Origin of the sequence: Streptomyces sp. NPDC094032, assembly GCF_040303965.1 — a bacterium.
GTDB lineage: Bacteria > Actinomycetota > Actinomycetes > Streptomycetales > Streptomycetaceae > Streptomyces.
Genome location: NZ_JBEOUE010000021.1, coordinates 57,672 through 114,621, shown reverse-complemented (window position 1 = coordinate 114,621; position 56,950 = coordinate 57,672). Strand labels below are relative to the sequence as shown.

At 72.1% G+C, this 56,950-nt stretch carries 49 protein-coding genes and 1 pseudogene (2 of these 50 only partly in view); 33 read left to right on the top strand and 17 right to left on the bottom strand.

The window, feature by feature from the left end:
* From ABTZ54_RS26420 to ABTZ54_RS26405, 4 genes are all read left to right on the top strand, one after another.
* Positions 1-1,298, top strand: partial view of a YifB family Mg chelatase-like AAA ATPase gene (locus ABTZ54_RS26420; protein ID WP_351667725.1) — the 3' portion only. 316 nt of this gene lie to the left of the window's left edge; 1,298 of the gene's 1,614 nt are visible here — the last part of the coding sequence; the start codon falls outside the window, past its left edge; it ends in the stop codon at positions 1,296-1,298.
* Positions 1,295-2,452, top strand: a complete 1,158-nt coding sequence (gene dprA / locus ABTZ54_RS26415) for a DNA-processing protein DprA (protein WP_351667658.1) — start codon at positions 1,295-1,297, stop codon at positions 2,450-2,452. The genes ABTZ54_RS26420 and dprA overlap by 4 nt, the downstream gene beginning before the upstream one ends.
* 245 nt (positions 2,453-2,697) lie before the next feature.
* Complete coding sequence (gene whiG, locus ABTZ54_RS26410; protein WP_351667656.1) at positions 2,698-3,534, top strand: RNA polymerase sigma factor WhiG; 837 nt, start codon at positions 2,698-2,700, stop codon at positions 3,532-3,534.
* A 57-nt stretch (positions 3,535-3,591) separates the two neighbouring features.
* A complete protein-coding gene (locus ABTZ54_RS26405; protein ID WP_351667723.1) occupies positions 3,592-4,152 on the top strand; it encodes a TetR/AcrR family transcriptional regulator in 561 nt (186 codons plus the stop codon).
* Positions 4,153-4,283: 131 nt separating this feature from the next.
* On the opposite strand, the pseudogene ABTZ54_RS26400 reads toward ABTZ54_RS26405, so the two are convergent.
* A pseudogene (locus tag ABTZ54_RS26400) lies at positions 4,284-4,682 on the bottom strand (peptidoglycan DD-metalloendopeptidase family protein); the annotation flags it as partial.
* A gap of 253 nt (positions 4,683-4,935) precedes the next feature.
* Between ABTZ54_RS26400 and rpsB the strand changes: the two are divergent.
* The 11 genes from rpsB (at position 4,936) to ABTZ54_RS26345 (ending at position 16,950) form a co-directional block, all read left to right on the top strand.
* Positions 4,936-5,844 (top strand): 30S ribosomal protein S2, encoded by a 909-nt coding sequence (rpsB, locus tag ABTZ54_RS26395; protein ID WP_351667654.1) that lies wholly within the window; start codon positions 4,936-4,938, stop codon positions 5,842-5,844.
* A gap of 111 nt (positions 5,845-5,955) precedes the next feature.
* Entirely contained in the window at positions 5,956-6,792 is an 837-nt protein-coding gene (tsf, locus tag ABTZ54_RS26390) for a translation elongation factor Ts (protein ID WP_351667652.1), read from the top strand.
* Positions 6,793-6,949: 157 nt separating this feature from the next.
* Entirely contained in the window at positions 6,950-7,714 is a 765-nt protein-coding gene (gene pyrH / locus ABTZ54_RS26385) for a UMP kinase (protein ID WP_351667650.1), read from the top strand.
* Positions 7,715-7,808: 94 nt separating this feature from the next.
* The gene (frr, locus tag ABTZ54_RS26380) at positions 7,809-8,366 is read left to right on the top strand and encodes a ribosome recycling factor (RefSeq protein WP_351667648.1); all 558 of its coding nucleotides are present in this window, start codon (positions 7,809-7,811) and stop codon (positions 8,364-8,366) included.
* Entirely contained in the window at positions 8,366-9,478 is a 1,113-nt protein-coding gene (locus ABTZ54_RS26375; protein ID WP_351667646.1) for a phosphatidate cytidylyltransferase, read from the top strand. The genes frr and ABTZ54_RS26375 overlap by 1 nt, the downstream gene beginning before the upstream one ends.
* Positions 9,479-9,604: 126 nt before the next feature.
* Entirely contained in the window at positions 9,605-11,221 is a 1,617-nt protein-coding gene (locus ABTZ54_RS26370) for an MFS transporter (protein ID WP_351667644.1), read from the top strand.
* Between the two features lie 96 nt (positions 11,222-11,317).
* Positions 11,318-11,590: a hypothetical protein gene (locus ABTZ54_RS26365; RefSeq protein ID WP_351667642.1), complete on the top strand. Its 273-nt coding sequence runs from the start codon at positions 11,318-11,320 to the stop codon at positions 11,588-11,590.
* A 256-nt stretch (positions 11,591-11,846) separates the two neighbouring features.
* Positions 11,847-12,953, top strand: a complete 1,107-nt coding sequence (rlmN, locus tag ABTZ54_RS26360) for a dual-specificity RNA methyltransferase RlmN (RefSeq protein WP_351667640.1) — start codon at positions 11,847-11,849, stop codon at positions 12,951-12,953.
* Between the two features lie 222 nt (positions 12,954-13,175).
* A complete protein-coding gene (locus ABTZ54_RS26355; RefSeq protein WP_351667638.1) occupies positions 13,176-14,267 on the top strand; it encodes a thiamine ABC transporter substrate-binding protein in 1,092 nt (363 codons plus the stop codon).
* A 50-nt stretch (positions 14,268-14,317) separates the two neighbouring features.
* Positions 14,318-15,931 carry an ABC transporter permease gene (locus tag ABTZ54_RS26350; protein ID WP_351667636.1) on the top strand — a complete coding sequence of 538 codons (1,614 nt, stop codon included), beginning with the start codon at positions 14,318-14,320 and terminating at the stop codon, positions 15,929-15,931.
* The gene (locus ABTZ54_RS26345) at positions 15,931-16,950 is read left to right on the top strand and encodes an ABC transporter ATP-binding protein (protein WP_351667634.1); all 1,020 of its coding nucleotides are present in this window, start codon (positions 15,931-15,933) and stop codon (positions 16,948-16,950) included. Before ABTZ54_RS26350 ends, ABTZ54_RS26345 begins: the two co-directional genes overlap by 1 nt.
* 21 nt (positions 16,951-16,971) lie before the next feature.
* On the opposite strand, the gene ABTZ54_RS26340 is transcribed toward ABTZ54_RS26345, so the two are convergent.
* The 6 genes from ABTZ54_RS26340 to ABTZ54_RS26315 form a co-directional block, all read right to left on the bottom strand.
* Positions 16,972-17,934, bottom strand: a complete 963-nt coding sequence (locus tag ABTZ54_RS26340; RefSeq protein ID WP_351667632.1) for a hypothetical protein — start codon at positions 17,932-17,934, stop codon at positions 16,972-16,974.
* A 78-nt stretch (positions 17,935-18,012) separates the two neighbouring features.
* Entirely contained in the window at positions 18,013-19,122 is a 1,110-nt protein-coding gene (locus ABTZ54_RS26335) for an LOG family protein (protein ID WP_351667630.1), read from the bottom strand.
* 312 nt (positions 19,123-19,434) lie between these two features.
* Positions 19,435-20,511: a hypothetical protein gene (locus ABTZ54_RS26330; RefSeq protein WP_351667629.1), complete on the bottom strand. Its 1,077-nt coding sequence runs from the start codon at positions 20,509-20,511 to the stop codon at positions 19,435-19,437.
* On the bottom strand, positions 20,493-21,221 hold the full coding sequence (locus ABTZ54_RS26325; RefSeq protein WP_351667627.1) for an ABC transporter ATP-binding protein: 729 nt from the start codon (positions 21,219-21,221) through the stop codon (positions 20,493-20,495). Before ABTZ54_RS26325 ends, ABTZ54_RS26330 begins: the two co-directional genes overlap by 19 nt.
* Positions 21,222-21,448: 227 nt before the next feature.
* Positions 21,449-22,828, bottom strand: a complete 1,380-nt coding sequence (locus ABTZ54_RS26320) for an aspartate aminotransferase family protein (RefSeq protein ID WP_351667625.1) — start codon at positions 22,826-22,828, stop codon at positions 21,449-21,451.
* Positions 22,813-23,319, bottom strand: a complete 507-nt coding sequence (locus ABTZ54_RS26315) for an Lrp/AsnC family transcriptional regulator (RefSeq protein ID WP_132918998.1) — start codon at positions 23,317-23,319, stop codon at positions 22,813-22,815. The genes ABTZ54_RS26320 and ABTZ54_RS26315 overlap by 16 nt, the downstream gene beginning before the upstream one ends.
* A 191-nt stretch (positions 23,320-23,510) precedes the next feature.
* On the opposite strand from ABTZ54_RS26315, the gene ABTZ54_RS26310 reads away from it, so the two are divergent.
* The 3 genes from ABTZ54_RS26310 (at position 23,511) to ABTZ54_RS26300 (ending at position 26,929) form a co-directional block, all read left to right on the top strand.
* The gene (locus tag ABTZ54_RS26310; protein ID WP_351667623.1) at positions 23,511-24,947 is read left to right on the top strand and encodes a gamma-aminobutyraldehyde dehydrogenase; all 1,437 of its coding nucleotides are present in this window, start codon (positions 23,511-23,513) and stop codon (positions 24,945-24,947) included.
* Positions 24,948-25,108: 161 nt separating this feature from the next.
* Positions 25,109-26,308: a polyamine ABC transporter substrate-binding protein gene (locus tag ABTZ54_RS26305; protein WP_351667621.1), complete on the top strand. Its 1,200-nt coding sequence runs from the start codon at positions 25,109-25,111 to the stop codon at positions 26,306-26,308.
* 66 nt (positions 26,309-26,374) lie between these two features.
* The gene (locus tag ABTZ54_RS26300) at positions 26,375-26,929 is read left to right on the top strand and encodes a hypothetical protein (protein ID WP_351667619.1); all 555 of its coding nucleotides are present in this window, start codon (positions 26,375-26,377) and stop codon (positions 26,927-26,929) included.
* On the opposite strand, the gene ABTZ54_RS26295 is transcribed toward ABTZ54_RS26300, so the two are convergent.
* From ABTZ54_RS26295 to ABTZ54_RS26270, 6 genes are all read right to left on the bottom strand, one after another.
* Positions 26,895-28,067 (bottom strand): serine hydrolase domain-containing protein, encoded by a 1,173-nt coding sequence (locus tag ABTZ54_RS26295; RefSeq protein ID WP_351667617.1) that lies wholly within the window; start codon positions 28,065-28,067, stop codon positions 26,895-26,897. The two genes, ABTZ54_RS26300 and ABTZ54_RS26295, sit on opposite strands and share 35 nt — an antisense overlap.
* 121 nt (positions 28,068-28,188) lie before the next feature.
* Complete coding sequence (locus tag ABTZ54_RS26290; RefSeq protein ID WP_351667615.1) at positions 28,189-28,878, bottom strand: response regulator; 690 nt, start codon at positions 28,876-28,878, stop codon at positions 28,189-28,191.
* Positions 28,875-30,014, bottom strand: a complete 1,140-nt coding sequence (locus ABTZ54_RS26285) for a sensor histidine kinase (RefSeq protein ID WP_351667613.1) — start codon at positions 30,012-30,014, stop codon at positions 28,875-28,877. Before ABTZ54_RS26285 ends, ABTZ54_RS26290 begins: the two co-directional genes overlap by 4 nt.
* Positions 30,014-30,793, bottom strand: coding sequence for an SAM-dependent methyltransferase (locus ABTZ54_RS26280; RefSeq protein WP_351667611.1), 780 nt, complete (start codon positions 30,791-30,793; stop codon positions 30,014-30,016). The genes ABTZ54_RS26285 and ABTZ54_RS26280 overlap by 1 nt, the downstream gene beginning before the upstream one ends.
* On the bottom strand, positions 30,790-31,479 hold the full coding sequence (locus ABTZ54_RS26275; RefSeq protein ID WP_351667609.1) for a glycerophosphodiester phosphodiesterase: 690 nt from the start codon (positions 31,477-31,479) through the stop codon (positions 30,790-30,792). The genes ABTZ54_RS26280 and ABTZ54_RS26275 overlap by 4 nt, the downstream gene beginning before the upstream one ends.
* Before the next feature lie 19 nt (positions 31,480-31,498).
* Positions 31,499-32,524, bottom strand: a complete 1,026-nt coding sequence (locus ABTZ54_RS26270) for an adenosine deaminase (RefSeq protein ID WP_351667607.1) — start codon at positions 32,522-32,524, stop codon at positions 31,499-31,501.
* A 76-nt stretch (positions 32,525-32,600) separates the two neighbouring features.
* Between ABTZ54_RS26270 and ABTZ54_RS26265 the strand changes: the two genes are divergently transcribed.
* The gene (locus ABTZ54_RS26265; protein ID WP_351667605.1) at positions 32,601-33,206 is read left to right on the top strand and encodes a DUF4190 domain-containing protein; all 606 of its coding nucleotides are present in this window, start codon (positions 32,601-32,603) and stop codon (positions 33,204-33,206) included.
* Positions 33,207-33,257: 51 nt separating this feature from the next.
* Here ABTZ54_RS26265 and ybiA read toward each other — a convergent pair whose 3' ends face one another.
* Positions 33,258-33,803, bottom strand: a complete 546-nt coding sequence (gene ybiA / locus ABTZ54_RS26260; protein ID WP_351667603.1) for a riboflavin biosynthesis intermediates N-glycosidase — start codon at positions 33,801-33,803, stop codon at positions 33,258-33,260.
* Between the two features lie 175 nt (positions 33,804-33,978).
* On the opposite strand from ybiA, the gene ABTZ54_RS26255 reads away from it, so the two are divergent.
* The 8 genes from ABTZ54_RS26255 to ABTZ54_RS26220 all read left to right on the top strand — a co-directional run bounded on the left by ABTZ54_RS26255 (position 33,979) and on the right by ABTZ54_RS26220 (position 43,690).
* Positions 33,979-35,493 (top strand): gamma-aminobutyraldehyde dehydrogenase, encoded by a 1,515-nt coding sequence (locus ABTZ54_RS26255; protein ID WP_351667601.1) that lies wholly within the window; start codon positions 33,979-33,981, stop codon positions 35,491-35,493.
* 48 nt (positions 35,494-35,541) lie between these two features.
* Positions 35,542-36,789, top strand: coding sequence for an ABC transporter substrate-binding protein (locus ABTZ54_RS26250; RefSeq protein ID WP_351667599.1), 1,248 nt, complete (start codon positions 35,542-35,544; stop codon positions 36,787-36,789).
* A 42-nt stretch (positions 36,790-36,831) separates the two neighbouring features.
* Positions 36,832-37,980, top strand: a complete 1,149-nt coding sequence (locus ABTZ54_RS26245) for an ABC transporter ATP-binding protein (protein WP_351667597.1) — start codon at positions 36,832-36,834, stop codon at positions 37,978-37,980.
* 2 nt (positions 37,981-37,982) lie between these two features.
* The gene (locus ABTZ54_RS26240; protein ID WP_502997317.1) at positions 37,983-38,909 is read left to right on the top strand and encodes an ABC transporter permease; all 927 of its coding nucleotides are present in this window, start codon (positions 37,983-37,985) and stop codon (positions 38,907-38,909) included.
* Positions 38,909-39,703: an ABC transporter permease gene (locus ABTZ54_RS26235; protein ID WP_351667595.1), complete on the top strand. Its 795-nt coding sequence runs from the start codon at positions 38,909-38,911 to the stop codon at positions 39,701-39,703. Before ABTZ54_RS26240 ends, ABTZ54_RS26235 begins: the two co-directional genes overlap by 1 nt.
* Before the next feature lie 36 nt (positions 39,704-39,739).
* A complete protein-coding gene (locus tag ABTZ54_RS26230) occupies positions 39,740-41,167 on the top strand; it encodes an NAD(P)/FAD-dependent oxidoreductase (protein WP_351667593.1) in 1,428 nt (475 codons plus the stop codon).
* Between the two features lie 131 nt (positions 41,168-41,298).
* Complete coding sequence (locus ABTZ54_RS26225; RefSeq protein WP_351667591.1) at positions 41,299-41,790, top strand: hypothetical protein; 492 nt, start codon at positions 41,299-41,301, stop codon at positions 41,788-41,790.
* A 97-nt stretch (positions 41,791-41,887) separates the two neighbouring features.
* Positions 41,888-43,690 carry a chitinase gene (locus tag ABTZ54_RS26220; RefSeq protein WP_351667589.1) on the top strand — a complete coding sequence of 601 codons (1,803 nt, stop codon included), beginning with the start codon at positions 41,888-41,890 and terminating at the stop codon, positions 43,688-43,690.
* Here the strand turns inward: ABTZ54_RS26220 and ABTZ54_RS26215 are convergent.
* On the bottom strand, positions 43,659-44,135 hold the full coding sequence (locus ABTZ54_RS26215) for a phosphatase PAP2 family protein (protein ID WP_351667587.1): 477 nt from the start codon (positions 44,133-44,135) through the stop codon (positions 43,659-43,661). The two genes, ABTZ54_RS26220 and ABTZ54_RS26215, sit on opposite strands and share 32 nt — an antisense overlap.
* Positions 44,136-44,511: 376 nt before the next feature.
* A complete protein-coding gene (gene gabT / locus ABTZ54_RS26210) occupies positions 44,512-45,846 on the bottom strand; it encodes a 4-aminobutyrate--2-oxoglutarate transaminase (protein WP_351667585.1) in 1,335 nt (444 codons plus the stop codon).
* 460 nt (positions 45,847-46,306) lie between these two features.
* Here gabT and ABTZ54_RS26205 point away from each other — a divergent pair, with 460 nt between their 5' ends.
* The 4 genes from ABTZ54_RS26205 to ABTZ54_RS26190 all read left to right on the top strand — a co-directional run bounded on the left by ABTZ54_RS26205 (position 46,307) and on the right by ABTZ54_RS26190 (position 53,266).
* Positions 46,307-48,634 carry a type IV secretory system conjugative DNA transfer family protein gene (locus tag ABTZ54_RS26205; RefSeq protein ID WP_351667583.1) on the top strand — a complete coding sequence of 776 codons (2,328 nt, stop codon included), beginning with the start codon at positions 46,307-46,309 and terminating at the stop codon, positions 48,632-48,634.
* Positions 48,635-48,740: 106 nt separating this feature from the next.
* Positions 48,741-50,318: a PucR family transcriptional regulator gene (locus ABTZ54_RS26200; protein WP_351667581.1), complete on the top strand. Its 1,578-nt coding sequence runs from the start codon at positions 48,741-48,743 to the stop codon at positions 50,316-50,318.
* 278 nt (positions 50,319-50,596) lie between these two features.
* Positions 50,597-51,583 carry an EamA family transporter gene (locus ABTZ54_RS26195; RefSeq protein WP_351667579.1) on the top strand — a complete coding sequence of 329 codons (987 nt, stop codon included), beginning with the start codon at positions 50,597-50,599 and terminating at the stop codon, positions 51,581-51,583.
* Positions 51,584-51,820: 237 nt separating this feature from the next.
* Positions 51,821-53,266 carry an aldehyde dehydrogenase family protein gene (locus ABTZ54_RS26190; protein WP_351667577.1) on the top strand — a complete coding sequence of 482 codons (1,446 nt, stop codon included), beginning with the start codon at positions 51,821-51,823 and terminating at the stop codon, positions 53,264-53,266.
* Between the two features lie 75 nt (positions 53,267-53,341).
* On the opposite strand, the gene ABTZ54_RS26185 is transcribed toward ABTZ54_RS26190, so the two are convergent.
* Positions 53,342-53,644 (bottom strand): putative quinol monooxygenase, encoded by a 303-nt coding sequence (locus ABTZ54_RS26185; RefSeq protein ID WP_351667575.1) that lies wholly within the window; start codon positions 53,642-53,644, stop codon positions 53,342-53,344.
* Positions 53,645-53,773: 129 nt separating this feature from the next.
* Between ABTZ54_RS26185 and ABTZ54_RS26180 the strand changes: the two genes are divergently transcribed.
* A complete protein-coding gene (locus ABTZ54_RS26180; RefSeq protein ID WP_351667573.1) occupies positions 53,774-55,702 on the top strand; it encodes an acyl-CoA dehydrogenase family protein in 1,929 nt (642 codons plus the stop codon).
* A gap of 183 nt (positions 55,703-55,885) precedes the next feature.
* On the top strand, positions 55,886-56,950 hold the 5' portion of the coding sequence (gene aroA, locus ABTZ54_RS26175) for a 3-phosphoshikimate 1-carboxyvinyltransferase (protein ID WP_351667571.1). Its footprint extends 201 nt past the window's final position; the window shows 1,065 of its 1,266 coding nt (coding positions 1-1,065); its start codon is at positions 55,886-55,888; the stop codon falls past the right edge of the window.

The window sequence follows — 56,950 nt, the reverse complement described above, 5'->3', positions numbered from 1 at the left end:
TCATCGGCGAACTCGGCCTCGACGGGCGCGTCCGGCCCGTCCGCGGTGTCCTGCCCGCCGTGCTCGCCGCCGCCGACGCCGGATACCGGCAGGTCGTCGTCCCCGAACAGACCGCGGGCGAGGCCGCGCTCGTGCCCGGCGTCTCCGTCCTCGGCGTCCGCAGCCTGCGCCAGCTCATCGCCGTCCTCTCCGACGAACCCGTCCCCGACGAAGAGCCCCTGGAGGCGGGCCGCCCCGACCCCATGCTCGCCGGACTCCTCGTGCCCGGCGCCGGGGTCGGCACCGGACTCGCCGCCGACCCCGCCGACGGACCCGACCTCGCCGACGTCGCCGGACAGCACACCGCCCGCCGCGCCCTGGAGATCGCCGCCGCCGGCGGCCACCACCTGCTGCTCTCCGGACCGCCCGGCGCCGGCAAGACCATGCTCGCCGAGCGGCTCCCCGGCATCCTGCCGCCGCTCACCCGCCATGAATCCCTCGAAGTCACCGCCGTCCACTCGGTCGCTGGGATCCTCCCGCCCGGCGAACCCCTCGTCCACCGCCCGCCCTACTGCGCACCCCACCACTCCGCGACCATGCAGTCCCTCGTCGGCGGCGGCAACGGACTGCCCCGCCCCGGCGCGGTCTCCCTCGCCCATCGCGGAATCCTCTTCCTCGACGAGGCCCCGGAGTTCTCCACGAAGGCCCTCGACGCCCTGCGCCAACCCCTCGAATCCGGCCATGTGGTCGTCGCCCGCGCCGCCGGAGTCGTCCGGCTCCCCGCCCGCTTCCTCCTCGTCCTCGCCGCCAACCCCTGCCCCTGCGGACGCCACACCCTGCACGGCGCGGGCTGCGAATGCCCCGCCTCCCTCATCCGCCGCTACCAGGCCCGGCTCTCCGGACCGCTGCTCGACCGGGTCGACCTGCGCGTCGAGGTCGAGCCCGTCACCCGCTCCGACCTCCTCGGGCAGGGCGGCCGCGGCGAGCCGAGCCGCGCCGTCGCCGACCGGGTCCGCGAGGCCAGGGCCCGCGCCGCCACCCGCCTCGGCGGCACCCCCTGGACGGTCAACAGCGAGGTCCCCGGCCACGAGCTGCGCACCCGCTACGTCACCGAGCCCGGCGCCCTCGCCGCCGCCGAACGTGACATCGAACGGGGCCTGCTCACCGCCCGCGGCCTCGACCGGGTCCTCCGGGTGGCCTGGACCGTCGCCGACCTCGCGGGCCACGACCGCCCCGGCGCCGACGACCTCGCCCTCGCCCTCGAACTGCGCACCGGGATCGCCCGGGGCGTGCCCGTCGGCGCGGGGGAGCGGCCGTGACCGCCCGGGACCCGGACCGGCTCGCCCGCGCCGCCCTGACCCATGTCGTCGAACCGGGCGACGAGCACGCGGGCCGGGCCCTGCGCCGCCACGGGGCCGCCGGATTCCTGCGGCTGCTGAGGGAGGACGAGGGGCCCGAGCCCTTCCCCGGGACCGGCGCCCGGCGGGTCGACAGCTGGCGGCGCCGGGCCCGGACGGCCGCGCCCGAGCGGGACCTCGACCTCGTCGCACGGCTCGGCGGACGCTTCCTCGTCCCCGGCGACGCCGAGTGGCCGAGCCAGCTCGACGACCTCGACGACGCCCGCCCGCTCGGCCTCTGGGTGCGCGGCCCGGCCGACCTGCGCGGCTGGTCGCTGCGGTCCGTCGCCGTCGTCGGCGCCCGCGCCTGCACGCCCTACGGGGCGCACACCGCCGCCACCCTCGCCGCCGGGCTCGCCGAGAGCGGCTGGGTCGTCACCTCAGGAGCCGCCTTCGGTGTCGACGGCGCCGCGCACCGGGGCGCCCTCGGCTCCGGCGGCGCCACCGTCGCCGTCCTCGCCTGCGGGGTCGACGTGCCCTATCCGCCGGGCCACGCCGGACTCATCCGCCGGATCGCCGAACAGGGCCTGGTCGTCGGCGAACTCCCGCCCGGCGCCCATCCGACCCGCAGCCGGTTCGTGCTGCGCAACCGCGTCATCGCCGCCCTCACCCGCGGCACCGTCGTCGTCGAGGCCGAGTACCGCAGCGGCTCCCTGGTCACCGCCCGCGCCGCGGCCCGGCTCGGGCGGTACGTCATGGGCGTCCCAGGACCCGTCACCAGCGGTCTCTCCGCCGGAGTCCACGAACTCCTGCGCGGCGAGGCCACCCTCGTCACCGACGCCGCCGAGGTCGTGGAACTGGTGGGCGCCATCGGCCGGCTGGCCCCGACGCGCCGAGGCCCCGTACTTCCCCGCGACCTCCTCGACCCCGACACCGCCCGGGTCCTCGAAGCCCTCCCCGGCACGGGTCCCGCGCCCCTCGCCGAGATCGCCGCCCGGGCCGGCGGCCACCCCGACCGGACCCTCGCCAAGCTGTACGAACTCCACTCCCTGGGGTTCGTCGAACGACACGAGGACGACTGGCAGTTGACGAAAAGGAGGACGGAAGGCTCGAACATCCGGCATGGCGGTGCTTGACCTGGAGCATTCGGGTGAAAGGGTGATGGGGATGAGCAATCGAGTTCTCTCGGTCACACCCGAGGGGCCGACGCGCGCCACGGCCCCCGTTCGAAGACGCGGTCGACGGTGCCCACCCGGACCGGCGCGATCCGCCGACGTTCGCGCACCGCGACAGTCCACTCACGCTACGCTCACGAGGATCCCCCGCCCGACAGACGGACCGACTCCTTCACACCCGACAGCAGAACGGCTCAAGGCGACGCATGCCCCAGCACACCTCCGGGTCTGACCGCGCCGCGGTGCCCCCAGCAGCCCGGGGCACCGTGCGACCGTCCGCACCGACCTCGCTCGACGAGCTGTGGCGCTCGTACAAGGACACCGGCGACGAGCGGCTGCGGGAGCAGCTGATCCTGCACTACTCGCCCCTCGTGAAGTACGTCGCGGGACGCGTCAGCGTCGGTCTGCCCTCCAATGTCGAGCAGGCCGACTTCGTCTCCTCCGGGGTCTTCGGACTCATCGACGCGATCGAGAAGTTCGACGTCGAACGGGCCATCAAGTTCGAGACCTACGCCATCACCCGCATCCGCGGCGCGATGATCGACGAACTCCGGGCGCTGGACTGGATCCCCCGCTCCGTACGGCAGAAGGCCCGCAACGTCGAACGGGCCTACGCCACCCTGGAGGCGCAGCTGCGGCGCACCCCCTCCGAGCCCGAGGTCGCGGCGGAGATGGGTGTCACCCTGGAGGAACTGCACTCCGTCTTCAGTCAGTTGTCCCTCGCCAACGTGGTGGCCCTTGAGGAGCTGCTGCACGTCGGCGGCGAGGGCGGCGACCGGCTCTCCCTCATGGACACCCTTGAGGACACCGCCGCCGACAACCCCGTCGAGGTCGCCGAGGACCGCGAGCTGCGCCGGCTGCTCGCGCGGGCGATCAACACGCTCCCCGAGCGGGAGAAGACCGTGGTCACGCTCTACTACTACGAGGGCCTCACCCTCGCCGAGATCGGGCATGTCCTGGGCGTCACCGAGAGCCGGGTCAGCCAGATCCACACCAAGTCCGTCCTCCAGCTGCGCGCCAAGCTGGCCGACGTAGGGCGCTGACGGGGCGGGGCGCTCCGGTCGTACAGTGGATCCGTGCCAAGGATTCGAGCGGCCTCCGTGGCCGAGCACCGGACGATGCAGCGAGGCGCCCTGCTGGACGCCGCGCGATCCCTGCTGTCCGAAGGCGGGACGGAGGCGCTGACCTTCCCCGCCCTCGCCGAGCGCACGGGCCTGGCCCGTTCCTCGGTCTACGAGTACTTCCGCTCCCGGGGTGCCGTGGTCGAGGAGCTGTGCGCGGTCGACTTCCCGGTCTGGGCAGCCGAGGTCGAGAGCGCGATGGACGGCGCCACGACCGCCGAGGGCAAGGTCGAGGCCTATGTGCGCACCCAGCTGGAACTGGTCGGCGACCGGCGCCACCGCGCGGTGGTCGCGATCTCCGCGAGCGAGCTGGACGACGGCGCCCGCGAGAAGATCCGGGCCGCGCACGGCGGCCTGGTCACCATGATCGTCGACGCCCTCACCGCCCTGGGCCGCCCTCAGCCCCGCCTGGAGGCGATGCTCCTCCAGGGCGTGGTGGACGCGGCGGTCCGCCGTATCGAGCTCGGCGCGGCCGAGGACCCGGCCGTCATCGCCGAGGCTGCGGTCTCCATGGCCCTGGGCGGCATCCGGGGCGTCTGACCCGGCAGCGGTCCCTTCGGCGGTCCCTTCGGCGGCAGGAGCCGGGACGGGCCGCCGCGCAGCAGGGCCAGCGGGTCCAGATAGACCGCGCCGCGCAGCACGCCCCAGTGCAGGCAGGAGCGCGGACAGTGCCCGCCCGGGGCGACCCGGGCCACCACCTGGCCCGGCCGGACGGCGGCGCCGGCCCCGACGAGGGGCTCCACCGGCCCGTACGTCGTCCGCAGCGGCGGCAGGCCCGTCCCCGTGAGGGTGATCGTGAGCACGCCCCGGCCGCCGACCGGACCCGCGAAGGCGACCGTGCCCGCCGCCGGGGCGAGCACCGGGGTGCCCGGCGGGGCCGCGAGGTCGACCCCACGGTGACCGGCCGCGTACGGCCCGGGCGGCGGTTCGAAGCCGCGCAGGACCTCGGGGCGAGGCGGGCCGAGCGGCCAGACCGCGGTGAGCGGGGCCAGCGGGGCCAGTGGGGCCAGCGGGGCCAGCGGGGCCAGCAAGGACAGCAGGGGCAGCAGGACAAGCTCGGCAGGGCGCATGACGGCAGGCTGCTCCGTCCGAGGTCACCGTGACGGTGACGGACCGTATCTGTGGACGGCCGACCGGTTGTGGACAGTGCCGTCACCCGTCGCCTCCGGGGTCCCGTACACTTTCCATGGCGACTCGGGTCACCGGGTCGACTTCGCACGCCCCGCCATCGGTCTCCGTGACGGATGGCAGCGCCTTTCGGTCCCTCGTGGCACGGCGCGTCCGGGGCGTCAGGAACACAACCGAGAACCCAAGGAGATGGCCATGGCCGTCGTCACGATGCGGGAGCTGCTGGAGAGCGGCGTCCACTTCGGTCACCAGACCCGTCGCTGGAACCCGAAGATGAAGCGCTTCATCTTCACCGAGCGCAACGGCATCTACATCATCGACCTGCTCCAGTCGCTGTCGTACATCGACCGCGCCTTCGAGTTCGTCAAGGAGACCGTCGCCCACGGCGGCTCCATCATGTTCGTCGGTACGAAGAAGCAGGCCCAGGAGGCCATCGCCGAGCAGGCGACGCGCGTCGGCATGCCGTACGTCAACCAGCGCTGGCTGGGTGGCATGCTCACCAACTTCTCGACCGTCTACAAGCGTCTGCAGCGCCTCAAGGAGCTCGAGCAGATCGACTTCGAGGACGTCGCGGCCTCGGGTCTCACCAAGAAGGAGCTCCTGGTCCTCTCCCGCGAGAAGGCCAAGCTGGAGAAGACCCTCGGTGGTATCCGCGAGATGTCCAAGGTCCCCAGCGCCGTCTGGATCGTGGACACCAAGAAGGAGCACATCGCCGTCGGCGAGGCTCGCAAGCTGAAGATCCCGGTCGTCGCGATCCTCGACACCAACTGTGACCCCGACGAGGTCGACTACAAGATCCCGGGCAACGACGACGCGATCCGCTCCGTCACCCTGCTCACCCGCGTGATCGCCGACGCCGTCGCCGAGGGCCTCATCGCCCGCTCCGGCGCCGCGACCGGCGACTCGAAGCCGGGCGAGAAGGCCGCCGGCGAGCCCCTCGCCGAGTGGGAGCGCGACCTGCTGACGGGTGAGAAGAAGGCCGACGAGGCCGCCGAGGTCCAGACCTCCGCCGAGACCGAGAAGGTCGCGGACGCCGAGGCTGCCGAGGCTCCGGCCGTCGTCGAGGCTGTCGAGGCTCCGGCCGCCGACGCCGAGCAGGCCTGACCCTTCAGGACCCTGAGGTCTTTCGGGTGATGACGGCGGGGGCACGCGTTGCCCCCGCCGTCCACCCGTGGACCCGCCCGATCTTTCAGACTTCGAGAGAGAAACAGACTCATGGCGAACTACACCGCCGCTGACGTCAAGAAGCTCCGCGAGCTCACCGGCGCCGGCATGATGGACTGCAAGAAGGCCCTGGACGAGGCCGACGGCGATGTCGACAAGGCCGTAGAGGCCCTGCGCATCAAGGGCCAGAAGGGTGTCGCCAAGCGTGAGGGCCGCTCCGCCGAGAACGGCGCCGTGGTCTCCCTCATCGCTGCCGACAACTCCTCCGGCACGATCGTCGAGCTGAAGTGCGAGACGGACTTCGTCGCCAAGGGTGACAAGTTCCTCGCCGTCGCCAACGCGCTGGCCGCGCACGTCGCCGCCACCGCCCCGGCCGACATCGAGGCGCTGCTCGCCTCCGAGATCGAGCCCGGCAAGACCGTCCAGGCGTTCGTCGACGAGGCCAACGCCAACCTCGGCGAGAAGATCGTCCTCGACCGCTTCGCGCTGTTCACCGACGGCTACGTCTCCGCGTACATGCACCGCACCATGCCCGACCTGCCCCCGCAGATCGGTGTCCTGGTCGAGCTGGACAAGGAGAACGCCGAGGTCGCGAAGGGTGTCGCGCAGCACATCGCCGCGTTCGCCCCGAAGTACCTGACCAAGGACGAGATCCCGGCCGAGGTCGTCGAGTCCGAGCGTCGCATCGCCGAGGAGACCACCCGCGCCGAGGGCAAGCCCGAGGCCGCGATCGCCAAGATCGTCGAGGGTCGTCTCAACGGCTTCTTCAAGGACGCCACGCTGCTCGGCCAGCCGTACGCCCTTGACAACAAGAAGTCCGTCCAGAAGGTCCTGGACGAGGCCGGTGTCACCCTGAAGCGCTTCGCCCGCATCAAGGTCGGCATCTGAGTCCGTCAGCAACGGACACCGGACCCCGGTAGGGTCTGAGGCAGCCGCCCGCGTTCGCGTCGGACGGCCGCAGATCTGACGAGGAGGCCATTGCCGTACGGGAAGCCGCAAGGACCCCAGGCAATGGCCTTCTTCGTATGTGCACGAGGAGACCTCCATGAATCAGGGCGCCGCACAGGGCGACGACAACAACGGCAAGAAGACCGGCCGCTACATGCTGAAGCTGTCCGGAGAAGCCTTCTCCGGCGGTACCGGTCTGGGGGTCGACCCGGACGTCGTGCACGCCATCGCGCGTGAGATCGCGGCCGTGGTCCGCGACGGCGCGGAGATCGCGATCGTCATCGGCGGCGGCAACTTCTTCCGCGGGGCCGAGCTCCAGCAGCGCGGCATGGACCGGGCCCGCTCGGACTACATGGGCATGCTCGGCACCGTGATGAACTGCCTCGCTCTCCAGGACTTCCTGGAGAAGGAGGGCATCGACTCGCGCGTGCAGACCGCCATCACCATGGGCCAGGTCGCGGAGCCGTACATCCCGCTGCGCGCCGTGCGCCACCTGGAGAAGGGCCGCGTGGTCATCTTCGGCGCCGGCATGGGCATGCCGTACTTCTCCACCGACACCACCGCCGCGCAGCGTGCGCTGGAGATCGACGCCGAGGCCCTGCTGATGGGCAAGAACGGTGTCGACGGGGTCTACGACTCCGACCCGAAGGCCAACCCGGACGCGGTCAAGTTCGACGCGCTGGAGTACGGCGAGGTGCTCTCCCGCGACCTCAAGGTCGCCGACGCGACCGCCATCACGCTGTGCCGGGACAACAACCTCCCGATCCTCGTCTTCGAACTCCTCACCGAGGGCAATATCGCGCGCGCGGTGAAGGGTGAGAAGATCGGCACGCTCGTGAGCGACCAGGGCACCCGGGCCTGAGCCGAACCGGGAACCGCCCCGCGAGGGGATGGACAGAGCCCTGCCGGTCGTACAGCCGTGCAGGACACAACGCGACGACACGCAGGAGCAAGTGGTGATCGAAGAGACCCTCCTCGAGGCCGAGGAGAAGATGGAGAAGGCCGTCGTGGTCGCCAAGGAGGACTTCGCCGCGATCCGCACCGGCCGTGCGCACCCGGCGATGTTCAACAAGATCGTGGCGGACTACTACGGTGCCATCACCCCGATCAATCAGCTGGCGTCGTTCTCGGTGCCGGAGCCGCGCATGGCCGTGGTGACCCCGTTCGACAAGACGGCGCTGCGCAACATCGAGCAGGCCATCCGCGACTCGGACCTCGGCGTCAACCCGAGCAACGACGGCAACATCATCCGGGTGGTGTTCCCCGAGCTCACCGAGGAGCGCCGTCGCGACTACATCAAGGTCGCGAAGTCCAAGGCCGAGGACTCGAAGGTCTCGATCCGCTCCGTGCGCCGCAAGGCCAAGGACCTCATCGACAAGGCCGTCAAGGACGGCGAGGTCGGCGAGGACGAGGGCCGCCGCGCGGAGAAGGAGCTCGACGACACCACCTCGAAGTACGTCGCGCAGGTGGACGAGCTGCTGAAGCACAAGGAAGCCGAGCTCCTCGAGGTCTGATGAACGACTCTTCCTGGGGGGCCCCGGCCACAACCGGCTTCGGGGGACCCGACCAGGGGCCTGCCCCGGCGGGTCCCGCCTACGAAGGGCGGCGGGCGGCGCAGACTCGGCCCATGCCCATCGTGTCCGACGACGTTCCCGCCGGCGACAACCAGGACGACCACGACCGGGGGGCCGCCCAGCAGGGCGGTCCCCTGTTCCGTGACGAGACGCCGCACGAGCACCCGCAGGAGCCCATGTCCAGCCCGCCCCAGCCCGCGCCCGCGCCTTCGCCCCGGCAGCAGCCGCGGCAGAAGAAGAGCGCGGGCCGAGACCTGGGCGCGGCCATAGGGGTCGGCGTGGGCCTCGGCGCGGTCATCGTCGCGTCGCTGTTCATCTGGAAGCCGGCGTTCGTCGGAGTGATAGCGGTCGCCGTCGTGGTCGGCCTGTGGGAGCTCACCTCCCGCCTGCGGGAGCAGAAGGGCATCAACGCCCCGCTGGTCCCGCTCGCGGTCGGCGGCGCGGCCATGGTCGTCGCCGGATACGTGCGGGGTGCGGAGGGCGCCTGGGTCGCGATGGCCCTGACCGCGCTCGCCGTGCTGGTGTGGCGGATGACGGAGCCGCCCGAGGGCTATCTGAAGGACGTCACGGCGGGCGTCTTCGCCGCGTTCTACGTGCCGTTCCTCGCCACCTTCGTGGCGATGCTGCTGACCGCAGACGACGGCCCGCAGCGGGTGCTGACCTTCCTGATCCTCACGGTGGTCAGCGACACCGGCGCGTACGCCGTCGGCTGGCGCTTCGGCAAGCACAAGCTGGCCCCGCGCATCAGCCCCGGCAAGACCCGCGAGGGCCTGTTCGGCGCGGTGGCCTTCGCGATGGCGGCCGGCGCGCTCTGCATGGAGTTCATGATCGACGACGGCACCTGGTGGCAGGGCCTGCTCCTCGGCCTCGCGGTCGCGGCCAGCGCGACCCTGGGCGACCTGGGCGAGTCGATGATCAAGCGGGACCTGGGCATCAAGGACATGGGCACCCTGCTGCCCGGTCACGGCGGCATCATGGACCGGCTGGACTCCCTGCTGCCGACGGCGCCGGTGGTGTGGCTGCTGCTCGTGGTGTTCGTGGGCAGCGGCTGACGGCCGTCGTACGCGTTCGAGGGCCCGCTGCCGTGACCGGTGGCGGGCCCTTCGCCGTTCCGCCATGCGGTGGACCTCGGTGCGGGTCGCCGGTCCCGTACCGGCGCCGGGGGCAGGGATCTGCCCATGACACCGAAGGCTCGCTCGGCCGGGAAGCCCCCGGGGTCCCTGACCGTCCTCCTGACCCTCGCGTCGGGACAGTTCCTGATGGCGCTCGACAGCTCCGTCATGAACGTGTCCATCGCGACCGTGGCGGCGGACGTGGGCACCACGATCACCGGCATCCAGGGCGCCATCACCGCGTACACCCTGGTCATGGCGATGTTCATGATTCCCGGTGGCAAGGTCGGCGTGCTGATCGGCCGCAAGCGCGCCTTCATGATCGGCTGCTGTGTCTACGGCGCCGGCTCGCTCACCACGGCCCTCGCGCCGAATCTGACCGTGCTGCTGATCGGCTGGGCCTTCCTGGAGGGCATCGGGGCGGCGCTGATCATGCCCGCGATCGTGGCCCTGGTGGCCGGTAACTTCCCCACCGAACGGCGCCCCTTCGCGTACGGGATCGTGGCGGCCGCCGGAGCCGTCGCCATCGCGCTCGGCCCGCTCATCGGCGGCGTCGCCACGACCTACTTCTCCTGGCGCTGGGTCTTCGCCGGCGAGGTGCTGCTCGTCCTCGTCATCCTCGTCTTCGCCCGCTCCATCGCCGACGCGGTGTCCGAGGAGCGCCCGCGCATCGACCTCGTCGGCGCCTTCCTGTCCGCCGCCGGGCTCGGGATCTTCGTGTACGGCGTGCTGCGCTCCGACGAGTGGGGCTGGCTCCGGCCCAAGCCCGACGCGCCCGCCTGGCTCGGCGTGTCCCTGGTCGTGTGGCTGACGCTCGCGGGGCTGCTGCTGCTCTGGCTCTTCCTGCGCTGGGAGTCCCGGCTGGCCAAGCGGGGCAGGGACCCGCTCGTTCCCCCGGACATGCTGCGCAACCGGCAGCTCACCGGGGGCCTGACGATGTTCTTCTTCCAGTACCTCGTCCAGATGGGCGTCTTCTTCGTCGTCCCGCTCTACCTGTCCGTCGCCCTCGGCCTGTCCGCGCTGGCCACCGGCGCGCGCATCCTGCCCCTCTCGCTGACCCTGCTGGCCGCCGCGCTCCTGATCCCGCGCTTCCTCCCCGACGTCTCGCCGCGCCGGGTGGTCCGCTTCGGGGTGCTCGCGCTGCTGGCCGGGGCGGTCGTCCTGATGGCGGCGCTCGACGCGGACGCGGGCGCGGAGATCGTCACCCTCCCCCTGCTCCTGATCGGGCTCGGCATGGGCGCCCTCGCCTCCCAGCTGGGCTCGGTCACCGTCTCCGCCGTCCCGGACCGGCAGAGCGCGGAGGTCGGCGGCATCCAGAACGCCGTGACCAACCTCGGCGCCTCCATCGGCACCGCCCTGGCCGGCTCGCTCATGATCGCGGCGCTCACCTCCTCCTTCCTGACCAGCGTCGAGCAGAACCCGGCGATCCCCGCCGAGGTCAAGAACACCGCCGCCGTCGAGCTCCAGAGCGGCGTCCCGTTCCTCTCGGACGCCCAGCTCACCACGGCCCTCGACGAGGCCGGCACCAGCCAGGCGGTGACCGACGCGGCCCTGGAAGCCAACGCCACCGCCCGCCTCGACGGCCTCCGCGCCGCCCTCGCGATCCTCGCCGGCGCCTCGGTCCTGGCCCTCTTCTTCACTTCCCGCATCCCCAGCACCCAGCCGGGCGCACCGGGCCCGTGACGGGCGAGCGCCCAAGCCCGGAGAGGTCACCGGGAACGGGCCCAAGTAGGTCCCTTCCCCTGCAACCCTTCGGCATGTGCTCGTAATGTGGGGAGCATGATCCATAACGACGTCGAAGACCTGGGCTGGGAGCTCATCGGATGGGACGCCGACGAGGTCGCGGCCCATGTCACCAGCCTTACGCGAGACGAAATTCTGAGGCTCAACACGCTGTTCCCGGAACGTGGGGACGACGAGCTCCTCGCAACCGCCGTGTATCCGATCGCGCCCGAGCGCTACGCGGCCATGCGGACCACGGTCCCCCGGCTGGAGTTCAAAGCGGACCTGGACTATCACATCGGCGGATTCCGCTTGCCGCAGCTTCGCTGACGGGCACGTCCTGGAGCAGGTGATGCTGTTCGTCCCGTGGAGGAGGCGGCGAGGACGGGCTGGAGGCGCTTGAGGCGGTCGGAGAGGACCTTGCCGCTTGGGCGCGGGGCGGGGGTCCTCTCCGGTGCAGAGCTGCGTGAGGCAGTGCGGAGGGCTACAGGTCGGGGCTCACGGATCCCAGGAGTGCCCCGGGCGACCCCCACCGGCGGCTCGTGCCGCAGGGGAACCGGGATCCGTCTGCGACACTGGTAGGACCATGCCCAAGCCCGGAGAACTCACTTTCGTCGCCCCGCGCGGAGCCAAGCAGCCGCCGCGGCACCTCGCCGACCTCACGCCCGCCGAGCGCAAGGAGGCGGTCGCCGCGATCGGTGAGAAGCCGTTTCGCGCCAAGCAGCTGTCCACGCACTACTTCGCGCGCTACGCGCACGACCCCGCGGAGTGGACCGACATCCCCGCAGGGTCGCGCGAGAAGCTGGCGGGGGAGCTGCTGCCCGATCTGATGTCGGTCGTGCGGCACATCTCCTGTGACGACGACACCACCCGTAAGACGCTGTGGCGGCTGCACGACGGCACGCTCGTCGAGTCGGTGCTCATGCGCTACCCGGACCGGGTGACCATGTGCATCTCCTCGCAGGCGGGCTGCGGGATGAACTGCCCGTTCTGCGCCACCGGCCAGGCGGGCCTCGACCGCAACCTGTCGACGGCCGAGATCGTGCACCAGATCGTCGACGGCATGCGCTCCCTGCGCGACGGCGAGGTCCCCGGCGGGCCGGCCCGGCTGTCCAACATCGTCTTCATGGGCATGGGCGAGCCGCTCGCCAACTACAAGCGGGTCGTCGGCGCCATCCGCCGGCTCACCGACCCCGAGCCGGACGGCCTCGGCCTGTCCCAGCGCGGCATCACCGTCTCCACCGTCGGGCTCGTCCCGGCGATGCTGCGGTTCGCCGACGAGGGCTTCAAGTGCCGGCTCGCCGTCTCGCTGCACGCGCCCGACGACGAGCTCCGCGACACCCTCGTGCCCGTCAACACGCGCTGGAAGGTCCGCGAGGTCCTCGACGCCGCCTGGGAGTACGCGGAGAAGTCCGGGCGCCGGATCTCCATCGAGTACGCCCTGATCCGGGACATCAACGACCAGGCCTGGCGCGGCGACCTCCTCGGCAAGCTGCTCAAGGGCAAGCGGGTGCACGTCAACCTGATCCCGCTGAACCCGACGCCGGGCTCGAAGTGGACCGCGTCCCGCCCCGAGGACGAGAAGGCGTTCGTCGAGGCCATCGCCCGCCACGGCGTTCCCGTCACCGTCCGCGACACGCGTGGTCAGGAGATCGACGGTGCCTGTGGACAGCTGGCCGCGGCCGAACGCTGACCTTGTAGTCTGAGCTCGAACACATCTTCATATTCCGACAGGGGAGCGCCACAGCGCTGAGAGTGCGGCACCGTCAGGCCGCAGACCCTCTGAACCTCGCCCAGGTCATTCTGGGTAGGAAGTTCGGTCGTAACTCGAGCTGTTGCGCCCTGCCCGCGTCCGGTTTCCCCGGGCGCGGGCAGGGCCGCGTCTCTTCCTGGACACCCCCAGGAGGACCACCACGTGAACACCAAGAAGGCCGCCGCCGTCGCGCTCGTCGCGGCGCTCGGCGTCTCCACCCTCGCCGCCTGCGGCGGCAAGGACGCCGGCAAGGACAAGGCCACCGGCACGCCCGCGCCCAAGACCGTCACGCTGGTCAGCCACGACTCCTTCAACGCCTCCAAGGAGGTGCTCGCGGAGTTCACCCGGCAGACCGGTTTCACGATCAAGGTCCTCAAGAGCGGCGACGCCGGAGCCGCCGTCAACAAGGAGATCCTGACCAAGGGCTCCCCCCAGGGCGACGTCTTCTTCGGCGTCGACAACACCCTGCTCTCCCGCGCCCTCGACAACGGCATCTTCACCCCGTACGAGGCCAAGGGCCTGGACCGGATCCCCGCCGCGCTCCAGACCGACAAGGAGCACCGGGTCACCCCGATCGACTCCGGCGACATCTGCGTCAACTACGACAAGCAGTACTTCGCCGACAAGAAGCTGGCGCCGCCGCAGTCCTTCGACGACCTGGCCAAGCCCGCGTACAAGGACCTCCTCGTCGTCGAGAACCCCGAGCGCTCCTCCCCGGGCCTCGGCTTCCTCCTCGGCACCGCCGCCCAGTACGGCGACGGCGGCTGGCAGGACTACTGGAAGAAGCTCAAGGCCAACGGCGTGAAGACCGTCGACAGCTGGGAGCTCGCCTACAACCAGGAGTTCTCCGGCTCCGCCGGCGGCAAGAAGGCCAAGGGCGACCGCCCGCTCGTCGTCTCCTACGCCTCCAGCCCGCCGGTCGAGGTCCTCTACGCCGAGCCCCAGCCGAAGGTGGCGCCCACCGGCGTCTCCACCGGCACCTGCTTCCGGCAGACCGAGTTCGCCGGGCTGCTCAACGGGGCGAAGAACCCCGAGGGCGGCAAGGCGCTGATCGACTTCCTGATCTCCAAGAAGTTCCAGGACGACATGCCGCTCCAGATGTTCGTCAACCCGGTGACGAACGACGCGACCCTCCCCGAGCTGTTCACCAAGCACGGCGTGGTCGTCGACAAGCCGGAGACCATGGCGCCCGACAAGATCGCCGCCAACCGTGACCAGTGGATCCAGCAGTGGACCTCGCTCGTCCTGAAGTAGGCGCACCGAGCCCCCCGGGGCGTACGGGGAACGCGGCGCGGCTCGCCCTCATGGCGCTGCCCGTCGCGTTCTTCGGGGTCTTCTTCGCCTGGCCCGTCGTCTCGATCGTCGAGCGCGGGCTCAGGCCGGACGGGCACTGGGAGCTCGGCCGCTTCGGCGAGACGCTGAGCAGCCCGGAGATCCTCGACGTCCTGTGGTTCACCCTGTGGCAGGCGCTCGCCTCCACCGCGCTCACCCTGCTCGTCGCCCTCCCCGGCGCGTACGTCTTCGCCCGCTTCGACTTCCCCGGCAAGGGGCTGCTGCGGGCCGTCGTCACCGTGCCCTTCGTGCTGCCCACCGTCATGGTCGGCACCGCGTTCCTCGCCCTGCTGGGCCGCAACGGACTGCTCGACGAGCTGTGGGGCGTCCGCCTCGACACCTCCGTCTGGGCCATCCTCATCGCCCATGTCTTCTTCAACTACGCGGTCGTCGTCCGCACCGTCGGCGGCCTCTGGTCCCAGCTCGACCCCCGCCAGGAGGAGGCCGCCCGGGTGCTCGGCGCCTCCCGCTGGCGGGCCTGGCGCACGGTGACCCTTCCCGCCCTCGGACCCTCCGTCGGCGCCGCCGCGCTCATGGTGTTCCTCTTCACCGCGAGCTCCTTCGGCATCGTGCAGATCCTCGGCGGCCCCGCGTACTCCACCCTGGAGACCGAGATCTACCGGCAGACCGCCGACCGGCTCCAGCTGTCCACGGCCGCCGTCCTCACCATGGTGCAGTTCGTCGCCGTCGGCGCGATCCTCGTCGTGCACGCCCGGATGGTGCGCCGCCGTGAGACGGCGCTGCGTCTTGTCCCGGCGGAGCGGACCGCCGCCCGCCCGCGCGGCGCGGGCCAGTGGCTGCTGCTCGGCGCCGTCCTGCTCTCCATCGGGCTGCTGATCCTCGCCCCGCTCGGCGTCCTCGTCGAGCGCTCCCTCGCCACCCCCACCGGCTACGGCCTCGACTACTACCGCGCGCTCCAGTCCGTCGACCAGGACGGCACCTTCCTCGTGCCGATGACCGACACCATCGTCAACTCCCTCCAGTACGCGCTCGCCGCCACCGCCATCGCCGTCGTCATCGGCGGCCTCGCCGCCGCCGCGCTGACCCGGCGCGCCGGACGCCTGGTCCGGGGCTTCGACGCGCTCCTGATGCTGCCGCTCGGGGTCTCCGCCGTCACCGTCGGCTTCGGCTTCCTCATCACCCTCGACGAGCCGCCGCTCGACCTGCGGGCCAGCTGGATCCTGGTGCCGCTCGCCCAGGCCCTGGTCGGCGTCCCCTTCGTCGTACGGACCATGCTGCCCGTGCTCCGCGCGGTGGACGAACGGCTCCGGGAGGCCGCCGCCGTGCTCGGCGCCTCGCCCTGGCGGGCCTGGCGCGAGGTCGACCTGCCCCTCGTGCGACGGGCGCTGCTCATCGCCGCCGGCTTCGCCTTCGCCGTCTCCCTCGGCGAGTTCGGCGCCACCGTCTTCATCGCCCGCCCCGACAACCCGACCCTGCCGGTGGCCGTGGCCCGGCTCCTGGGCCGCCCGGGCGAGCTCAACTACGGCCAGGCCATGGCCCTCTCGACGATCCTCATGGTGGTGTGCGCGGTGTCCCTGCTGCTCCTCGAACGGCTCCGCACCGACCGGACCTCGGGGGAGTTCTGATGCTGACGCTCCACGACGCGACCGTACGTTTCGGGGACCGCGCGGTGCTCGACGCGGTGGACCTGGAGGTCGCCGACCACGAGATCGTGTGCGTGCTCGGCCCCAGCGGCAGCGGCAAGTCCACGCTGCTTCGGGCCGTCGCCGGACTCCAGCCGCTCTCCGCGGGGCGGGTGCTGCTCGGCGACGCGGACCAGACCGGGGTGCCGACGCACCGGCGCGGGGTCGGCCTCATGTTCCAGGACCACCAGCTCTTCCCGCAGCGGGACGTCGCCGGGAACGTCGCCTTCGGCCTTCGCATGCACGGCGTGGCCAAGGCCGAACAGGGCGCCCGCGTCGAGGAGCTGCTCGACCTCGTCGGGCTCCCGGGGGCCGGCCGCCGGGTCGTCTCCTCGCTCTCCGGCGGCGAGCAGCAGCGCGTCGCCCTCGCCCGGGCGCTCGCCCCCCGACCCCGGCTCCTGATGCTGGATGAACCGCTCGGCCAGCTCGACCGGGGCCTGCGCGAGCGGCTCGTGGTCGAGCTGCGGGGCCTCTTCGCGCGGCTCGGCACCACCGTCCTCGCCGTCACGCACGACCAGGGCGAGGCCTTCGCCCTCGCCGACCGGGTCGTGGTGATGCGGGACGGGCGCATCGCCCAGACCGGCACGCCGCTGGACGTCTGGCGGCGGCCCGCCTCCGCGTTCGTGGCGCGCTTCCTCGGCTTCGACAACGTGGTCGCGGCGACCGTCACCGGGGCCGCCGCCGACACCGTCTGGGGCGCGGTCCCCGTCCCCGACGGCTCCCCCCAGGGCGACCGGCGTCTGCTCGTCCGCCCCGGCGGCGTCCGGCTCGTCGCCCCCGGCGAGGGCCTGACCTGCCGCGTCGAGTCCCGCACTTTCCGGGGCAACCATGTCGCCGTCCGGCTCCGCCCGGCCGAAGGCCCGCCCCTGGAGGCGGAGTTCCCGCTGCGGGACGCGCCGGACGAGGGGGCCGAGACGGGCGTGGTGTTCCGGGTGGAGGACGTGGTCGTGCTCGACGCCTGACCCGCGCCGCCCGGTGCCCGGTCAGCAGCGCCCGCACGCCCTGCGGGTCGCCCGCTGGTGGACCAGGGTCGCCCGGCCGAGGGCCAGGCCGAAGAGGCAGAAGCCGCCGTAGGCGACGACGACGATCCACGGGGCGTGATCCGCGAGGCCGACCTCGATCACCCCGGTCCAGGCGAGGCCGCCGAGCACCGCGAGGAGCACGCCGAACGGGGCCAGCGCGCCCGCCCCGGCCCAGCCCAGCGCGAGCAGCGCGGGCCGGGGCAGCCGCCGCCCCCACGGCCGGGTCAGCGCCAGCGCCAGCAGCATCCCGAGGACGGCCAGGACCGCCGTGACGTCGACCCCGTGGTCGTACAGCCACAGACCCAGGTCGCTGGTGTACGCGGGGTCCACGCCCGGCCTTCCGACGCCCGTGTACCCGGGCGTCAGGCCCAGGGCCCAGGCCGTCTTCAGCGCGGTGTACGGGACGAGCGCGGCGACCGCCACAAGGCCCGCGCGGCTCGCGTCGCCCGCCACGGCCGGGGCCCGTCCGCCGCAGTACGCGCAGAGGCCGAGCCGCGCCCGGCGGCCCGCCAGCGCGGCGCCCGCCCACAGCGCGGCGCCCACGATCGCGAGTGCCTGGTTGGACCAGGCCGCCCAGTCCATCGGCTCCTGGCCCCGCGACAGGAAGTACAGCAGGTGCAGCGGGCTGAGCAGGAAGACGAACCCCGAGGTCACGCACAGCCCGACGACCGCCCAGGCCGCCGTGGTGAGCCCGCGCGAGCCGGGCCTGCGGAGCATCGCGTACGCGAGGAGGGCGGCGGCCCCGTACAGCCCGGCCGCCGCGGCCTCGAAGCCGGGGCCCGTGCCCTTGCCGAGGAGCGCGTACCCGAGGGCCGGGCCGGTGGCGGCGGCGAGGGCGGCGCCCGCCGCGTACAGGAGGGACCAGACGAGGGCGGCGGGGCCCGCCCACGACGGCCAGGTGGCCAGGAGTCTTTTCGTGGTCATGCCATGAGCCTGGCGGCCGGGCGGGCGCGGCACGTCCGACCGGGGTCGCGACCGGGTCCGCCGCGCGGGGGAGGCCGACTACGCCGCCGTGAGCCGTGCCAGCGCGTCCGGGGCCTCGTCGATCGAGTCGACCAGGGCGATGCGTGCCGCCATCGGGCGGCCCTCGGCCAGGGCCTGGAGCAGGGGCCAGGCCGGCAGGCGTTCGGTCCAGTGGGCGCGGTCCACCAGGACCATCGGGGTCGGGCCGCCGCGCGAGCCGTAGTAGTTCGGGGTCGCGTTGTCGAAGACCTCCTGCACCGTGCCGGCGGCGCCCGGCAGGAACACGATCCCGGCGTTCGAGCGGGCGAGCAGGCCGTCCTCGCGGGTCGCGTTGGCGAAGTACTTGCCGATGCGGGCGGCGAAGGCGTTGGGCGGCTCGTGCCCGTAGAACCAGGTGGGGATGCCGACCGAGTCGCCGCCGCGCGGCCATCGGGCCCGTACCTCGAAGGCGGCGCGGGCCCACTCGGTGACCGAGGGCGTGAACGAGGGGACCTTCGCGAGCAGTTCCAGGGCCTCGTCGAGGGCCTCGTCGTGGAGCGGGGCCGTGTACGCGCCGAGGTTCGCGGCCTCCATCGCGCCCGGTCCGCCGCCGGTCGCCACCGTCAGTCCGGCGCGCGCCAGCTTCCGGCCGAGGCGGGCGGCGCCCGCGTACGCGGCCGTGCCCCGGGCCGTACGGTGCCCGCCCATCACGCCCACCACGCGGGCGTCCGTCAGGTGCTCGTCCAGCGCGTCCGAGATCGCGTCGTCGTGGAGGGAGCGGAGCATCGAGGAGAAGATGTCGCCGTCGCCCTTGGTCCGCTGGAACCAGTCGTACGCGCGGGCGTCCGGGGTCTCCGTGTACGGGTGGGCCTCGACGCCCTCGAACAGCTCCTCGGGGGAGTAGAGCCGGGAGCGGTACGGGTCGAACGGCAGATGCGGCACCGGCGGGAAGACCAGCGCGCCGTCCGCCCGCACCTTCGCCGCGGCCTCGGGCTGCATGGGGCAGCCCAGGAACACGGCGTCGGTGGTGGAGGCGGAGAGGAGGGCGAAGGTGCGGTCGGTCAGGTCGACGGACTGGATCCGGTACGAGGAGAGGTTGCCGTGCGAGCCGAGCGCGGCGTCGAACTCGTCGAGGGAGTGGATCTCCCGGTCCTGCCGGTGGGTCGCCATGGGGTCACGATAGGGGGCCCGGGGGCGGGCCGGGGGGTGCGCCCGGCCTCCGGCCGGGCTGGGCGTTCCCACCCGCACCACCCGTGCGGGTGGGTGGGCAGAGGTGCGGGTCTTCCCGTGGGGGGTGCGCGGCGTTGGCGGGTGCGGGGCGGTGGGGGGTGCCCGGCCTTCGGCCGGGCCGGGGTTCCCGCCCGCACCACCCGTGCGAGTGGACGGGCAGAGGTGCGGGTCTTCCCGTGCGGGGTGCTCGCCGTCGGCGGCCGCGGGTGCGTGGCGTAGCGACAGTGGCTGCCTGCTCGTCGGCGTGGGGTCTCAGACCCTCAGTGGTACCGCTGCCAGTTCGCCCACCGTCCATGTCAGGGGGACGAAGACGGTCAGGAGGGCGGCGGCTCTCAGGAGGGCTGTGGTGCGGAGGATCGTGGGTGGGGCGCCGATGCGGAGGAGGGCTTCGGTGGTGTGGGTGCGGGACTGTTTCGATTCCAGGGCGGCTGTCAGGAGGGTCGCCGTCGTGCAGCCGATGACCAGGGCGGCGCCCAGGCCGGCCAGCGGGCCGAAGTCGGTGCCCAGGGCCAGGGCCGCCACCGCGCCCGAGCCGACCGCGCACACCACGCCCAGCGGGCGGCCGATCCTGCGGGACTCGTCCATGAGGACCCGGCCGGCGAGGAGGCGTACCGCTCCGGGGCGGACCGTCTGGAGCAGGCGGCCGCACCAGTGGGTGAGGCCGGGGCCCGCCATCGCCAGGCCCGCCGCGGTGAGGATCCAGCCGGCCAGGACGCCCCCGCCGCCGCTGCGGCCCGCGTAGGTCTCCAGGGCGAGGCCGAGGGCGATCAGGGCCACGCCCCACGGGAGGCCGGTGGGCTGTGGGGAGGCCTGGGCCGGTGTGCGCGGGCGCAGGGCCAGGCCGGCCGCCGTGGCCGCCGTCACCGGGAGGATGGCGAGGAGGGTGAGCGCCGCCGCCAGCGGGAGGGGCTGGTCGGCGGCGAGGAGCTCCGCCGCCGCGCCGTCGAAGGGCAGGCCGGTGATGTCGCCGCGCAGGTGGAGGTAGATGAGGAGGGCCACCGCCGAGCCCAGGGTGCAGGCGACCGCCGTGGAGGCGGCGGCGAGGGCGGTGAGGCGGGCGGGGCCCAGGCCTACCGCGTCGAGGCCCTGCCGGGGGCGGGTGCTGGGGTCGGTGCGGGCCACCGCCACCGCGAACTGCACCGTCGCGGCGAGGGGCAGCGCGCACCAGAGGAGGCGGAGCGCGGACGTGGCGGACTGGGTCGGGTGGCCCACCGCGTACCCGAGGGCACAGAGGAGGAGGAAGCCCACCCCGGCCGCCGCCGCGGCCACCAGCAGGCGGCGCAGCTGGACGAGGGGGTGGGTGCCCCGGACTAGACGGAGAGCGAGCACGCGGCGACGCCCTCCGCCCCGGTGGCCGGAGGTACGGCGCCGACGCGGCGCCCGTCGAGGAGCGCCACCGAGCGGTCGGCGAGGGCCGCCACCTCGGGGTCGTGGGTCGCGAGCAGCACGGTGATCCCGTGGGAGCGGGCCGCGGCGGTGAGGGTGCGCAGCACCTGCGCGCCGTCCGCGCTGTGCAGGGTGGCGGTCGGCTCGTCGGCGAAGAGCACCGTGGGGGTGGTGACGAGCGCGCGGGCGAGGGCGATCCGCTGGCGCTGGGAGTGGTTGAGGGCGTGCGGCCGCTTGCGGGCGGCGGCGCCGATGTCGAGGCGGTCCAGCCACTCCTGGGCGGCGGTCCTGGCGGCCCGGTGGGAGATGCCGCGCAGCAGCAGGGGGAGGGCCGCGTTCTCCCAGCCGGTGAGCTCGGGGACCAGACCGGGCTCGGGGTCGATCCAGCCGAAGCGCTCGCGCCGTACGCGTTCGCGCTGGGCGGTGGAGAGGGTGTGGAGCGGGGCGCTGTTGAACCAGACCTCGCCCTGCTGGGCGACGGTCTGGCCGGAGAGGCAGCGCATCAGGGTGGTCTTGCCGCTGCCGCGCGGCCCGACGAGGGCGAGGATCTCGCCTTCCCGTACGCCGAGGGAGACGCCGGTCAGGACGTCCGTGCCGCCCAGGGTGCAGTGCAGGGAACGCGCCCAGAGCACGTCGTTGTCCGGTGGGGCCATCGCGTACACCTCGATGTGGAAGCCGACAGGGGCCGTTCCCCCGTCCGGGGGAACGAGGAGACGGGCCTGTCGGTCACTGGGACCGGGCGGCGGGCGTCACTGGGCACCGTAAGGATTCAGATCAGGTGATACGGACAGCACGCGGCCCGGACCGCCGCCATCCACTCGGATGGCCGCATGTCCGGGCCGGGGTCACACCGTGAGGGCGGTGTGGCGCACGTCGAGATCTACAGCTTCGTCCAGGCCTCGGTGAGGGTGGCGCGGAGGATCTGCTCGATCTCGTCGAACGTGGTCTGGTCCGCGATCAGCGGCGGAGCCAGCTGGATGACCGGGTCGCCACGGTCGTCGGCACGGCAGTAGAGACCGTTCTCGTACAGCGCCTTGGAGAGGTAGCCGTAGAGGACGCGCTCCACCTCCTCGTCGTTGAACGACTCCTTGGTGACCTTGTCCTTGACGAGCTCGATGCCGTAGAAGAAGCCGTTGCCGCGGACGTCGCCGACGATCGGCAGGTCGTGCAGCTTCTGCAGCGTCGAGAAGAAGTTGCCCTCCTGGTCCAGCACGTGCTGGTTCAGGCCCTCCTTGTCGAAGATGTCGAGGTTCGCCAGGGCCACGGCGGAGGACACCGGGTGACCACCGAAGGTGTAGCCGTGCAGGAAGGTGTTGTCACCCTTGTAGAACGGCTCCGCGATGCGGTCCGAGACGATGCAGGCGCCGATCGGGGAGTAGCCCGAGGTCATGCCCTTGGCGCAGGTGATCATGTCGGGCACGTAGCCGAACTTGTCACAGGCGAACATCGTGCCGAGGCGGCCGAAGGCGCAGATCGTCTCGTCGGAGACGAGCAGCACGTCGTACTGGTCGCAGATCTCGCGGACGCGCTGGAAGTACCCGGGCGGCGGCGGGAAGCAGCCACCGGCGTTCTGCACCGGCTCCAGGAAGACGGCCGCGACGGTGTCGGGGCCCTCGAAGAGGATCTGCTGCTCGATCTGGTCGGCGGCCCAGCGGCCGAAGGCCTCGGGGTCGTCGCCGTGGATCGGGGCGCGGTAGATGTTGGTGTTCGGCACCTTGTGCGCGCCGGGGACCAGCGGCTCGAAGGGGGCCTTCAGGGCCGGCAGACCGGTGATGGACAGGGCGCCCTGCGGGGTGCCGTGGTAGGCGACCGCACGCGAGATGACCTTGTACTTGGTGTGCTTGCCCTGCAGCTTGAAGTACTGCTTCGCCAGCTTCCACGCGGTCTCGACGGCCTCGCCGCCACCGGTGGTGAAGAAGACCTTGTTCAGGTCGCCCGGGGCGTAGTTCGCGAGACGCTCGGCGAGCTCGACGGCCTTGGGGTGCGCGTACGACCACACGGGGAAGAACGCGAGCTCCTGGGCCTGCTTGTACGCGACCTCGGCCAGCTCCTTGCGGCCGTGACCCGCGTTCACCACGAACAGGCCGGCGAGGCCGTCGAGGTAGCGCTTGCCCTTGTCGTCGAAGATGTAGGTGCCCTCACCGCGGACGATGGTGGGGACGGGGTTGTGCTCGTACGACGACATGCGGGTGAAGTGCATCCACAGGTGATCGTAGGCGGTCTTGGAGAGGTCCTGGCTCACGACTATCGGGTTCCCCACATGTAGGTCTGCTTCTTGAGCTTCAGGTAGACGAAGCTCTCGGTGGAGCGCACCCCGGGGAGGGTGCGGATGCGCTTGTTGATCACATCCAGGAGGTGGTCGTCGTCCTCGCAGACGACCTCCACCATCAGGTCGAAGGAGCCCGCGGTCATCACCACGTACTCGCATTCGGCCATGGCGGTCAGAGCCTCCGCGACCGGATCCAGGTCACCCTCGACGTTGATGCCGACCATCGCCTGCCGCCGGAAGCCCACGGTGAGCGGGTCGGTGACGGCGACGATCTGCATGACGCCCTGGTCGAGCAGCTTCTGGACGCGCTGTCGTACGGCGGCTTCGGAGAGGCCGACGGCCTTTCCGATGGCTGCGTAGGGACGGCGACCGTCCTCCTGGAGCTGCTCGATGATCGCCAGGGAGACGGCATCGATCGTCGGGGACGAACCGGTTCCGGTTCTGGAGTCTGTGCTTCGACTGGCCACGACCTCACTGTGCACCGAACCTCGTCGGTCTGGCAACCCCAGAGTGATGAAATCCGTTGTTCTGGGGTGCGGATCTCACTGAATCCGAAGTTGGCGGGGGTCGGGCCTGTTGAAAGCGTCTGCGGACCGACTAGGCTGAGGTGTCTCGCCCATCGGGACGCCGCACGATGGAGTGCGGAGACAGAACGTGACAGGAGGGGTGGCAAGTGACCACCGAGCTGCGTCGGCTGCGCAACTACATCAACGGGGAGTTCCGGGACGCGGCCGACGGCCGCACGATCGACGTGATCAACCCTGCCACGGGTGAGGCCTACGCGACCTCCCCGCTCTCCGGTCAGGCCGACGTCGACGCCGCCATGGAAGCCGCCGCGGCCGCCTTCCCGGCGTGGCGCGACGCTACGCCGTCCGAGCGTCAGAAGGTCCTCCTGAAGATCGCGGACGCCTTCGAGGAGCGTGCCGAGGACCTGATCGCCGCCGAGGTCGAGAACACCGGCAAGCCGGTCGCCCTCACCGCGAGCGAGGAGGTCCCGCCGATGGTGGACCAGATCCGCTTCTTCGCGGGTGCCGCCCGGATGCTCGAAGGCCGCTCGGCCGGCGAGTACATGGAGGGCATGACCTCGATCATCCGCCGTGAGCCGGTCGGCGTCTGCGCCCAGGTCGCGCCGTGGAACTACCCGATGATGATGGCCGTGTGGAAGTTCGCCCCGGCCCTCGCCGCGGGCAACACGGTCGTCCTCAAGCCCTCGGACACGACCCCCGCGTCGACCGTCCTGATGGCCGAGATCATCGGCTCGATCGTCCCCAAGGGCGTCTTCAACGTCATCTGCGGCGACCGCGAGACCGGCAAGGCGATGGTCGAGCACCCGACCCCGGCGATGGCCTCCATCACCGGCTCGGTGCGCGCGGGCATGCAGGTCGCCGAGTCGGCGGCCAAGGACGTCAAGCGCGTCCACCTGGAGCTGGGCGGCAAGGCCCCGGTCGTGGTCTTCGAGGACACCGACGTCGAGAAGGCCGTCGAGGACATCTCGGTGGCGGGCTTCTTCAACGCCGGCCAGGACTGCACGGCCGCGACCCGCGTCCTGGTCCACGAGTCGATCCACGACGAGTTCGTCGCCGCGCTGGCCAAGGCCGCGAGCGAGACGAAGACCGGCCAGCCGGACGACGAGGACGTGCTCTACGGCCCGCTGAACAACGCCAACCAGCTCAAGCAGGTCAGCGGCTTCATCGAGCGCCTGCCGGCGCACGCCAAGGTCGAGGCGGGCGGCCACCGGGTCGGCGACAAGGGCTACTTCTACGCCCCGACCGTCGTCTCCGGCCTCAAGCAGGACGACGAGATCATCCAGAACGAGGTCTTCGGCCCGGTCATCACGGTCCAGTCCTTCACGGACGAGGCCCAGGCGCTGGAGTTCGCCAACGGCGTCGAGTTCGCCCTGGCCTCCTCGGTCTGGACGAAGGACCACGCCCGCGCGATGCGCATGTCCAAGTCGCTCGACTTCGGCTGCGTGTGGATCAACACCCACATCCCGCTGGTCGCCGAGATGCCCCACGGCGGCTACAAGAAGTCCGGCTACGGCAAGGACCTCTCGGCGTACGGCTTCGAGGACTACACGCGCATCAAGCACGTGATGACGTCCCTGGGCTGAACCACGCCCCCGGGCCGCCTGACGCCCCCGCGCTGATCGGCCCCCGTTCCACCCGGCCCCGGCACCTCGGTCCCCGTGATCGACAAGGTGTCGGGGCCGTGCCGTCCGGGTCGACGTACCGTCCATTGCCGCTGGTCGCCCGGGGCGACCATGCTGTGCGGGTGACAGCACGAGCCAGATTCTCCGCCCGCACCCACCCCTCCCGCCGCGCCCTGCTGCGCGGGATCGGCGGTGCCGGTGCCGCCGCGCTCCTCGCCGGATGCGGGGTGCCGGCCGCGTACGTCGACCCGAAGGAGCGGGCCGGGCGGGACCTGTCCGCGCGGGACCGGGTGCTGCACTTCGCGAACTGGCCGCTGTACATCGACACCGACGACAAGGACAAGTCGAAGCGGCCCACGCTCGACGCCTTCCAGAAGCGGACCGGGATCTCCGTGCGCTACACGGAGGAGATCAACGACAACGACGAGTTCTTCGGCAAGGTCGGCCCGGCCCTGATGAACCACCAGGAGACCGGCCGGGACCTCATCGTCGTCAGCGACTGGATGGCCGCCCGCTACGTACGCCTCGGCTGGGTCCAGGAGATGGACCGGGCCAAGCAGCCCAACGTCGCCAAGTACCTGGACCCGCTGCTGCGCACGCCCGCCTTCGACGAGGGGCGGCTGCACTCGGTGCCCTGGCAGTCCGGGATCACCGGCATCGCGTACAACCGCAAGAAGCTGGGCCGGGAGATCCGCTCCACCAAGGAGCTGTGGGCCGACGACCTGAGCGGCAAGGTCACGCTGCTGTCCGGGCTCGACGAGTCGTTCTCGCTGCTCATGCAGGGCATGGGCGTCGACGTGACCCGCTGGACGGCGGACGACTTCCACGCGCTGTGCGAGCAGATCGAGGGCCTGGTCCGCCGCAAGCACATCCGCCGCTTCACCGGCAACGACTACATCAAGGACCTGTCCACCGGCGACGTGCTCGCCTGCCAGGCGTACTCCGGCGACATCATCCAGCTCCAGGCCGACAACCCCGACATCGAGTTCGTCGTGCCCGAGGAGGGCGCCGAGCTCTGGGCCGAGTCGCTAATGATCCCCAACCTGGCCCAGCACAAGACCAGCGCCGAGCAGCTCGTCGACTACTACTACGAGCCCGAGGTCGCCGCCGAGCTCGCCTCCTGGGTCAACTACGTCTGCCCGGTCCCCGCGGCCCGCGACGTCCTCGCCGACTCGGGCGACGAGGAGCTGGTGGCCCTCGCCGAGGACCCGCTGATCTTCCCGGACGACGCGATGCGCTCGCGACTCGCCATCGCACGGGACATATCCGCCGATGAGCGCGCCGAGTTCACCAAGCGCTGGAACTCGATCGTCGGCCTGTGAGGCGGGGCCCGCACCGACGGGCCCCCCGCTTTTTGAACGTGTTCATGAGGGGCGTACGCTGCCCCCATGAGCGACACGAACGGGCCCAGAGCCCTCCTCAAGCGCATCCGTGTCTGGCTGGTCGTCTTCATCGTCTGTCTGGTGCTGAGCGGGGCCACGGCCTTCCCCCTCGTCACCGAACTCCGCCTGCTCGACGGGGCCCTGGACTCCTGGGCCGCACCCGTCGCCGACGTCTTCCCCGGCCTGGCCGAGTGGATCGCCCGCGTCCGCACCGGCGTCGAGGGCGCCGACGCCCGCGCCCCGTACCTCCTCTACGGCACCGACTGGCTGGCCTTCGCCCACCTCGTCATCGCCGTCGCCTTCTACGGCGTGTACCGCGACCCCGTACGCAACATCTGGGTCGTCGAGTTCGGCATGATCGCCTGCGTCGGCATCATCCCGCTGGCCCTGATCTGCGGCCCGCTCCGGGACATCCCCTTCTGGTGGTCGGTGATCGACATGTCCTTCGGGGTCTTCGGCATCCTGCCCCTGCTCGCCGTCCGCCGGCTCATCAAGCGGCTCGAAGCGGCCCAGGGGGCGGCCGGGCTCACTTCGACGGCAGGCCGTACGTCGCCAGCATGAGGTGCAGCGCCACCTTGTTCATGTCCTGGCCCTTGGCGTCGGTCGCGTTGACGCTGTAGACGAGGGTGCGCGAGCCGTCGCGGGTCGAGGCGATGGCCGTGTTGTAGCCCCAGCGGCCGCCGGTCTTGCCCCAGACCTCGCGGCCGCCCAGCTTCTTCATCGACAGGCCGACGGAGTACGCGGCCGGGTCGCCGGAGTTGAGGTCCGGCACCTTGGGGAGCGTGAACATCTCCTCCAGGAGGGGGCCGCGTACGACATGGCCCGCGAACAGGGCGTTCGTGAAGCGCTCCAGGTCCGCGGTGGTGGAGATCAGGTCGCCGGCCGCCCAGCCGTCCGTCGGGCCCCATACGGTCACGTCGCGCAGGCCGGTCGTGCCGTCGTCCAGCAGCATCCGCTGGTAGCCGTGGTTGTGGCGGCCCTCGATCCGGGGGCTCGCGCCGGGGAAGTACGTGTCGCGCAGACCGAGCGGGCGCAGGATCCGGGCGCGGACCTGGTGCTCGTACGAGTCGCCCGTGACGCGCTCGACGATCAGGCCGGCGATCGTGTAGCCGATGTTCAGGTAGTGCTGCTTCTCGCCCGGGGCGAACTCGCGCGGCTGGGAGGTCGCCGAGCGGACCAGGTCGCGCGGGTCGTGCGTGACGAAGCGGTTCGCGTACCACTCCTCGACCGTCTCGCCCGGCAGATCGGCCGCCGGGATGCCGTGGGTGTGGTTGAGCAGCTGGCGCACCGTCACCTCGCCGTACGCCGCCGGGATCAGCTCCGGCAGGTACGAGCGGGCCGTGCGGTCCAGGTCGATCCGGCCCTCGCCCGCCAGCTGGAGCGCGACCGCCGCCGTGAACACCTTCGTCACCGAACCCGCCCGGAACCGGGCCCCCGGGTCCGCCGGGCGGTTCGAGCGCAGGTCGTGCACGCCCGCGCTGCCCTGCCAGGTGCCCTCCGTGCCGCCGACCCGGACCAGCGCCGCCGTCGCGTCCTTCGAGGGGAGGCCCGCGATGGCCGCGGCCAGGGCGGCGTCCGCGGACGAAGCCGTCGCCGTCGCCGCCGGGACCGGGGCCGCGCCCGCCGGGAGGACCGCCGGGCCCGCCGCGACGCCCAGGACGAGGGCGGCGGCCAGCAGCGTGCGGGTGGTGTTCCTCATGGTCAACTCCGTGGGTGTGAGCCGTTGTTCTCGATGGCTCCATCCTGCTGACCTGCGGCGGTCCAGGGATCGCCCGCAAAGGCGGTTCTCGTGGGCGGAGTTCCTCACCGGCGCGGGGGAGTCACCCCCGGCGCGGCTCCCCCGCCCGGGGGAGGCCCGCCGCCACCAGCCCCGTCTCGTACGCGCAGATCACCGCCTGGATCCGGTCCCGCAGGCCCAGCTTCGCCAGCACGTTGCCCACGTGCGTCTTCACCGTGTGGTCGCTCACCACCAGCTCCGCCGCGATCTCCGCGTTCGACAGACCCCGCGCCAGGAGCAGCAGCGTCTCCCGCTCCCGCCCCGTCAGCACGTCCAGGCGCGCGTCGGCGGGCCCGTCCGCCCGCCGGGGCGCGCCCGAGGTGTACTGCTCCACCAGACGCCGCGCCACCGAAGGCGCGAGCAGCGCCTCGCCCGCCGCCACCACCCGCACCGCGTGCACCAGGTCGTCCCGGCGCACGTCCTTCAGGAGGAAGCCGCTCGCGCCCGCGTGCAGCGCCTCGTACACGTACTCGTCGGAGTCGAAGGTCGTCAGGATCACCGTCCGGCAGTCCGACTCCGCGCTGATCAGCCGGCACGCCTCGATCCCGTCCATCACCGGCATCCGGATGTCGAGCAGCGCCACGTCGGGCCGCAGCCGCCGCACCGCCGCCACCGCCTCGGCGCCGTCGCCGACCTCCGCGACCACCTCGATGTCCTCCTGCACGTCCAGGATCAGCGCGAACCCGCTCCGCACCAGCTCCTGGTCGTCCGCGACCACCACCCGCAGCGTCATCCCCGCACCTCCAGCGGGAGCACCGCCCGCAGTTCGAATCCGCGCCCTTCCGGGCCGGGACCGGCCGAGGCCGTGCCCCCGTGGGCGGCCGCCCGCTCCCGTACCCCGACGAGCCCGTGCCCGCCGGAGCCCCCGGCGCGCGGCCCGCGCCCGTCGTCCGTCACCCGGACCTCCACCTCGTCCCTCCGGTAGCCGAGGCGCACCGACACCGTCGTGGCCCCCGCGTGCTTGACCACGTTGGTCAGCGCCTCCTGCACGATCCGGAAGACCGTCGCCCCGGTCGCCGCCGGCAGCGGCCGCACCGTGCCGTCCGTCCCGTACCGCACGTCGAGCCCCCCGCCGCGCACCCGCTCGACCAGCTCCGGGAGCCGGTCGAGGCCCGGCTGCGGGTCCCGGGGCGCGTCGGAGCCACCGTCCTCGTCCCGCAGGACGCCCAGCATCGCGCGCAGTTGCCGCATCGCGTCGCGCCCGGTCTCGGAGATCGCCTCGAACGCGGCCTCGGCCCGCTCCGGCGCCCGGCGTACGGCCAGTGGTCCTGCCTCCGCCTGCACGAGCATCAGGCTCACCGCGTGCGACAGGATGTCGTGCATCTCCCGGGCGATCCTGGCCCGTTCCCGCGCGGCGGCCTGCTCGGCCTCCACCCGGTTGGCCCGCTGCCGGGCGTCGGTCAGCCGCCCGAAGGCGTACGCGGCGCCGAACACGAAGAGCGAGAAGGTCAGTTCGCGGGCCGACTGGGTGTTGAGCCACACCGACACCGGCACCGCGACGAGCATCAGCAGCGCCGTCACCAGCCGCTTCCACGGCGGCGACAGCACGGCGACCGTGTAGACGCTCACCAGACCGGTGTACGGCAGCGGCTGCCCAGGCCCCTCAAGCGCCAGCTTGTACAGCGCGCTGGTCGCCAGGACCGCGAGCAGCACCGCGATCGGTGCCCGGCGGCGCCACACCAGCGGCACCACGGTCAGCGTCGTCAGGCCGTACGCGGACCAGGTCGCCGGCTCCAGATCGGGCGGGCGCGGCACGACGAACGGCATCGTCATCGCCGCCTGCACGAGCAGCGCCAGGGCGATGTCGACCGCCCAGGGATTGGCCCGCGCCCAGTCGCTCAGCCCGTCCCTCGTCCCCCGTATGTCCATTACGGCTTGCGGCCCACCGCTCCGTACTGCGCCACCGCGACCGCGTCCGGCGCGCGCCAGCGCGCGCACGACACGATGCCCGGCTCAAGCAGCTCCAGGCCGTCCAGGAACGAGGCGAAGTCCGCCCGGCCGCGCGCGGTGATCGGCGGGGTCGCGTGCGCGTTCCAGAACTCCATCGCCGCGATGTTCCCCTCACCGCCCAGCTCCGCGTCGTACGTCGGATGCGTCAGGACCAGATGGCTGCCGGACGGCAGCGCCGCCATCAGTGTGCGGACGATCCGCCGGGCCTCGTCCGTGTCGAGGACGAAGTTCAGGATGCCCAGCATCAGCACCGCGACCGGCCGCGAGAAGTCCAGCGTCTTCCCGGCCGCCGCCAGGATCGTCTCCGGGTCGTGCGCGTCGGCGTCCACGTACTCGGTGACGCCCTGCGGCGCGCTCGTCAGGAGCGCCCGCGCGTGGGTCAGGACGATCGGGTCGTTGTCGACGTAGACCACCCGGGACTCCGGCGCCACCCGCTGCGCGACCTCGTGGGTGTTGTCGGCCGTCGGCAGCCCCGTACCGATGTCGAGGAACTGGCGCACCCCGGCCTCCGCCGCGAGGTACGTCACCGCCCGGCCGAGGAACGCCCGGTCCGCGCGCGCCACTTCACCGATGGCCGGGTGGAAGGAGGTGACCTGGTCGCCGACCGCGCGGTCCACCGGGTAGTTGTCCTTGCCGCCCAGCCAGTAGTTCCACACGCGCGCGTTGTGCGCGATGTCGGTGCGGATCCTGTCGTTCATTCACGGCCCTTTCGCAGCACGGCGGCCAGCGTGTCGACCCGGTTGGTGGTGATCGAATCCACGCCGTCGCGGATCAGCTTACGCATGGTCCAGGCGGTGTCCGCCGTCCAGGCCGAGACCAGCAGGCCGTCCCTGTGCACCCGGTCCACCAGCTCCCGACCGGCCAGGCCGAAGCGGTAGTTGAGCCACCGGGGGCGCACCGCGTCGAGCAGCGTGCGGCGGGGCGGGACCAGGGTGTCCCAGGTCAGCGCGATCTCCGCGGCCGGGTCGGCCGCCCGGACCTGGAGCATCGCGACGGCGCCCGCGCAGTAGAAGACGCGCTCGCCCGCGCCGCACTCGCGGACCGTGCCCACGATGGTGCGCACCGAGCGTTCGTCGCCGCCCGGCAGATCCAGCATCAGGCGGTGCGCCCCGGCGGCGATCAGCGCCTCGCGCAGGGTCGGCACGCCGCCCTCGGTGAGCTCCTCGACCTCGACGGCGGTCAGCGAGGACAGCGCGGCGTCGATCTTCCAGAGCCGCTTGAGGGTGTCGTCGTGGAGCAGGACGGGGACGCCGTCCTTGGTGAGCCGGACGTCGACCTCCACCGCGTCCGCGCCCCGCTCGACCGCCGAGACGATCGAGGGGACGGTGTTCTCACGGACGCGGTAGGGGTCGCCGCGGTGGCCTACGACAGTGACGGGGTCCATGACCCCATTCTCCCGGCGCTCAGCGCGCGAGCCACTGCTCCGTGTACGTGTCGATCTCCCCGGTGATCCGGGCCTTGCCGGCCGCGTCCAGGAACGAGGCCTCCACCGCGTTCTTGGCGAGGGCCGCGACACCGCGCTCGTCCAGGCCGAGCAGGCGGGCGGCGACGGCGTACTCGTTGTTGAGGTCCGTGCCGAACATCGGCGGGTCGTCGCTGTTGATCGTCACCAGCACGCCCGCGTCCACCATCCGCTTGATGGGGTGGTCCTCCAGGCGCTCCACCGCGCGGGTGGCGATGTTCGAGGTCGGGCAGACCTCCAGGGCGATCCGGTGCTCGGCCAGGTACGCCAGGAGCTCCGGGTCCTGGACCGAGCTGGTGCCGTGACCGATGCGCTCGGCGCCCAGGTCGCGCAGGGCGTCCCAGACCGTCTGCGGGCCCGTGGTCTCGCCCGCGTGCGGCACCGAGTGCAGCCCGGCCGCGCGGGCCCGGTCGAAGTACGGCTTGAACTGCGGGCGCGGCACGCCGATCTCCGGGCCGCCGAGGCCGAAGGCGACCAGGCCCTCGGGGTGCAGGTCCACCGCCAGGCGCGCGGTCTCCTCCGCCGCCTCCAGGCCCGCCTCGCCGGGGATGTCGAAGCACCAGCGCAGGATCACGCCGAGCTCGGTCTCCGCGGCCTTGCGGGCGTCCTCGATCGCCGCCATGAAGGCGTGCTCCTCGATGCCGCGGCGGGTGGAGCTGTAGGGCGTGATGGTCAGCTCGGCGTAGCGGATGTTCTGCCGGGCCATGTCCCGGGCGACCTCGTAGGTCAGCAGCCGGACGTCCTCGGGGGTGCGGACCAGGTCCACCACCGACAGGTACACGTCGATGAAGTGCGCGAAGTCCGTGAAGACGAAGTAGTCGCTCAGCGCCTCCGGGTCGGTCGGAACCTTGGAGTCCGGGTGGCGGGCCGCCAGCTCGGCGACGATCCGGGGCGAGGCGGAGCCGACGTGGTGGACGTGCAGCTCGGCCTTGGGGAGCCCGGCGATGAAGGGATGCAGATCGGTCATCGGGTCATCGTAGGCCGGGCCGTTCCTCCGGAAGGGGGAAGCCGTAGCATGGCGTGACCACGATGGGGGAGGCCCAATGTCCGAAAACAGCGAGCAGCCGGTGGACCCGTGGGCTCCGCCCAATCCGGACGGCGTCGAGCTGAGCAAGCCCGCGACGCCTCCGACGCCTCCGGTCCATGACCAGAACACCGTGATCTCGATGCCGGGCACGGACGTCCCGCCGCCGCCGGCCGCCCCGGGCGGCGCCTACGGCTACCCGACGGCCGCGACCCCGACGCCGGGGCCGTCCTACGGCTACCCGCCGGCGTCCCCGTACCCGAGCTACGGGGCCGCGTACGGGCAGCCGGGCTGGCAGCAGCAGCCGTCCAACGGGATGGGCACGACGGCGATGGTGCTGGGCATCATCGCCGTGGCCGGATTCTGTATGTACGGCCTGGGGATCATCCTGGGCGTCCTGGCACTGATCTTCGGCATCATCGGCATGAAGAAGGCGAACCGCGGCGAGGCGACCAACCGCGGCATGGCCCTCGCGGGCGTCGTCCTCGGGTCGATCGGCATCCTCGTGAGCGCCGTCTTCGTGGCCTTCATGGTCTGGGTCATCGTCGAGGACCCGGGCGGCTCGGCCGACAGCTCCGAGGACCCCTTCGCCACCTCGCTGGTCGTGGACGCGGGGGCCCGCTAGCCGCGCCCCCCCCGCACGGCCCCTCACCCGAGGCCCGCACCCGGCTCCGCCTCACCCGCGCAGCCGGGTCCGGGCCTCCATCAGGGCGAAGCCCAGCAGGTTCGAGCCGCGCCAGAGCTCCGGGTCCGTCGCCCTCGGGTCGTCCGCCGTCAGGCCGATGCCCCAGACGCGGTCCATCGGGCTCGCCTCCACCAGGACGCGGTCGCCCGTGCCCAGGAGGAAGGCGCGAAGGGCCTCGTCCGCGCCGAACTTGTGGACGCCGCCCTCGGTGACGATCCCGAAGCGGTGCTCCTCCCAGGTCTGCTCGTCGAAGCCCCGCACCAGCCGCCCCGCGTTCTTGGCCTGGGCCGGGGTGCGGGCGGACAGGATCGTCGCCTCGGCCTCCGGGTCGTCGAACAGGCGCGCCTTGCGGGCCATCATCCAGTGCTCCGCGGTCGCGTACCGCACGCCGTCCACCACGAACGGTGACGGCCACCACTGGCTCAGACAGCTCGCCGAGAGCCGCCCGTCGTGCCGTGGACGGTGGCCCCAGAAGTGCAGCCACTTGACCTTCTCACCCCGTCTGACCTGGTGAATCAGCTCCTCGCGATCTTTCATGCATGCCACTCTGCCACCCGCCACTGACACTCCGTACGGCAATGTCCCGCTGCCCTCGACACATGGTCGACCGATTCCGTCGCGTAACCAAAAGGCAACAACGGAATCACTTGTTGGACCCGTATGTCTCTGTCAGGATCGGCACTCAATTCGAGCTGGAACAACGGAGAGCGTCATGGGCAACCGCTTCCAGGTGTCGGACCGTTTCGCGGACGGCGCGCAGTACATCGGGGGGCGGCTCCGCCCCGGAACCTCAGGGCAGGAGCACAGCGTCGTCGATCCGGCGACGGGGGAGAGCGTCTACACGTACACGCTCGCCTCCGTGGCGGACGTCGACGCCGCCGTCGCCGCCGCCAAGGCGGCCTTCCCGGGCTGGGCGGGCACCACCCCGGGCGAGCGGTCGGAGATCCTGCACCGCTTCGCGAGCGTGCTCGCCGCGCAGGCGGAGGACATCGCCGTCGTCGAGTCGCTCCAGTGTGGCAAGCCCATCAAGCTGACCACCGAGTTCGACGTGCCCGGCACGATCGACAACACCGCCTTCTTCGCCGGGGCGGCCCGTCACCTCCAGGGCCAGTCCGCCGCCGAGTACGACGGTGACCACACCTCGTACATCCGGCGCGAGCCGATCGGCGTGGTCGGCTCCATCGCGCCCTGGAACTACCCGCTCCAGATGGCCGCCTGGAAGATCTTGCCCGCCGTCGCCGCGGGCAACACGATCGTCCTCAAGCCGGCCGAGCTCACCCCGCTGACCTCGCTGATGTTCGCCCAGGCGGCGACCGAGGCCGGGATCCCCGACGGTGTCATCAACATCGTCAACGGCGCCGGCCGCACGGTGGGCGAGCACCTGGTGGGCCACCCCGACGTGGTCATGACCTCCTTCACCGGCTCCACCCCGGTCGGCAAGCGGGTCGCCGAGATCGCCACGGCGACCGTCAAGCGGCTCCACCTGGAGCTCGGCGGCAAGGCCCCCTTCGTCGTCTTCGACGACGCCGACCTGGAGGCCGCCGCCCACGGCGCCGTCGCCGCCTCGCTCATCAACAGCGGGCAGGACTGCACCGCCGCCACCCGCGCGTATGTGCAGCGGCCGCTCTTCGACGCCTTCGTGGCACGGGTCGCCGAGCTCATGGAGACCGTCCGTCTCGGCGACCCCCTCGACCCGTCGACCGACCTCGGACCGCTCATCAGCCACGTCCAGCGCGACCGCGTCGCCGCCTTCGTCGAGCGGGCCCGCGGCTACGCCACCGTCGTCACCGGCGGCGAAGCCCCTGGTGGCGACCTGAAGGACGGGGCGTACTATCGCCCCACCCTGATCACCGGCGCGGCGCAGGACAGCGAGGTCGTGCAGTCGGAGATCTTCGGCCCGGTCCTGGTGGCCCTGCCCTTCGACAGCGACGACGAGGGCATCCGGCTCGCCAACGACACCCCCTACGGTCTCGCCGCCTCCGCCTGGAGCCGCGACGTGTACCGGGCCAACCGGGCCACCCGCGAGCTCAAGGCGGGATGCGTGTGGATCAACGACCACATCCCGATCATCAGCGAGATGCCCCACGGAGGCTCCAAGGCCTCCGGCTTCGGAAAGGACATGTCGGCGTATTCCTTCGAGGAGTACACGCAGGTCAAGCACGTGATGTTCGATAACACGGCGGTCGCCGCGAAGGACTGGCACCGCACGATCTTCGGGGACCGATAGCAGCCAGCCGTCCGACCAGCGGCGAACCATCCCGAAAGGGCACAGCGCATGGAGCAGTACCAGCCCGACCCTCTGTCCGCGGCGCAGATCGCGGCGATGCGGCGCACTCTCACGAGCGGCCGGGGCGCGCTCACCCGCCGTTCGGTGCTGCGCGCGGGTGGCGTCGGCGCGCTCACGGTCGGCGGACTCGCCGGCCTGAGCGCCTGCGGCATCCCGCCGGCCAAACGGGAGGGCGCGGGCCCGGAGTCCACGGACTTCTCGGCCAAGGAGAAGACCGTGAACTTCTCCAACTGGACCGAGTACATGGACGTCAGCGAGGACGAGAAGTCCAGGCCCACGCTGGAGGCGTTCGCCAAGCGGACCGGCATCAAGGTCAAGTACACCGAGGACATCAACGACAACGTCGAGTTCTTCGGCAAGATCAAGCCGCAGCTCGCGGCCGGCCAGGACACCGGCCGCGACCTGATCTGCGTCACCGACTGGCTGGCCGCCCGCATGATCCGCCTCGGCTGGGCGCAGAAGCTGGACGCGTCGAACCTCCCCACGGCGTACGCCAACCTCTCCGCGCAGTTCCGCCGCCCCGACTGGGACCCGGGCCGCGCCTACTCGTACCCCTGGACGGGCATCTCCACCGTCATCGCGTACAACTCCAAGGCGACCGGCGGCAAGAAGGTCGACTCCGTCACCCAGCTGCTCGACGACCCCGCGCTCAAGGGCCGGGTCGGCTTCCTCACCGAGATGCGCGACTCGGTCGGCATGACCCTGCTCGACATGGGCAAGGACCCCGGGAAGTTCACCGACGCCGACTACGACGGCGCCATCGGCCGGCTCCAGAAGGCGGTCGACAAGAAGCAGATCCGCCGCTTCACCGGCAACGACTACACCTCCGACCTCGACAAGGGCGACCTGGCGGCCTGCCTCGCCTGGGCCGGTGACATCATCCAGCTCCAGGCGGACAACCCGGACATCAAGTTCGCGATCCCCTCGGCCGGCTACATCACCTCCAGCGACAACCTGCTGATCCCCGCCCAGGCCCGGCACAAGACCAACGCCGAGAAGCTGATCGACTACTACTACGAGCTTCCGGTGGCCGCGCAGCTCGCCGCGTACATCAACTACGTCTGCCCGGTCGACGGGGTGAAGGACGAGCTCGCCAAGATCGACCCCGAGCTCGCGAACAACACGCTGATCGTCCCCGACAAGGCGATGGCCCGGAAGTCGCACGCCTTCCGCTCGCTGAGCAGCGCGGAGGAGACGGCGTACGAGGAGAAGTTCGCCAAGCTCATCGGTGCCTGACCGCCGCCGCCCTTTCCTTACGACCCACCGGGACCGCAACCCATGACTGACAACAACACCGGCGGCGATGTCCGTCTCTCCGGCATCAGCAAGTCCTACGGCTCCTTCCACGCCGTCCGCCCGCTCGACCTGACGATCCCGCAGGGCTCGTTCTTCGCCCTCCTCGGCGCCTCGGGCTGTGGCAAGACCACCACCCTGCGCATGATCGCCGGCCTGGAGGACCCCACCACGGGCACCGTCTTCCTCGGCGACCGGGACGTCACCGACCTCCCGCCGTACAAGCGCCCGGTGAACACGGTCTTCCAGTCCTACGCGCTCTTCCCGCACATGAACATCTTCGAGAACATCGCCTTCGGTCTGCGCCGGCGCGGCATCAAGTCGGTGAAGCCGCAGGTGGACGAGATGATCGACCTCGTGCAGCTCGGCGAGCACGCCCACAAGAAGCCGCACCAGCTCTCCGGCGGCCAGCAGCAGCGCGTCGCCGTGGCCCGCGCGCTCATCAACCACCCGCAGGTCCTCCTGCTCGACGAGCCGCTGGGCGCGCTCGACCTCAAGCTGCGCCGTCAGATGCAGCTGGAGCTGAAGCGCATCCAGACCGAGGTCGGCATCACCTTCGTGCACGTCACCCACGACCAGGAGGAGGCCATGACCATGGCCGACCAGGTCGCGGTCATGAACGGCGGCCGGGTCGAGCAGCTCGGCGCCCCCGCCGACCTGTACGAGAACCCGCAGACCACCTTCGTCGCCAACTTCCTCGGCACCTCCAACCTCATCGAGGCCGAGGTCGTCGAGGCCGGCGGCGACGTCCTGGCCACCGCGGGCAGCGCCAGGCTGCGCGTGCCCGGCGCGCGCTGTACGGACGCCGTCCGCACGGGCGGCAAGGTCCTGGTCGGCGTGCGCCCCGAGAAGATCACGATCACCCACGCCGACGACGAGGCCACCATCGCCGACGGCCGCAACCGGGTCGCCGGCCGGATCGTCGACTCGTCCTTCATCGGCGTCTCCACCCAGTTCACGGTGAACTCGCCGGCCGGCGCGGAGCTCCAGGTCTTCGAGCAGAACGTCGAGCGCGACGCGCGCCTCGTCCCCGGCGCCGAGGTCGTCCTGCACTGGAACCCGGCCCACACCTTCGGCCTCGACGCGGCCCAGGACATCGACGCGGGCGTCGAGACGGTGGAGGACGCCGCGTGAGCATCCCCACCCTCGTGAAGGAGGCGGCGCCCGCGGCCGGCGACCCGGTCCCGCGCAAACCCTCCACCCGCAAGCGGCTCGTCCCGTACTGGCTGCTGCTGCCCGGCATCATCTGGCTGCTCGTCTTCTTCGCGCTGCCGATGGTCTACCAGGCCTCCACCTCGGTGCAGACCGGCTCCCTGGAGAAGGGCTTCGAGGTCACCTGGCACTTCCAGACCTACTGGGACGCCTTCCAGGAGTACTGGCCGCAGTTCGTCCGCTCGCTGCTGTACGCGGGCACGGCGACCCTGCTCTGCCTGCTGCTCGGCTACCCGCTCGCGTACCTGATCGCCTTCAAGGCGGGACGCTGGCGCAACCTCCTCCTGGTCCTGGTCATCGCGCCCTTCTTCACCAGCTTCCTCATCCGTACGCTGGCCTGGAAGACGATCCTCGCGGACGACAGCCTCGTGGTGAACGCGCTCAACGCGCTGCACGTCCTCGACGTCACCAGCTGGCTCGGCTGGACCGAGGGCAGCCGGGTGCTCGCCACGCCCATGGCGGTGGTGTGCGGTCTGACGTACAACTTCCTGCCGTTCATGATCCTGCCGCTGTACACCTCCCTGGAGCGGATCGACGGCCGGCTGCACGAGGCGGCGCAGGACCTGTACGCCTCCCCCTCGACCACGTTCCGCAAGGTGACCTTCCCGCTCTCCATGCCGGGTGTCGTCTCCGGCACGCTGCTCACCTTCATCCCGGCGAGCGGCGACTACGTCAACGCCGAACTGCTCGGCTCGACCGACACCAAGATGGTCGGCAACGTCATCCAGTCGCAGTTCCTGCGCGTGCTCGACTACCCGACGGCCGCCGCGCTGTCCTTCATCCTCATGGCGATCGTGCTCCTCATGGTCACCGTCTACATCCGCAAGGCGGGAACGGAGGACCTGGTCTGATGCGTTGGATCCGACAGAACCTTGTCGTCATCGCGGGGCTGCTCACGCTCGCGTACATGATCCTGCCGAACGTCGTCGTGATGGTGTTCTCGTTCAACAAGCCGAACGGGCGCTTCAACTACGCGTGGCAGAAGTTCTCCCTGGACGCCTGGAAGGACCCCTGCGGCGTCGCCGACATGTGCGGCTCGCTGTCCCTCTCGCTCCAGCTCGCCGCGTGGGCGACGGTCGGCGCCGTCGTCCTCGGCACGATGATCGCCTTCGCGCTGGTCCGCTACCGCTTCCGGGCGCGTGGCGCGATCAACTCGCTGATCTTCCTGCCGATGGCGATGCCCGAGGTCGTCATGGCCGCCTCGCTGCTCACGCTCTTCCTGAACATGGGCGCCGAGCTGGGCTTCTGGACGGTCCTGATCGCCCACATCATGTTCTGCCTGTCGTTCGTCGTGACGGCGGTCAAGGCGCGTGTGATGTCCATGGACCCGCGTCTTGAGGAGGCCGCGCGCGACCTCTACGCGGGGCCGGTGCAGACCTTCCTGCGGGTGACGCTGCCGATCGCGGCGCCCGGCATCGCGGCCGGCGCGCTGCTGGCCTTCGCGCTCTCGTTCGACGACTTCATCATCACCAACTTCAACGCGGGCTCGACCGTGACCTTCCCCATGTTCGTCTGGGGCTCGGCACAGCGCGGTACGCCCGTTCAGATCAACGTCATCGGTACGGCGATGTTCGTCATCGCGGTCCTGGTGGTAGTGGCCGGTCAGATCGTCACGAACCGGCGCAAGAAAACAGCAACAGCCTGACCGAAAGCCGGTCAGGCACCGAAGGAGTTGGAAACCATGGCCCCAGTCGCCATGCGTCTCGCTGCACAATCTCTCTCCGACGCCCAGCCCGTCCCCTTCTGGCTGGAAGACCCCGGCAAGCCCGGCGCCCTGCCTGCCCTCACCGGCAGCGAGCGCTGTGACCTGCTCGTCGTGGGCGGCGGCTACAGCGGTCTGTGGACCGCGCTGATCGCCAAGGAGCGCGACCCCTCCCGGGACGTCGTGCTCATCGAAGGCCGCGAGGTGGGCTGGGCCGCCTCGGGCCGCAACGGAGGCTTCTGCGCCGCCTCCCTGACGCACGGCCTGGGCAACGGGCTCGCCCGCTGGCCGGGCGAGCTCGCCACCCTGGAGAAGATGGGCGAGCAGAACCTCGACGCCATCGAGGAGGCCGTCGCCCGCTACTCCCTGGACTGCGACTTCGAGCGCACCGGTGAGATCGACGTGGCCACCGAGGCGTACCAGGTGGACGAGCTCCACGAGCTGTACGAGGAGGCCGCGCGGCTCGGCCTCGCCGACGGCCTCGAACTCCTGGACGGCGAGGCGATCCGCGCCGAGGTCGCCTCGCCGACCTTCAAGGGCGGTCTGTGGGACCGCCGCGGGGTCGCGATGCTGCACCCGGCCAAGCTGGCCTGGGGGCTCAAGCGCGCCTGTCTCGACCTGGGCGTGCGGATCTTCGAGAACACCCCGGCGCTCGACCTGGTCTCGGCGGGCGGCTCCGGCGGCGGCATGGTCGTGCGCACGCCGTACGGCCGGCTCGCGGCCCGCCGGGTCGCGCTCGGCACCAACGTGTTCCCGTCGCTGGTCAAGCGGCTGCGGCACTACACCGTCCCGGTGTACGACTACGCGCTGATGACCGAGCCGCTCTCCGCCGAGCAGCTCGCCTCGATCGGCTGGAAGAACCGGCAGGGTCTGGGCGACAGCGCCAACCAGTTCCACTACTTCCGCATCACCGCGGACAACCGGATCCTGTGGGGCGGCTACGACGCGATCTACCAGTTCGGCGGCAAGGTGAGCGCCGAGATGGACCACCGCCCGGAGACCTATCTGAAGCTGGCCGAGCACTTCTTCACCTGCTTCCCGCAGCTGGAGGGCCTCCGCTTCAGCCACGCCTGGGGCGGCGCCATCGACACCTGCACCCGCTTCTCGGCCTTCTTCGGCACCTCGCACCAGGGCAAGGTGGCATACGCGCAGGGCTACACGGGTCTCGGCGTCGGCGCCACGCGCTTCGGCGCGGACGTGATGCTGGACCTGCTGGCGGGGGAGCAGACCGAGCGCACCCGGCTGGAGATGGTCCGCTCCAAGCCGCTGCCGTTCCCGCCGGAGCCCATCGCCTGGGCGGGCATCGGGGTGACCAAGTGGTCGCTGGCCCGCGCCGACGAGAACGGCGGCCGGCGGAACCTGTGGCTGAAGACGATGGACAAGCTGGGCCTGGGCTTCGACAGCTGACCCCTCGCTCCGCCATGTGATCCAGATCACAACTCACTGGTAGGAAACCCGCGTCATAGCCGAGAGGCAGCCCCCTCTCTCCGTGTGGGCACCGCGACCGGCGGGGTCCATACGGAGAGGAGATCGTCGCGATGACTGGTTCGGGGGCTTCGGACGCCAGGACCGCCGTGGAGTGGCTGGCCTCGGTCGCGCCGGATCCCGACGCCTGCCGGTGGGAATGGGAGCGCAACCCGCACGGGATCGCGCTGCTGCCCGCCGGCAGGCTGTGGGACGTACTGATCCTGCCGTCCGAGCTCGGCTATCCGACGCTCGACGTGCTGAGCCGCCTGGTGGACCGGCCGGGCCCGGTGCTCGCCGACTTCGGCGACGCCCGGATGGGCTTCTTCGTGCCACCGGGCACCGCCGCGCGCTGGCTCGGCACCGGGGTGCGCGGGGCCGGCAGCGGCACCTGGATCGTCGTCCCGTACCCGGGCCGGGTGACCGGCGGGGTGCGCTGGCTGGTGACCCCCGACGCGCTGGGCACGCTCACGGACGCCACGCTGCTCGAACTGGCGATGCACGAGGCGGCGGGCCAACTGGCACGCGGAACAAGGGAGTCGGGCACCCCGTCCTCAGGCATCTGACACGCCATCATCCACGGCAGAGGTCTTGACCACTCAATTGGTCTGGACCATGCTGTGGCGCGCTCCACCTCGATTCCCCCCACTCCCGGAGGCAGTTGTGGACCGCACCAGACCTCTCACCCTGCTGCTGGCGGGCGTCCTCGCCGCCGGCGGACTCGTGGCGCTCACCCCCCTGGCCCAGGCCGCCGACACCGAACTCGCCCGCAACGGCGGCTTCGAGTCCGGCCTGGACGGCTGGAGCTGCACCGCCGGCAGCGGGGCGGTCGTCTCCGCGCCCGTGCACGGCGGGACGAAGGCCCTCCAGGCCACGCCCGCGGGCAGCGACAACGCGAAGTGCTCGCAGACCGTCACCGTGAAGCCGAACTCCACGTACGCGCTCAGCGGCTGGGTCCGCGGCAGTTACGTCTACCTCGGCGCGTCCGGCACCGGCACCACCGACGTCTCCGCCTGGACCCAGTCCGCCCCCGACTGGCAGCGGCTCGCCACGACCTTCACCACCGGCGCCTCGACCACCTCGGTGACGATCTACACCCACGGCTGGTACGGCACCGGCGCCTACACCGCCGACGACCTGTCCCTGCTCGGCCCCGGCGGCGACCCGGTCCAGATCCCGCCCACCCCGACCGGCCTGACGGCGGGCTCCGCGACGTCCTCCTCGGTCACCCTCACCTGGCCCGCCGTCTCCGGCGCCACCTCCTACAAGCTCTACAAGGACGGCGCCGCGCTCGCGACCGCCTCCGGCACCTCGTACACGGCGACCGGCCTGACGCCCTCGACCTCGTACAGCTTCCAGGTCTCGGCGGTGAACAGCGCGGGCGAGTCGGCGAAGTCCACCGCCGTCACCGGTACGACGACCAGCGGAGGCGGCGGAAACCCCGGCGGCTCCCTGCCCGCCCACGCCCTCGTCGGCTACCTCCACGCCAGCTTCGCCAACGGCTCCGGCTACACCCGCATGGCCGACGTCCCCGACTCCTGGGACGTCATCAACCTCGCCTTCGGCGAACCGACCTCGGTCACCTCGGGCGACATCCGCTTCAGCCTCTGCCCCGCGACCGAGTGCCCGGGCGTCGAGTCCGCCGCCGACTTCAAGGCCGCCATCAAGGCCAAGCAGGCCGCGGGCAAGAAGGTCCTGATCTCCATCGGCGGCCAGAACGGCCAGGTCCAGCTCTCCACCACGGCCGCCCGCGACACCTTCGTCTCCTCCGTCTCGAAAATCATCGACGAGTACGGTCTGGACGGCCTCGACATCGACTTCGAGGGCCACTCCCTCTCGCTCCAGACCGGCGACACCGACTTCCGCAACCCGACCAGCCCGGTCATCGTGAACCTGATCTCGGCGGTCAAGACCCTGAAGGCCAAGTACGGGACGAAGTTCGTCCTCACCATGGCCCCCGAGACCTTCTTCGTCCAGCTCGGCTACCAGTACTACGGCTCCGGCCCCTGGGGCGGCCAGGACCCGCGCGCCGGCGCCTACCTCCCGGTCATCCACGCCCTGCGCGACGACCTCACCCTGCTGCACGTCCAGGACTACAACTCGGGCTCCATCATGGGCCTCGACAACCAGTACCACTCCATGGGCGGCGCGGACTTCCACATCGCCATGACCGACATGCTCCTCACCGGCTTCCCCGTCGCGGGCAACACGGACCGCGTCTTCCCGGCCCTCCGCCCCGACCAGATCGCCATCGGCCTCCCCGCCTCCACCCAGGCCGGCAACGGCTACACCACCCCGGCCGAGGTGAACAAGGCCCTGGACTGCCTGACGAAGAAGCAGAACTGCGGCTCGTACCAGACCCACGGCACCTGGCCGGCCCTGCGCGGCCTGATGACCTGGTCGATCAACTGGGACCGGTACAACCAGGGGGAGTTCAGCCGGAACTTCGACGCGTACTTCCCGTAGCGGGCTGCCGGGAGAGCCGCAGCCGGGCGCTGACGAACAGGATCAGCACCCCCAGGCAGCAACTGGCCAGCACGTCCAGGGGCCAGTGGTAGCCGCGCAGGACCAGTCCGGTGCCCGTCACCGCCGTGAGGACGGCGGCGACGGGTACCAGGCGTCGAGAGACCAGGAAGGCCGCGCTGAAGTAGGCGATCAGGGCCGTGGCCGTGTGGCCCGAGGGGTAGTAGCCGTGGGCCCAGGGTTCCAGGGGGCCGGGGCGGGCGGTCCATTCCTTCAGGGGGACGACCAGGAGGGGGACGGCGGCCATGGTCAGGCCCGCGAAGAGGGCTTCGGTGCGGCGGCCGTGCCGGATCGCGTACGCCATGGCGGCGGCCAGGACCGGCAGTGCGACCGTCAGGTTGCCCAGGTCGGAGGCGGTCTCGCTCAGGCCGCGCGGGACGGTGTCCACCAGGGCGCGGGAGAGGCGTTCGTCGAGGCGGGCCAGGGGGCCGTGGACCAGGACCTGCCAGGTGGTGAGGGTGAGGGCGACCAGGGCCCAGAAGGCAGCCGACCGCCCCGGAACAGGGGGGGTTGTTCCGGGGCGGTCGCCCGGACCGGGCTGCCGCGCGCCCCGGGGGGTGTGGGGCGGGCGGCCATCCGATCGGTGAGGAGTTCCGGAGCCCAGGGCTCCAGCGGTGTGCGCGAGGGCACGGTGTGGGCGGGGCTGGGGAGGCTCCGCCCGGGGTGTTTCTCTCATCTGCTGAAACCGTACGGCACGAAGAAGGGGACCGACAGCCGGATCTCCATCCCGCCATCGGCCCCCCACAGCTTCTTCACACGGACCGTCAGATCTGGGCGAACGCGCTCTCGATCACGTCCAGGCCCTCGTTCAGGAGGTCCTCGCCGATCACCAGCGGCGGCAGGAAGCGCAGCACGTTGCCGTAGGTGCCGCAGGTCAGGACGAGGACGCCCTCGTTGTGGCAGAACTTGGCGAGCGCGGCGGCGGCCTCCGGGTTCGGCTCCTTGGTCGCCTGGTCCTTGACCAGCTCGATCGCGATCATCGCGCCGCGGCCACGGATGTCGCCGATGGCCGGGAACTTCTCCTGCATGGCCGTCAGACGGGCCTTCATGACGGACTCGATCTTCTTCGCCGCGGCGTTGAGGTCGAGCTCCTTCATGGTCTCGATGGCGCCGAGCGCACCGGCGCACGCCACCGGGTTGCCGCCGTAGGTGCCGCCGAGGCCGCCGCCGTGGACGGAGTCCATGATCTCGGCGCGGCCGGTGACCGCGGCGAGCGGCAGACCGCCCGCGATGCCCTTGGCGGTGGTGATGAGGTCCGGGACGATGCCCTCGTCCTCACACGCGAACCACTGGCCGGTGCGGCAGAAGCCGGACTGGATCTCGTCGGCGACGAAGACGATGCCGTTGTCGTTGGCGAACTTCACGATCGCCGGCAGGAAGCCCTTGGCCGGCTCGATGAAGCCGCCCTCGCCGAGCACCGGCTCGATGATGATCGCGGCGACGTTGTCGGCGCCGATCTGCTTGGTGATCTGGTCGATGGCCTGGGCGGCGGCCTCGGGGCCGCAGTTCTCGGCACCGGTGGGCCAGCGGTAGCCGTAGGCGACCGGCACGCGGTAGACCTCGGGGGCGAACGGACCGAAGCCCTGCTTGTACGGCATGTTCTTCGCCGTCAGCGCCATCGTGAGGTTGGTGCGGCCGTGGTAGCCGTGGTCGAAGACGACGACGGCCTGGCGCTTGGTGTACGAACGGGCGATCTTGACCGCGTTCTCGACGGCCTCGGCGCCCGAGTTGAACAGGGCGGACTTCTTGGCGTGGTCGCCCGGGGTCAGCTCGGACAGCGCCTCGCAGACCTCGACGTACCCCTCGTACGGCGTCACCATGAAGCAGGTGTGGGTGAAGTCCGCGAGCTGCGCGGAGGCGCGGCGGACCACGGCCTCGGCGGAGGCGCCCACGGAGGTCACGGCGATGCCGGAGCCGAAGTCGATCAGCTGGTTGCCGTCGACGTCCTCGATGATGCCGCCACCGGCCCGCTTGGTGAACACCGGCAGCGTGGAGCCCACGCCGGCGGCGACCGCACCGAGACGGCGGGCCTGAAGCTCCTGCGACTTCGGGCCGGGAATGGCGGTGACGACGCGCCGCTCCTGCGGGACAGCGTTCATGCGGGGCTCCTGGGGGTGTTCTGGACGCACGTGCGGGTTTCCTCCGCAATCTAGGCGCGAGGGAGGGGCGGAGGCATGCGCCGATCGGGAGTGGTGGGGGGTGTGTCGTTGTCCGTGGTGGACATGGCGGCACGGATTCGCCCGGCTGGGCGAAACGGCTCGGCGGGGGCGGATCGGCACTAGATTGACGGTTGCACGGATGCGGCGACCTGGCTGGTCAGGGGGCAGGGGTTTCATGGAGACCGACGGCATGTACGAGTCACGTGACGGGGTGGGGGGCGGGGGGGCTTGGCCGGCGCCTGGGGGGCCGCCGACGACGCCGGCCGCGCCCCGGCCTGCGGTGCCGCCCGCGCCCCGGCCGGCGGGGGCGCCTGTGCCGCGGCCGGCGGGGCCTGCGAACGGGGTGCCGCCGGTTCCCGCCGCTGCTCCGATCGTGCCGCCGGCCGCGCATGCTCCCCTCTTGCCTCCGCCTCCCGCCACCGCCCCGCCCCTCCCCGGCCGGGCCCCCGCCGACCGGCACCCCGTGGCCGACTGGATGGACGCGCCCCGGCCGGAGGCCAGGCTCGGCATCTGGCGGTTCCGGTACGCGCTCCCGAAGCGCCTGGCCGAGCGGCTGGCGCCGGTCACGATCATCGGGATGCTGCTGCCGGCCGCCATCGGGGTGGTCATCTGGTCCGTCTGGAGTTCGGGTCTCTTCCCGTACAAGTCCGAGATCGTGTGGTCCTTGACTCCCAAGGAGTGGTTCTGGCCGGGCAGCACCGTGGCGGTCGACTGGCACGGCGACGCGGCACGGCTCGTCCTGGACGGCGTGTTCTTCACCCTGCTCGTCGCGGGCGTCGGCTTCCTCGGCTCCTGGGTCAAGATCGCCAGGCATTACATGAAGCGGCTCAGGCCCGCTCGCCGCGCTCTGCTCGCCGCCGTGCTGGCGTTCATCGCCCTGGTCTTCGTGTGGCCCGAGGCCTTCGGCCTCGACTGGACGGCGCTGCCGCTCGCGAGCCTCCTGCTCGCCGGCGTCGCCCTGATCACCGACGGTTTCGAGATCTTCGCGTCACCCCTCGTGGTCTACAGCCTCTACACGCTGATCACGCTCCTCGTCCTGTGGCCGTTCGCCTGGCTCGGCGACTGGAAGCAGCTCTTCCTCACCTGGCGGGCCCGCTCCGCGTCCACCGCAACCACGGGCCCCGTCGGCCCCGTCAGCCCCGCCGTCCCGCCGTCCCAGTGGCCCGAACTCCGTGCCGCCGGCGAGCACCGCGCCGCCGACGCGCTCGCCGTCGAGGTGGCCGGCGGGCGGATGGGCGACGTCGACATCGCGCGGGTGCGGCGCGCGTGGGCGCGGTCCGCCGGGGACGGGGCGAGCCGGGCCGGGCTCCTCGACGCCTTCGTCAGGCAGGGCGCCGCCGCCGCGGGGCACCCGTCCGGCGAGCGCGACCTGCCGGGGCGCAGGACCGCCGCCCACGACCTGCTCCTCGGACAGGTCCGGGTCGGCCGCTACGCCCCCGCCGAACGCACCCCCGCCGAGTACCAAGGTGCTGGCCTCGCCCTCGACCCCGCGCTGCTCGGCACCTCGCTGCTCGCCGTCGGCCCCTCCGGCTCCGGCAAGACCCGCGGCCTCGTGGCGCCCGTCGTCGAGTCGCTCACCCTCCAGGCCCTCACCGGCGGCTGCGCCGTCGTGGCCGTCGGTGCCGCCGGGGCGCCGCTGGGCGGCGACGAGGGCTACGACGTCGTGATCCGGCTCGGTGATCCGGCCTCGCGGCACGACCTCGACCTGTACGCCGGAGCCACCGACCCGGACGAGGCCGGGGCGCTGCTCGCGGAGGGACTCGTCGGCGACATGCCGGGCGTGGAGACCCGGCGCGCCGCCACCGTCCTCGCGCAGATCATCGGCCCGTACCGGGCCGCGTACGGACGCTTCCCCGCCGTCCCGGTGCTGCGGGAGCTCCTCGAAGCCGGCCCCGAGACCCTGCGGGACCTGCTCGACCGGCTGCCCGAGGGAGGCGCCGTCACGGCCATGCGCCGCGAGCTGGAGTCCCGGATCCGGCAGGCCGGCGGCGCCACCGACCTCGGCCCGGTGCTCTCCGACCGGCTCGCCACGCTCGACCGGCCCGTCTTCGCCGAGTTCTTCGGCGGCGGCGGTGCGGAAGACAGGGCGTTCGCCCTGCGGGCCGTCGTGCGGCACCCGATGCGGGTGCGGATCAGCCTCCCGGAAGGCGCTCACGAAGAGGCCGCCCGGCTGCTCAACCGGCTGATCCTCGCCCAGTTCCAGACCGCCGTACGGGACCGGGCGAGCGCGAGCGGGTCCCACTTCGTCTGCCTCGTCCTCGACGACGCGGCCGGTGCGCTCACCCCCGGGACAGTGCGCGGCCTCCAGCGGCTGCGCCCCCAGAACGCCGGTGTCGTGCTCGCCCTGCGCACCTTCGCCGAGGTCCCCGAGCCGCTGCACGGCCCGCTGCTCGCGGTCGTCGGGTGCCGGATGGCGTTCTCCGGCATGTCCACCTGGGACGGCCGGGCGTTCGCCGAGGCATGGGGCATCGAGCAGGTGGAGGTCACCGAGGTGGCCCACCACACCGTCTTCGCCGACCAGCCGATGACCCGGTTCCTCCACGCCGTGCGCAAGAAGGTCACCGGTCAGGCCGTGACGACGGAGGCCGTGACCGTACGGACGATCGACCGCGAGCGCTGGTCCGCCTCCGACCTCGCCCACTCCGTCCCCCCCGGCCACGCCGTCGTCTCCCTCACCCACGTCCGCGGCGAGCAGACCCCTCCGCTCCTCGTCGACCTGCGCGCCTGAGCCCCCGCCGCCGCCGAGGGCGCCCCCCTCGGCGGGCTGGCACAATCGGGGGCGCGCCGCCCGACGGGCAGCGCCTGCCCTCCCCTCAAAGGTCCGCCGGTCGCCAATGCCGCCCACCCTCGCCTCGCTCGTCCAGCACTCGGCGCTCAAACTCACCGTCCGAGCCGGTGAGGACCGACTCGACACCCCCGTGCGCTGGGCGCACGTCAGCGAGCTCGCCGACCCCGTCCCCTACATGGAGGGCGGCGAGCTGCTGCTCACCACCGCGCTCACCCTCGACGCCGAGGACCCGGACACGATGCGCCGCTATGTGCGGCGGCTGCTCGGCGCGGGGGTCGTCGGGCTCGGCTTCGCCGTCGGCGTCAACTACGAGGCGATCCCGCAGGCGCTGCTCGACGCGGCCGCCGAGGAGTCGCTGCCGCTGCTCGAAGTCCCCCGGCGGACCCCGTTCCTCGCCATCAGCAAGGCCGTGTCCGCCGCCATCGCCGCCGACCAGTACCGGGCCGTCACCGCCGGTTTCGAGGCCCAGCGCGAGCTCACCCGGGCCGCGCTCGCCGAAGGCCCGGACGCGGTCGTCGCCCGGCTGGCCGCGCACGTCGACGGCTGGGCCGCGCTGTACGACACCTCCGGCAGCGTCGTCGCCGTCTCGCCCGAGTGGGCCACCCGCCGGGCCGCCCGGCTCACCGCCGACGTGGAACGGCTCCGGGAGCGCCCCGCCCCCGCCAGCGCCGTGGTCGGCGGCACCGACGACCGGGTCGAGCTCCAGTCCCTGGGCACCGGGCGACGGGTGCGCGGGGCCCTGGCCGTCGGCACGGGCGCCCCGCTGGGCACCGCCGAGCGGTACGCCGTGCACTCGGCCATCGCCCTGCTCACCCTCACCACCGAACGCTCCCGCTCCCTCCAGGCCGCCGAGCAGCGGCTCGGCGCCGCGGTGCTGCGGATGCTGCTCGCCGGGCAGCCGGACCACGCGAGGGCCGTCGCCGGGGACCTGTACGGCGGACTGCTCGACGCCCCCTTCCGGCTGCTCATCGCCGAGGCCGTGGCCGCCGAGACGCCCTCCGGCGAGGCGCCCCTTGCCGTGCTCGCCGAGTCCCTGGAGGCCGCCGCCGCCCGCGCGGGCGAGTCGGTCCTGGCCGTGCCCGAGAGCGAGGAGCGGCTGGTGGTCCTGGCCGGGGACGGGGGAGCGGTCGTCACGGCGTGCGCGGGGTACGCCGCACGGGAGGCCGAGGAGGCCGGGATCGTCGTCGGCCTGTCCGCCCCGACCGGCCCGATCGCCGCCGCGGCCGCGTACAAGCAGGCCGAGCAGGCCCTGTCCGTCGCCCGCCGCCGGGGCAGGGCCCTGGTCGAGCACGAGGAGCTGGCGGCCGGGTCCGTACTGCCGCTGCTCGCCGACGACGCCGTCCGCGCCTTCGCCGACGGCCTGCTGCGCGCGCTCTACGAGCACGACGCCACCGGCCGCGGCGACCTGGTCGCCTCCCTGCGCGCCTGGCTCTCCCGCCACGGCCAGTGGGACGCGGCCGCCGCCGACCTGGGCGTCCACCGGCACACCCTGCGCTACCGGATGCGCCGCGTGGAGGAGATCCTCGGCCGCTCCCTCGACGACCCGGACGTCCGGATGGAGCTGTGGCTGGCGCTCAAGGCGACGGGGGACGGGACGGCGGTGGCGACGGCGCCCGGGAAGTAGGGGAGCGCGGGCAGCGGGCGTGTCGGCTGAGGCGGTGGATTCCGACCCGCGCCCCGGATCCGGGGTAGTCGAGGCGGTGGATTGCGCCGCCAAGCCCGCGGATCCGGGCAGCCGTGGCAGTGCATTCTGCCCCCCGCTCCTGATCCGGGCAGCCGACGCAGTGGATTCCGCCCCCACGCCCCCGATCCAGGCAGCCGCAGCGGTCGATTCCGCCCCCACTGCCCGAACCCGGGCAGATTTCTTGGACTCCCGCCCCCTCCCTGCCTAATCTCCCGTACATGACAAGCCCCGCCGTCGATCCGGCCCCCGAGCTCCAGCTGCCCGACGCCGACACGCCCCGCCCCGCCGGGCCCGGCCGTCGGATCCCCGCCGCCGTGTGGGCCGCGCTCGGGATCGTGTACGTCGTGTGGGGGTCCACGTACCTCGGGATCCGGATCGTCGTCGAGACGCTGCCGCCGTTCCTCTCCGCCGGTACGCGCTTCGTCACCGCCGGGCTGATCCTCGCCGGGATCATCGCCTGGCGGCAGGGGCCCGCCGCGCTCCGGGTGACGCCCCGGGAGCTCGCCTCCGCCGTCGGGGTCGGCCTGCTGCTCATCCTCGGCGGCAACGGGCTCGTCGTGCTCGCCGAGACCTCCATACCCTCCGGGCTCGCCGCGCTGCTCATCGCCGTCGTCCCGGCCTGGGTCGTCGTCCTCAAGGCCCTCTCCGGCGACCGCCCGACCCCGGGCGGCCTCGCGGGCGTGCTGCTCGGGCTCGTCGGGCTCGGCGTGCTCACCCTGCCGGGGCTCAGCGGGGACGTGAAGGCCGGCGGGGTCGTCCTCGTGGTGGTCGCGACGCTCTGCTGGTCGGTCGGCTCGTTCTCGTCCTCCCGGCTCCCGATGCCCGCCAACCCCTTCACCGCCAGCGCGTACGAGATGATCGCCGGCGGCCTCGCGGGCCTCGGGGTCGGCCTGGTCCGCGGCGAGCAGCACGGCCTCGACCTGTCGGCCGTCTCCGGCCGTTCCTGGGCCGCCCTCGCCTACCTGGTGGTCTTCGGCTCGCTGCTCGCCTTCACCGCGTACGCCTGGCTCCTCCAGGCCGCCCCGCTCTCGCTCGTCGCCACCTACGCGTACGTCAACCCGGTCGTCGCCGTCGCCCTCGGCGCCCTCGTCCTGAACGAGGCCCTGACCTGGCCCATCGTCCTCGGCGGCGCGATCGTCGTCGGCGGGGTGTGCCTCATCGTCTCGACGGAGCGACGCGGCTCCCCGCCCCGCACCGGCGACTGACCGTCCCCGCCCCGCGCCGCGCCGCCGTGCCCCGCACCGGCGACTGACCGCACCGCCCCGCGACGCGGCTCCCCACCCCGCCCCCGCGGCCGACCGCCACCCCACCCCCCTACGCCGAAGCGGACAGCCCCGCCACCCCACCACTCCACACCGGACAAGCCCACCTTCGCCCGCTCGGCCCTAACGTGTCACGAGAGCGATCGCTCGCACCCCCGATACGGAAAGGGCCGGGACGCAATGACGACCACCCACGGCTTCTGGCTTGCCGGCCGCGAGGCCACCGGCGAGGCCACCTTCGACGTCACGAACTCCTTCGACGGGCGTCTGGTCGGCAAGGTCAGCGTGCCCACCGAGGCCCAGGTCGAGGAGGCCGTCGCCGCCGCGCACGCCGTCGTCGACGAGTTCGCCGCCACCCCGGCGCACGTGCGCGCCGCCGCCCTCGACCACGTGTCGAAGCGGCTGGCCGAGCGCACCGAGGAGATCGCCCAGCTGATCTCCGCCGAGAACGGCAAGCCGATCAAGTGGGCGCGCGGCGAGGTCGGCCGTGCCGTGTCGGTGTTCCGTTTCGCCGCCGAGGAGGCCCGTCGCTTCAACGGCGGCGAGGCCACCCGCCTCGACACCGAGGCCGGCGGCGTCGGCCGCCTGGCGCTGACCCGCCGTATCCCCAAGGGCGTCGTCCTCGGCATCGCTCCGTTCAACTTCCCGCTGAACCTCAGCGCGCACAAGGTCGCCCCGGCCATCGCCGTCGGCGCCCCGATCATCCTCAAGCCGGCCCCGTCGACCCCGATCTCCTCCCTGATCCTGGGCGAGATCCTGGCCGAGACCGAGCTGCCGGCCGGCTCCTGGTCGATCCTGACCGTGCCGAACGACCGCATGCCCGCCCTGGTCAAGGACGAGCGCCTCCCGGTCATCTCCTTCACCGGCTCCGACACCGTCGGCTACGCCATCCAGGAGTCCGTGCCGCACAAGCACTGCACCCTGGAGCTCGGCGGCAACGCCGCGGCCGTCGTCCTGCCCGACTGGTCCTCCGAGGCCGACCTGGACTGGGCGGCGACCCGTATCGCCACCTTCTCCAACTACCAGGGCGGCCAGTCCTGCATCTCCGTGCAGCGCGTGATCGCCGACGCCTCCCTCTACGAGCGCCTGGTCCCGAAGATCGTCGCCGCCGTCGAGGCCCAGGTCACCGGTGACCCGGCGGACGACGCCACCGACGTCGGCCCGCTCGTCGACGAGAACGCCGCCAAGCGCGTCGAGGCCTGGGTGGACGAGGCCGTCGCGGCCGGCGCGAAGCTGCTCGCCGGTGGCAAGCGCGAGGGCGCCACGTACGCCCCGACCGTCCTCACCGACCTCCCGGCCGACGTCACCCTGGCCCGCGCCGAGGTCTTCGGCCCGGTCCTGACCATCGCCCGGGTGGACGGCGAGGCCGAGGCCTTCGCCGCGGTCAACGACTCCGACTTCGGCCTCCAGGCGGGTGTCTTCACCCACGACCTGCAGGCGGCCTTCCGCGCCCACCGCGCCCTGGAGGTCGGCGGCGTGATCGTCGGCGACGTCCCGTCCTACCGCGCCGACCAGATGCCGTACGGCGGCGCCAAGCGCTCCGGCGTCGGCCGCGAGGGCGTCAAGTACGCCATGGACGACTACACCTACGAGCGGGTCCTGGTCCTCACGGGCCTGGCGCTGTAACCCGTACGTACGTACCGAGACCGACGGCCGGAGCCCACTGTGCGGGGGCTCCGGCCGTCCCCGTATCCGCGCGGGTCACGCGACCGGCGCGTCCAGCAGGCGCACGACCTCGGCCGGTCCGGCCCGGAAGGCCTTGTTCGCCGCGTCGGCGGCCGCCATGTGCGGGGCGGCGTCGTGCGCGGCGAGCGCCTCGGCCGAGGCCCAGCGCTCAAGGAGCACGAAGCGGTCGGGGTCGTCCGCGACCCGGTGCAGGTCGTACTGGAGGCAGCCGTCCTCCGCCCGTACGACGGGCGCGAGCCGCTCGAAGGCGGCGACCTGCTCACCGCCCCGGCCGGGCAGCGCCGTGATGCGGATCAGGAGCTTGATCGTCTGGGACATGGCGGGGACCCTACGCGTCCCTCCGTCCGCCCCGCTCGTCTTTCCCAACCCGTGGATATCGGGTACGACGGACAGTAGCCACACGGCAGCAGCCGGACGGCTCCCGACGAGCGGCGAGGTGAGCTCCTCATGTCCGCACCCACCCAGCGCCCGCCCAAGGTCTCCGAGCGCGAGGCCCGGCAGGTCGCCGAGGCGGCCCGCCAGCAGGACTGGCACAAGCCCAGCTTCGCCAAGGAACTCTTCCTCGGCCGCTTCCGGCTCGATCTCATCCACCCCCACCCGCTCCCCGCCGACGAGGACGTCCGGCGCGGCGAGGCCTTCCTGGCCAAGCTGCGCGAGTTCTGCGCGACCCGCGTCGACGGCGCCCGTATCGAGCGCGAGGCCCGGATCCCCGACGAGACCGTCACCGGCCTCAAGGAGCTCGGCGCGCTCGGCATGAAGATCGACCCCAAGTACGGCGGCCTCGGCCTCACCCAGCTGTACTACAACCGGGCCCTCGCCCTGGTCGGCTCGGTCAGCCCCGCGCTCGGCGCGCTGCTCTCCGCCCACCAGTCGATCGGCGTGCCGCAGCCGCTGAAGCTGTTCGGCACCCAGGAGCAGAAGGACGCGTTCCTGCCGCGGCTGGCCCGGGACGCGATCTCCGCGTTCCTGCTGACCGAGCCGGACGTCGGCTCCGACCCGGCGCGGCTCGCCACCACCGCCGTACCGGACGGGGACGACACGTACGTCCTCGACGGCGTGAAGCTGTGGACCACCAACGGCGTCGTCGCCGACCTCCTCGTCGTCATGGCCCGCGTGCCCGCCTCTGAGGGCCACCGGGGCGGCATCACCGCCTTCGTCGTCGAGGCCGACGCGCCCGGCATCACCGTCGAGCACCGCAACGCCTTCATGGGCCTGCGCGGCCTGGAGAACGGCGTCACCCGCTTCCATCGGGTGCGGGTCCCGGCGGCGAACCGCATCGGACCCGAGGGCGCCGGTCTGAAGATCGCCCTCACCACCCTCAACACCGGACGGCTCTCGCTCCCCGCCGCCTGCGCGGGCGCCGGCAAGTGGTGCCTGAAGATCGCCCGCGAATGGGCCGCCGAACGCGAGCAGTGGGGCAAGCCGGTCGCCCGGCACGAGGCCGTCGGCACGAAGATCTCCTTCCTCGCCGCCACCGCCTTCGCCCTGGAGGCCGTCGTCGACCTGGCCTCCCAGATGGCCGACGAGGACCGCAACGACATCCGTATCGAGGCCGCCCTCGCCAAGCTGTACGGCTCCGAGATGGCCTGGCTGATGGCCGACGAGCTGGTCCAGATCCGCGGCGGCCGCGGCTACGAGACCGCCGACTCGCTCGCCGCCCGCGGCGAACGCGCGGTCCCCGCCGAGCAGCTCCTGCGCGACCTGCGGATCAACCGCATCTTCGAGGGCTCGACCGAGATCATGCACCTGCTGATCGCCCGCGAGGCCGTCGACGCGCACCTGGCCGTCGCCGGCGACATCATCGACCCCGACAAGGCCCTCGCCGACAAGGCGAAGGCGGGCGCCCGCGCGGGCGGCTTCTACGCCCGCTGGCTGCCGAAGCTGGTCGCGGGACAGGGGCAACTGCCCGGCGCGTACGGGGAGTTCGGCGAGCTCGCGACCCATCTCAGGTTCGTCGAGCGCACCTCCCGCAAGCTGGCCCGCTCGACCTTCTACGCCATGTCCCGCTGGCAGGGGAAGATGGAGCTCAAGCAGGCCTTCCTCGGCCGGATCGTCGACATCGGGGCCGAGCTCTTCGCGATGAGCGCGGTCTGCGTACGGGCCGAGCTGCTGCGCACCACCACCGACCACGGCCGCGAGGCCCACCAGCTCGCCGACGCGTTCTGCCGCCAGTCCCGGCTGCGGGTGGACGAGCTTTTCGGCCGACTCTGGGCCAACACCGACGACCTCGACCGCAAGGTCGTCGACGGCGTCCTCGCGGGCTCGTACACCTGGCTGGAGGAGGGCATCCTCGACCCCAGCGGCGACGGCCCCTGGATCGCGGACACGACCCCGGGCCCGTCCACGGAGGAGAACCAGCACCGCAAGATCCCGTAGCACCGTTGTGGGCAATCGTTCCGCTGGGGCGTTGGGGGTCCCCCCGGACGGAGTCTGGGGGAGGGTGGGCACAACCCCACGAGTACGGCGCCCGCATCCCGCACCCGCACCCCAAGGGCCGGGCGCCGTCCACTGGCCGAAACGGCCCGCCCCCCGTCCGCCCCCCACGGCACACTGGGCCCCGTGACCGTCATAGACATCCCCGGCTCCAAGTCCGTCACCGCCCGCGCGCTCTTCCTCGCCGCCGCGGCCGAAGGCACCACCACGCTGCTGCGGCCGCTGCGCTCCGACGACACCGAGGGCTTCGCCGAAGGGCTGAAGGCGCTCGGCTACGTCGTACGGCAGGAGCCCGGCGCCTGGCACATCGAGGGCCGGCCCGCCGGTCCCGGGGTCGCCGACGCCGACGTGTACTGCCGCGACGGCGCCACCACCGCCCGCTTCCTGCCCGCCCTCGCCGCCGCCGGCCACGGCACCTTCCGCTTCGACGCCTCGCCCCAGATGCGCCGCCGCCCGCTCGGCCCGCTCACCACCGCCCTGCGCGAGCTCGGCGTCGAGCTCGCGCATGGCGAGCGCGAGGGCCACCACCCGCTCACCGTCACCGGACGCGGCATCAAGGGCGGCGCGCTCCGCCTCGACGCCGGACAGTCCTCGCAGTACCTCACCGCCCTGCTGATGCTCGGCCCGCTCACCGCCGACGGCCTCGCGATCACCGTCACCGACCTGGTCTCCGAGCCGTACGTGGAGATCACCCTCGCGATGATGCGCTCCTTCGGCGCCGAGATCACCCGCGAGGACGGCCCCGAGGGGCGTACGTACACCGTCGCGCCCACCGGCTACCGCGCCACCACCTACGCCATCGAGCCCGACGCCTCCACGTCCAGCTACTTCTTCGCCGCCGCCGCCCTCACCCCCGGCGCCGAGGTCACCGTCCCCGGCCTCGGCACCGGCGCCCTCCAGGGCGACCTCGGCTTCGTCGAGGTGCTGCGCCGGATGGGCGCGGACGTGACGGTCGCGGAGGACGGGACCACCGTCCGCAACACCGGCCCCCTGCGCGGCCTCACCGTCAACATGCGCGACATCTCCGACACCATGCCGACCCTCGCCGCCCTCGCCCCCTTCGCCGACGGGCCGGTCCGCATCGAGGACGTCGCCAACACCCGGGTCAAGGAGTGCGACCGCCTCGACGCCTGCGCCGAGAACCTGCGCGCGCTCGGCGTCAAAGTCGACACCGGTCCGGACTGGATCGAG

Excerpts from the sequence above, each read along its gene's own strand:
- whiG (WP_351667656.1), top strand. The coding sequence starts at position 2,698 with ATGCCCCAGCACACCTCCGGGTCTGACCGCGCCGCGGTGCCCCCAGCA.
- rpsB (WP_351667654.1), top strand. The coding sequence starts at position 4,936 with ATGGCCGTCGTCACGATGCGGGAGCTGCTGGAGAGCGGCGTCCACTTC.
- tsf (WP_351667652.1), top strand. The coding sequence starts at position 5,956 with ATGGCGAACTACACCGCCGCTGACGTCAAGAAGCTCCGCGAGCTCACC.
- pyrH (WP_351667650.1), top strand. The coding sequence starts at position 6,950 with ATGAATCAGGGCGCCGCACAGGGCGACGACAACAACGGCAAGAAGACC.
- ABTZ54_RS26375 (WP_351667646.1), top strand. The coding sequence starts at position 8,366 with ATGAACGACTCTTCCTGGGGGGCCCCGGCCACAACCGGCTTCGGGGGA.
- ABTZ54_RS26370 (WP_351667644.1), top strand. The coding sequence starts at position 9,605 with ATGACACCGAAGGCTCGCTCGGCCGGGAAGCCCCCGGGGTCCCTGACC.
- ABTZ54_RS26365 (WP_351667642.1), top strand. The coding sequence starts at position 11,318 with ATGATCCATAACGACGTCGAAGACCTGGGCTGGGAGCTCATCGGATGG.
- rlmN (WP_351667640.1), top strand. The coding sequence starts at position 11,847 with ATGCCCAAGCCCGGAGAACTCACTTTCGTCGCCCCGCGCGGAGCCAAG.
- ABTZ54_RS26350 (WP_351667636.1), top strand. The coding sequence starts at position 14,318 with ATGGCGCTGCCCGTCGCGTTCTTCGGGGTCTTCTTCGCCTGGCCCGTC.
- ABTZ54_RS26345 (WP_351667634.1), top strand. The coding sequence starts at position 15,931 with ATGCTGACGCTCCACGACGCGACCGTACGTTTCGGGGACCGCGCGGTG.
- ABTZ54_RS26340 (WP_351667632.1), bottom strand. The coding sequence starts at position 17,934 with ATGACCACGAAAAGACTCCTGGCCACCTGGCCGTCGTGGGCGGGCCCC.
- ABTZ54_RS26335 (WP_351667630.1), bottom strand. The coding sequence starts at position 19,122 with ATGGCGACCCACCGGCAGGACCGGGAGATCCACTCCCTCGACGAGTTC.
- ABTZ54_RS26325 (WP_351667627.1), bottom strand. The coding sequence starts at position 21,221 with ATGGCCCCACCGGACAACGACGTGCTCTGGGCGCGTTCCCTGCACTGC.
- ABTZ54_RS26300 (WP_351667619.1), top strand. The coding sequence starts at position 26,375 with ATGAGCGACACGAACGGGCCCAGAGCCCTCCTCAAGCGCATCCGTGTC.
- ABTZ54_RS26295 (WP_351667617.1), bottom strand. The coding sequence starts at position 28,067 with ATGAGGAACACCACCCGCACGCTGCTGGCCGCCGCCCTCGTCCTGGGC.
- ABTZ54_RS26290 (WP_351667615.1), bottom strand. The coding sequence starts at position 28,878 with ATGACGCTGCGGGTGGTGGTCGCGGACGACCAGGAGCTGGTGCGGAGC.
- ABTZ54_RS26285 (WP_351667613.1), bottom strand. The coding sequence starts at position 30,014 with ATGGACATACGGGGGACGAGGGACGGGCTGAGCGACTGGGCGCGGGCC.
- ABTZ54_RS26280 (WP_351667611.1), bottom strand. The coding sequence starts at position 30,793 with ATGAACGACAGGATCCGCACCGACATCGCGCACAACGCGCGCGTGTGG.
- ABTZ54_RS26275 (WP_351667609.1), bottom strand. The coding sequence starts at position 31,479 with ATGGACCCCGTCACTGTCGTAGGCCACCGCGGCGACCCCTACCGCGTC.
- ABTZ54_RS26270 (WP_351667607.1), bottom strand. The coding sequence starts at position 32,524 with ATGACCGATCTGCATCCCTTCATCGCCGGGCTCCCCAAGGCCGAGCTG.
- ABTZ54_RS26265 (WP_351667605.1), top strand. The coding sequence starts at position 32,601 with ATGTCCGAAAACAGCGAGCAGCCGGTGGACCCGTGGGCTCCGCCCAAT.
- ybiA (WP_351667603.1), bottom strand. The coding sequence starts at position 33,803 with ATGAAAGATCGCGAGGAGCTGATTCACCAGGTCAGACGGGGTGAGAAG.
- ABTZ54_RS26255 (WP_351667601.1), top strand. The coding sequence starts at position 33,979 with ATGGGCAACCGCTTCCAGGTGTCGGACCGTTTCGCGGACGGCGCGCAG.
- ABTZ54_RS26250 (WP_351667599.1), top strand. The coding sequence starts at position 35,542 with ATGGAGCAGTACCAGCCCGACCCTCTGTCCGCGGCGCAGATCGCGGCG.
- ABTZ54_RS26245 (WP_351667597.1), top strand. The coding sequence starts at position 36,832 with ATGACTGACAACAACACCGGCGGCGATGTCCGTCTCTCCGGCATCAGC.
- ABTZ54_RS26235 (WP_351667595.1), top strand. The coding sequence starts at position 38,909 with ATGCGTTGGATCCGACAGAACCTTGTCGTCATCGCGGGGCTGCTCACG.
- ABTZ54_RS26230 (WP_351667593.1), top strand. The coding sequence starts at position 39,740 with ATGGCCCCAGTCGCCATGCGTCTCGCTGCACAATCTCTCTCCGACGCC.
- ABTZ54_RS26225 (WP_351667591.1), top strand. The coding sequence starts at position 41,299 with ATGACTGGTTCGGGGGCTTCGGACGCCAGGACCGCCGTGGAGTGGCTG.
- gabT (WP_351667585.1), bottom strand. The coding sequence starts at position 45,846 with ATGAACGCTGTCCCGCAGGAGCGGCGCGTCGTCACCGCCATTCCCGGC.
- ABTZ54_RS26200 (WP_351667581.1), top strand. The coding sequence starts at position 48,741 with ATGCCGCCCACCCTCGCCTCGCTCGTCCAGCACTCGGCGCTCAAACTC.
- ABTZ54_RS26195 (WP_351667579.1), top strand. The coding sequence starts at position 50,597 with ATGACAAGCCCCGCCGTCGATCCGGCCCCCGAGCTCCAGCTGCCCGAC.
- ABTZ54_RS26190 (WP_351667577.1), top strand. The coding sequence starts at position 51,821 with ATGACGACCACCCACGGCTTCTGGCTTGCCGGCCGCGAGGCCACCGGC.
- ABTZ54_RS26185 (WP_351667575.1), bottom strand. The coding sequence starts at position 53,644 with ATGTCCCAGACGATCAAGCTCCTGATCCGCATCACGGCGCTGCCCGGC.
- ABTZ54_RS26180 (WP_351667573.1), top strand. The coding sequence starts at position 53,774 with ATGTCCGCACCCACCCAGCGCCCGCCCAAGGTCTCCGAGCGCGAGGCC.